The 57,671-nt window shown below is 39.8% G+C and carries 44 protein-coding genes (1 of these 44 only partly in view); 37 read left to right on the forward strand and 7 right to left on the reverse strand.

The window, feature by feature from the left end; genetic code table 11:
- Positions 1-138: 138 nt before the first annotated feature.
- Together BGM26_RS03575 and BGM26_RS03580 are read left to right on the forward strand one after the other, a co-directional pair.
- Positions 139-1,710 (forward strand): fatty acid--CoA ligase, encoded by a 1,572-nt coding sequence (locus BGM26_RS03575; RefSeq protein WP_217038369.1) that lies wholly within the window; start codon positions 139-141, stop codon positions 1,708-1,710.
- A gap of 15 nt (positions 1,711-1,725) precedes the next feature.
- Complete coding sequence (locus BGM26_RS03580) at positions 1,726-2,844, forward strand: CaiB/BaiF CoA transferase family protein (protein ID WP_217038370.1); 1,119 nt, start codon at positions 1,726-1,728, stop codon at positions 2,842-2,844.
- Between the two features lie 126 nt (positions 2,845-2,970).
- Here BGM26_RS03580 and BGM26_RS03585 read toward each other — a convergent pair whose 3' ends face one another.
- Genes BGM26_RS03585 through BGM26_RS03595 form a run of 3 tightly spaced genes read right to left on the reverse strand, consistent with a single transcriptional unit; the run spans position 2,971 to position 5,724 of the window.
- Positions 2,971-3,777 (reverse strand): ABC transporter ATP-binding protein, encoded by an 807-nt coding sequence (locus tag BGM26_RS03585; RefSeq protein WP_217040629.1) that lies wholly within the window; start codon positions 3,775-3,777, stop codon positions 2,971-2,973.
- A 13-nt stretch (positions 3,778-3,790) separates the two neighbouring features.
- The gene (locus BGM26_RS03590) at positions 3,791-4,816 is read right to left on the reverse strand and encodes a taurine ABC transporter substrate-binding protein (RefSeq protein ID WP_217038371.1); all 1,026 of its coding nucleotides are present in this window, start codon (positions 4,814-4,816) and stop codon (positions 3,791-3,793) included.
- Between the two features lie 17 nt (positions 4,817-4,833).
- Positions 4,834-5,724 carry an ABC transporter permease gene (locus BGM26_RS03595; RefSeq protein WP_254118964.1) on the reverse strand — a complete coding sequence of 297 codons (891 nt, stop codon included), beginning with the start codon at positions 5,722-5,724 and terminating at the stop codon, positions 4,834-4,836.
- A 670-nt stretch (positions 5,725-6,394) separates the two neighbouring features.
- Between BGM26_RS03595 and pssA the strand changes: the two genes are divergently transcribed.
- Positions 6,395-7,078 carry a CDP-diacylglycerol--serine O-phosphatidyltransferase gene (gene pssA / locus BGM26_RS03600; RefSeq protein WP_217038372.1) on the forward strand — a complete coding sequence of 228 codons (684 nt, stop codon included), beginning with the start codon at positions 6,395-6,397 and terminating at the stop codon, positions 7,076-7,078.
- Between the two features lie 100 nt (positions 7,079-7,178).
- On the opposite strand, the gene BGM26_RS03605 is transcribed toward pssA, so the two are convergent.
- On the reverse strand, positions 7,179-7,553 hold the full coding sequence (locus BGM26_RS03605; protein WP_217038373.1) for a nucleotide excision repair endonuclease: 375 nt from the start codon (positions 7,551-7,553) through the stop codon (positions 7,179-7,181).
- 289 nt (positions 7,554-7,842) lie between these two features.
- Here BGM26_RS03605 and BGM26_RS03610 point away from each other — a divergent pair, with 289 nt between their 5' ends.
- The 7 genes from BGM26_RS03610 (at position 7,843) to BGM26_RS03640 (ending at position 16,106) form a co-directional block, all read left to right on the forward strand.
- Positions 7,843-8,616 (forward strand): ABC transporter ATP-binding protein, encoded by a 774-nt coding sequence (locus tag BGM26_RS03610; RefSeq protein WP_254118966.1) that lies wholly within the window; start codon positions 7,843-7,845, stop codon positions 8,614-8,616.
- Between the two features lie 20 nt (positions 8,617-8,636).
- A complete protein-coding gene (locus BGM26_RS03615; protein ID WP_217038375.1) occupies positions 8,637-10,553 on the forward strand; it encodes an AMP-binding protein in 1,917 nt (638 codons plus the stop codon).
- Complete coding sequence (locus BGM26_RS03620) at positions 10,553-11,437, forward strand: branched-chain amino acid ABC transporter permease (RefSeq protein ID WP_217038376.1); 885 nt, start codon at positions 10,553-10,555, stop codon at positions 11,435-11,437. Before BGM26_RS03615 ends, BGM26_RS03620 begins: the two co-directional genes overlap by 1 nt.
- Positions 11,438-11,441: 4 nt before the next feature.
- Positions 11,442-12,503, forward strand: coding sequence for a branched-chain amino acid ABC transporter permease (locus tag BGM26_RS03625; protein ID WP_217038377.1), 1,062 nt, complete (start codon positions 11,442-11,444; stop codon positions 12,501-12,503).
- Positions 12,504-12,792: 289 nt separating this feature from the next.
- Entirely contained in the window at positions 12,793-14,025 is a 1,233-nt protein-coding gene (locus tag BGM26_RS03630; protein ID WP_217038378.1) for an ABC transporter substrate-binding protein, read from the forward strand.
- A 120-nt stretch (positions 14,026-14,145) separates the two neighbouring features.
- Entirely contained in the window at positions 14,146-14,934 is a 789-nt protein-coding gene (locus tag BGM26_RS03635; protein WP_217038379.1) for an ABC transporter ATP-binding protein, read from the forward strand.
- Positions 14,934-16,106, forward strand: a complete 1,173-nt coding sequence (locus tag BGM26_RS03640) for a phenylacetate--CoA ligase family protein (RefSeq protein WP_217038380.1) — start codon at positions 14,934-14,936, stop codon at positions 16,104-16,106. Before BGM26_RS03635 ends, BGM26_RS03640 begins: the two co-directional genes overlap by 1 nt.
- Positions 16,107-16,185: 79 nt before the next feature.
- Here BGM26_RS03640 and BGM26_RS03645 read toward each other — a convergent pair whose 3' ends face one another.
- Positions 16,186-16,977 (reverse strand): DUF169 domain-containing protein, encoded by a 792-nt coding sequence (locus BGM26_RS03645; RefSeq protein WP_217038381.1) that lies wholly within the window; start codon positions 16,975-16,977, stop codon positions 16,186-16,188.
- A gap of 404 nt (positions 16,978-17,381) precedes the next feature.
- On the opposite strand from BGM26_RS03645, the gene BGM26_RS03650 reads away from it, so the two are divergent.
- The 3 genes from BGM26_RS03650 to BGM26_RS03660 are packed head-to-tail and all read left to right on the forward strand — an operon-like array spanning position 17,382 to position 20,043.
- Positions 17,382-19,601, forward strand: coding sequence for a sensor domain-containing protein (locus BGM26_RS03650; RefSeq protein WP_217038382.1), 2,220 nt, complete (start codon positions 17,382-17,384; stop codon positions 19,599-19,601).
- Between the two features lie 15 nt (positions 19,602-19,616).
- Positions 19,617-19,847 carry a hypothetical protein gene (locus tag BGM26_RS03655; RefSeq protein WP_217038383.1) on the forward strand — a complete coding sequence of 77 codons (231 nt, stop codon included), beginning with the start codon at positions 19,617-19,619 and terminating at the stop codon, positions 19,845-19,847.
- A 25-nt stretch (positions 19,848-19,872) separates the two neighbouring features.
- The gene (locus BGM26_RS03660; protein WP_217038384.1) at positions 19,873-20,043 is read left to right on the forward strand and encodes a hypothetical protein; all 171 of its coding nucleotides are present in this window, start codon (positions 19,873-19,875) and stop codon (positions 20,041-20,043) included.
- Between the two features lie 163 nt (positions 20,044-20,206).
- Here the strand turns inward: BGM26_RS03660 and BGM26_RS03665 are convergent, their stop codons facing one another.
- On the reverse strand, positions 20,207-22,249 hold the full coding sequence (locus BGM26_RS03665) for a molybdopterin oxidoreductase family protein (RefSeq protein ID WP_217038385.1): 2,043 nt from the start codon (positions 22,247-22,249) through the stop codon (positions 20,207-20,209).
- A 283-nt stretch (positions 22,250-22,532) separates the two neighbouring features.
- Between BGM26_RS03665 and BGM26_RS03670 the strand changes: the two genes are divergently transcribed.
- From BGM26_RS03670 to BGM26_RS21790, 9 genes are all read left to right on the forward strand, one after another.
- Positions 22,533-23,897: an MATE family efflux transporter gene (locus tag BGM26_RS03670; RefSeq protein WP_217038386.1), complete on the forward strand. Its 1,365-nt coding sequence runs from the start codon at positions 22,533-22,535 to the stop codon at positions 23,895-23,897.
- Between the two features lie 73 nt (positions 23,898-23,970).
- The gene (locus BGM26_RS03675) at positions 23,971-24,984 is read left to right on the forward strand and encodes an HD-GYP domain-containing protein (RefSeq protein WP_217038387.1); all 1,014 of its coding nucleotides are present in this window, start codon (positions 23,971-23,973) and stop codon (positions 24,982-24,984) included.
- A 577-nt stretch (positions 24,985-25,561) separates the two neighbouring features.
- Positions 25,562-27,238 carry a dihydroxy-acid dehydratase gene (ilvD, locus tag BGM26_RS03680; protein WP_217038388.1) on the forward strand — a complete coding sequence of 559 codons (1,677 nt, stop codon included), beginning with the start codon at positions 25,562-25,564 and terminating at the stop codon, positions 27,236-27,238.
- 196 nt (positions 27,239-27,434) lie between these two features.
- Positions 27,435-27,902 (forward strand): cupin domain-containing protein, encoded by a 468-nt coding sequence (locus tag BGM26_RS03685; protein WP_217038389.1) that lies wholly within the window; start codon positions 27,435-27,437, stop codon positions 27,900-27,902.
- 188 nt (positions 27,903-28,090) lie between these two features.
- Entirely contained in the window at positions 28,091-28,285 is a 195-nt protein-coding gene (locus tag BGM26_RS03690) for an IDEAL domain-containing protein (protein WP_217038390.1), read from the forward strand.
- A 1,097-nt stretch (positions 28,286-29,382) separates the two neighbouring features.
- Positions 29,383-30,771, forward strand: coding sequence for a DJ-1/PfpI family protein (locus BGM26_RS03695; RefSeq protein ID WP_217038391.1), 1,389 nt, complete (start codon positions 29,383-29,385; stop codon positions 30,769-30,771).
- A gap of 466 nt (positions 30,772-31,237) precedes the next feature.
- Positions 31,238-31,915: a response regulator transcription factor gene (locus tag BGM26_RS03700; RefSeq protein WP_217038392.1), complete on the forward strand. Its 678-nt coding sequence runs from the start codon at positions 31,238-31,240 to the stop codon at positions 31,913-31,915.
- Positions 31,916-31,970: 55 nt separating this feature from the next.
- Positions 31,971-33,278, forward strand: coding sequence for a HAMP domain-containing sensor histidine kinase (locus BGM26_RS03705; protein WP_254118968.1), 1,308 nt, complete (start codon positions 31,971-31,973; stop codon positions 33,276-33,278).
- Positions 33,279-33,309: 31 nt separating this feature from the next.
- Positions 33,310-33,459: a polysaccharide deacetylase family protein gene (locus BGM26_RS21790; protein ID WP_367949318.1), complete on the forward strand. Its 150-nt coding sequence runs from the start codon at positions 33,310-33,312 to the stop codon at positions 33,457-33,459.
- Between the two features lie 192 nt (positions 33,460-33,651).
- Here the strand turns inward: BGM26_RS21790 and BGM26_RS03715 are convergent, their stop codons facing one another.
- The gene (locus BGM26_RS03715; RefSeq protein ID WP_217038393.1) at positions 33,652-35,172 is read right to left on the reverse strand and encodes a DHA2 family efflux MFS transporter permease subunit; all 1,521 of its coding nucleotides are present in this window, start codon (positions 35,170-35,172) and stop codon (positions 33,652-33,654) included.
- A gap of 192 nt (positions 35,173-35,364) precedes the next feature.
- On the opposite strand from BGM26_RS03715, the gene BGM26_RS03720 reads away from it, so the two are divergent.
- From BGM26_RS03720 to BGM26_RS03790, 15 genes are all read left to right on the forward strand, one after another.
- Positions 35,365-36,264 (forward strand): TetR/AcrR family transcriptional regulator, encoded by a 900-nt coding sequence (locus BGM26_RS03720; protein ID WP_217038394.1) that lies wholly within the window; start codon positions 35,365-35,367, stop codon positions 36,262-36,264.
- A 126-nt stretch (positions 36,265-36,390) separates the two neighbouring features.
- Positions 36,391-38,139 (forward strand): sigma-54-dependent Fis family transcriptional regulator, encoded by a 1,749-nt coding sequence (locus BGM26_RS03725; RefSeq protein WP_254119376.1) that lies wholly within the window; start codon positions 36,391-36,393, stop codon positions 38,137-38,139.
- A gap of 434 nt (positions 38,140-38,573) precedes the next feature.
- The gene (locus BGM26_RS03730; protein WP_217038396.1) at positions 38,574-39,824 is read left to right on the forward strand and encodes a Zn-dependent hydrolase; all 1,251 of its coding nucleotides are present in this window, start codon (positions 38,574-38,576) and stop codon (positions 39,822-39,824) included.
- A gap of 171 nt (positions 39,825-39,995) precedes the next feature.
- Complete coding sequence (gene dpaL / locus BGM26_RS03735; protein ID WP_217038397.1) at positions 39,996-41,222, forward strand: diaminopropionate ammonia-lyase; 1,227 nt, start codon at positions 39,996-39,998, stop codon at positions 41,220-41,222.
- 36 nt (positions 41,223-41,258) lie between these two features.
- Positions 41,259-42,422: a M20 family metallopeptidase gene (locus BGM26_RS03740; protein WP_217038398.1), complete on the forward strand. Its 1,164-nt coding sequence runs from the start codon at positions 41,259-41,261 to the stop codon at positions 42,420-42,422.
- Positions 42,423-42,886: 464 nt separating this feature from the next.
- Positions 42,887-43,861 (forward strand): nuclease-related domain-containing protein, encoded by a 975-nt coding sequence (locus BGM26_RS03745; protein WP_217038399.1) that lies wholly within the window; start codon positions 42,887-42,889, stop codon positions 43,859-43,861.
- Between the two features lie 381 nt (positions 43,862-44,242).
- A complete protein-coding gene (locus BGM26_RS03750; protein WP_217038400.1) occupies positions 44,243-45,307 on the forward strand; it encodes a M14 family zinc carboxypeptidase in 1,065 nt (354 codons plus the stop codon).
- Between the two features lie 609 nt (positions 45,308-45,916).
- Positions 45,917-46,207, forward strand: coding sequence for a heterocycloanthracin/sonorensin family bacteriocin (locus BGM26_RS03755; protein WP_217038401.1), 291 nt, complete (start codon positions 45,917-45,919; stop codon positions 46,205-46,207).
- Between the two features lie 180 nt (positions 46,208-46,387).
- A complete protein-coding gene (locus BGM26_RS03760; RefSeq protein WP_217038402.1) occupies positions 46,388-48,352 on the forward strand; it encodes a putative thiazole-containing bacteriocin maturation protein in 1,965 nt (654 codons plus the stop codon).
- The gene (locus BGM26_RS03765) at positions 48,349-50,292 is read left to right on the forward strand and encodes a TOMM precursor leader peptide-binding protein (RefSeq protein ID WP_217038403.1); all 1,944 of its coding nucleotides are present in this window, start codon (positions 48,349-48,351) and stop codon (positions 50,290-50,292) included. Before BGM26_RS03760 ends, BGM26_RS03765 begins: the two co-directional genes overlap by 4 nt.
- A gap of 21 nt (positions 50,293-50,313) precedes the next feature.
- The gene (locus BGM26_RS03770) at positions 50,314-51,891 is read left to right on the forward strand and encodes a SagB family peptide dehydrogenase (protein ID WP_217038404.1); all 1,578 of its coding nucleotides are present in this window, start codon (positions 50,314-50,316) and stop codon (positions 51,889-51,891) included.
- Positions 51,892-53,060: 1,169 nt separating this feature from the next.
- Complete coding sequence (locus BGM26_RS03775; protein WP_217038405.1) at positions 53,061-54,026, forward strand: quinone oxidoreductase family protein; 966 nt, start codon at positions 53,061-53,063, stop codon at positions 54,024-54,026.
- Between the two features lie 469 nt (positions 54,027-54,495).
- Positions 54,496-55,419: a selenium metabolism-associated LysR family transcriptional regulator gene (locus BGM26_RS03780; RefSeq protein ID WP_217038406.1), complete on the forward strand. Its 924-nt coding sequence runs from the start codon at positions 54,496-54,498 to the stop codon at positions 55,417-55,419.
- A 265-nt stretch (positions 55,420-55,684) separates the two neighbouring features.
- Positions 55,685-57,124 (forward strand): acylating sulfoacetaldehyde dehydrogenase, encoded by a 1,440-nt coding sequence (sauS, locus tag BGM26_RS03785; RefSeq protein ID WP_217038407.1) that lies wholly within the window; start codon positions 55,685-55,687, stop codon positions 57,122-57,124.
- 18 nt (positions 57,125-57,142) lie between these two features.
- Positions 57,143-57,671: the beginning of a succinate--CoA ligase subunit beta gene (locus BGM26_RS03790; protein ID WP_217038408.1), read on the forward strand. 596 nt of this gene lie beyond the right edge of the window; the window shows 529 of its 1,125 coding nt (coding positions 1-529); it begins with the start codon at positions 57,143-57,145; the stop codon falls past the right edge of the window.

The following is a 57,671-nucleotide window of genomic DNA, read 5'->3' on the forward strand; positions in this document are numbered from 1 at the left end:
GAGAAGCGTGTCAGGGGAGACCCCGCAGGAGCGTTAGCGACGAGGAGGCTCCCCGACCGCCCACGGAAAGCGAGTGCCTGTAGCGAAAATCAACAGCTACATTTAAAACAGCCTATTTTTAAAGGAGGAAAATGAAAGATGACAATTACAATTGGGAAATTATTCGACTTAACTGTTAGCAAGTATCCGAACAAGGAAGCATTATATGATGTAAGCAAGAATCTTCGGCTCACATATAAGGAATGGAGTCTTGAAATCAATAAGCTCGCGAATGCTCTTTTACAGGAAGGAGTAAGAAAAGGGGATATCGTATCAACTTATTTATTTAATACGGAAGAACTGGCAACTGCTGTTTTTGCCTGTGCGAAAATAGGTGCCATTTTTAACCCGATTAATTTTCGCCTTATGTCCGAGGAAGTCGCTTATATATTAAATGATGCGAAACCTAAAGTCGTGTTATTCGAGAAAATGCTCGAATCCGGCATCAAACCAATTGCCAATCGTTTTCCGCAAACTGCCTTTTGGCAAATTGATGATGAAGCACCATCATACGCAGCAAGCTACAATGATAAGGTAACGAATGCCTCGCATTTGGATATAGATACAAATATTCATGAAAGCGATATCTATGCCATCATGTACACAAGCGGCACGACTGGCAGGCCAAAGGGAGTCATCCACCGCCATAGGGAAATTGTTGAGCAGAGTCTGATCGTTATTAGTGCAACCAAGCTGGACAGTAATGATCATGGCCTTGTCACTGCACCGATGTTTCACTGCGCTGAATTACATTGTGCATTTATTCCTCGTGTTCATATCGGTGCGAAAAATACGATTCTTCATCATTTTGATCCAAAGCAAGTTCTTCAGTTAATAAATGATGAAAAAATTTCGAAGTTTTTTGCCGCACCAACCATGTGGAATATGATCCTGCAAGAAAATCTTGAGGCCTATCAGCTTCAAAGTTTGAAAATAGGTCTCTATGGTGCAGCACCGATGGCTCCGGCCTTAGTTTATGCATGTAAAAGCAAATTAGGCATCTCACTCATACAGGCGTATGGAATGACAGAAATGGGTCCGGCAATCACATTTTTATCTGAAGAAGACCAAATTAGGAAAGCAGGTTCTGCTGGTCAAGCCTGCCTAAATCATGAAATCAGAATTGTAAGGCCGAAGGAGGATGGCCCTTCAGAGCCAGATGATACCGTTCTAGCAGGTGAAACAGGAGAAATTATTGTGAAAGGTCCTTGTATGATGAGCGGCTATTATAATAATGAAGAAGCATCAGAAAAATCAATGTATAAAGGCTGGTACCATTCGGGCGATATTGGCTATCTCGATGAAGAAGGCTATCTTTGGGTAAAGGATCGGGTCGATGACATGATCATTAGCGGTGGTGAAAATATATATCCTCGGGAGGTAGAGGATATATTGCACTCCTATAGTGGTGTCTTAGATGTAGCTGTAATTGGGCAGCCGGATGATCGCTGGGGAGAGACGGTAACAGCTTTTGTCGTAAAAAAGGATCCAGCCCTAACGGAAGCTGAGCTTGATGAATACTGTAAAAACAGCGAGGAGTTGGCTAATTACAAACGCCCGCGTAAATATGTGTTTTGTGATGTGCTTCCAAGGAATGCAAGCGGCAAGATTCAAAAATTCATCCTTCGCAAACAGCTTGAAGGGCTATTTACGAACAATGAATCAAAATAAAGAAGGGGGCATTCCGTGCTAAAAGGAATTAGAATCATCGATTTCTCAAACTATTTGCCAGGTCCTTATGCGACACTGAGACTTGCTGAACTAGGTGCTGAAGTGATTAAAGTAGAGCCTCCCAATGGAGATCCAGCTAGACATCTAGGGGTTAAAAAAGAGGGAACAGGCATCATATACCTTGCAAATAACCGTCAGAAAAAAAGCATAACACTTAACCTGAAGGAAGAAGCTGGCAGAGATATAGCATTACAATTAATTCAAGCAGCAGATGTCGTACTAGAAAGCTTCCGGCCAGGTGTGATGAAAAAGCTTAGTCTCGACTATGAGTCTGTGATCAAACATAAAGAAGACATCGTCTATTGCTCGCTAACAGGCTATGGCGACAATGGGCATTTCAGCAAGCTTGGAAGCCATGACTTAAACTATATGGGGGTGAGCGGTGTCCTAGCGCAGTTAAAGGATGGAAGTGGAAAGCCTATTCATCCAAGCATTCAAATAGCTGACTATATGGGCGGATTTGCGGTTACGGAAAGAATTCTTGCAGGTTTAGTGTCAAAATCCTTAACAGGGAAAGGAAGTTATCACTGCATTTCCATTGCAGAGGTGCTGACATCCATCATGGGTAACCATCTATTAATCGAAAAAGAAACAGGTGATCTAACGGGTATATCTCTTTTAAATGGAAAGATCATATCCTACGCTATCTATGAAACAAAGGATAGTCGCTATGTCACTCTTGCTGCAGGTGAACTAAAATTTTGGAAAAACTTCTGTCAAGCTGTTGGCAAAGATGAATGGATAGCAGCTCATTTCTCAACAGCCGAAGAGAATAATCCTGTCTATGAACAAATGAAAAAATTGTTTAAAAGCCGAAATTTAGTAGAATGGATTGAATTTGGACAAAATGTGGACTGCTGTTTAACTCCGATTTTGGAAGCAAATGAGCTGCTAGAGTTTTCCTTATTTAAAGAAAAGAGCACGGTGTATACAAGTAATCAAGGGCTGCTGCAGGTGAAAATGCATGGGGATATACAAGTTAAACAGGCAACGCCACCACCGGTGAGTGATGAGCATAAAGAAGTGGTCCTAAAGGGGTTGTTGGGAGCAGGGGAAGAACAAATAGGGATATAAGGGATACAAAAAAATCCGCTTGGATATTCAGGATCCAAGCGGGTTTTTACAATAAATAATTATTTTGTCCGTAATGTGTGTACAAAAATGAGGAAACTGTCTTTTTGTGGTGCCTGACACCGTAGTTTATGAAGAAATAAGACTGATAATCTCTTCGCGTTTTTTTACAAAGTCTGGTTCTGCCCGGTACATTCGGCTTTTTCCCTCTTCAATTTTATACGGCAAATCGCTGTAAATTTCTTTAATGATGCGGCCCGGCCGTGAAGATAAGACGATTATATGTGTACCTAACAACAAGGCCTCTTCGACATCATGTGTAATAAAGAAGATCGTTTTATGCGTCTCTCTCCATATGTTCCGGATATTATCTTGCATTTGTTCTTTTGTCATCGCATCTAAAGCTCCGAATGGTTCGTCCATTAACACAATCCGTGGATCATTTGCTAATACGCGGGCGATTGAAGCCCTTTGCTTCATGCCGCCGGATAGCTCATATGAAGCTGATTTTTTGAACTGAGAAAGACCGACCATTTTTAAATAGTGATCGACAATTTCACGTCTTTCTTTCGTTGGGATTTTCCTCATCTTTAACCCGAATTCCACATTTTCTTCAATATTTAACCATGGATACAGCATTTGTTGCTGGAAAACAACACCCCTATGCCGATCAGGTTTAGGTGAGATAGGCTTGTTGTCAAGCAGAACCTCACCGGATGTCGCTTGATGAAAGCCTGCTAAAATACGTAATAATGTTGTTTTTCCACATCCGGAGGGGCCTAATACACAGACGAAACTTCCTTCTTTAATGTCTAAATTTATATTTTGTAATGCAGTAACAATTTGCTTATCTGTTTGATACGTTAATTCGACATTTTTTATTTGGATAACTGTAGACTTGGCTATCTTTTCTACAAGAGCGTGACTTTGATTAATGGGGGCTCACCTCCTAATCTATTTGAAGAAATTGTGGTTCAATAGCATCTTCATACGCTTTAAGGTCAGGTACTGACTCAATGGCCTTCTGGGTTTTTAAGAAGTCTGCAGTATCTTTTAACGCCTTTGCAAATGCGCCTTTTTTATCAACTGTTCCTAAAAACTCGTCTGAAGCTTGTTCATTCGCATCTAACCAAATTAATTGATCCATGAAAAATTCCGCGTCTTCTTTTGATGCATTCAACTCATTCTTTATCGCTTCAGAAGCTTGGTCTTTCGATGAACGATAAAGTTGAACGGACTCATTTAATATTTTAATATATTGTTTCAATACATTTGGATGATTCTTAATAAAGTCCTTTGTTGCGATTCCCACGTCTGCAGTGAGAATTCCATCTTGTGCGAGGTCACGACTCGTTAAAATAATGTTGCCGTCAGCAAGCATTTCTCCTAATGTTGGATACCAGACATATCCACCATCAATTTGTCCTTGTTTCCAGGCTGCTAACATGTCAGCCGGTTTCATGTCTAAAATAGTTACTTTATTTTCGTCAATTCCTTTTAATTTAAGAGCTGATAGCAAACTATAATGTGTTGTTGAGCCGAAGGAAACAGCGATTTTTTTGCCAACAACATCTTCAAGTGATTGAATCCCGCTATCCTTCTTTGCAACTAGCGCCTCATTATCGCCAATTACATCGTGAAGCCAAATGACTTGGTATGGTAATTTTTGTGCTACTCCTGAAGCAACAGAACTTGAACCAATTAGGCCAGCATCAATTTCTCCGGCAGCCATGGCAGTATTCACATCAACTGCTGCTTCGAACGGAAGCAGCTTTACTTTAACACCATCGAACTTCTCCTCGAACATTTTGGTCGCTTTTGCAAGCAACTCTGCATTTGGGATTACTTGATAACCAATGCGAAACTCTACTGTCCCATCAAAAGGTTTCGATGCTGTTTTCCCACAGGCACTAATCATTACTAGTGCCAAAACAAGCATCATACTCAGGAACAATCTACTAAAGCTTTTCTTCATCTCTTTCCCCCCATTTTCTAATCTTTCCCCTTCCATGGAATCGCTTTCACTTCAATCTTACGAAGGATCCGGTCAAGTAAAATCCCTGTAACACCCATCAAAATAATGCCAACATACATGATGTCACTTCGTAAGTATTTACTTGCATCAAGCACTAACCACCCGATACCGGAAACAGCGGCAACCATTTCTGAGGCGACTAAAGTTGTATATGCAAAACCAATCGCTGTTCTCATTCCAGTGAAAATTTCCGGTAAACAGGACGGGAAAATAACAAAGCGGAACGTTTGCCACCTATTTGCACCTAATGAAGATGCGGAATGGATGCGGTCTTCCAATACGCCTTTTACACCGGACACGGATGCAATATACATTGGAGCAAAGGCGGCTAGATATAATAAAGCCACTTTTGAGAGATCTCCTATTCCAAACCATAAAATTAATAGTGTGTAGTATGACAGCGGAGGCAGGGGACGATAAAATTCTAAGACTGGGTCTAATGCGGCTCTAACTTTTGATGAATAACCACTGATTAATCCTAAAGGAACGGCTGTAATTAATGCGAAGAAAAATGCTGTAGATAATCGATATAGACTATCTAGTAGATGATATATTAAACTATTTCCTTTATAACCATTAACAAGTAAATCAATAAAGGCAGCCCAAGTTTTCGCGGGCGAGGGGATAAAGACTTCAGAGAAGATATTTAGTTTAGTAGCTGTATACCATAATAAAAATATGATACCAACCGAACTCCACATGATGGCTGTTTCCTGTGAGGCTCTCCACTTGCTCTTTTTTTGTCTGACGGTCGGTATTGCACTTTTCATATTGCTATCAAGTGGTGTAAGGCTGTCATAAAGTTGAAAACTATCTTGTTCAACTTTATTATTCATGTTTCCGTTCATAAAGTTACTTCACTCCCTTTACATTAAGCTAAAATGGTTTTGTATATCGGACATTCTAATTCATACATTTAACCCTTCCTTCCTAAATCAAATTGCCTTGGCGAATTTGCGCCCAGATTTTTATCTTAGCTTGCTGATAAATTTCTTGAAAAATCTGAGGCATCCGTCGGAGGCTTAACTTTATTCAGCCGGGGTTTGAACACTCACTGAATTGGATTCCTATTTGCATTCATCTCGCCACTAATAGAAGTGGAAGACTTCTGCTGAATAAAGTTTAACTGCATTCGTGGATCGTAAGGATAAGTATTTGATGTAAATCGTATTATATGGGATAGAAAATAGGTTATCAATAATTTCTGAAAGTTATGTCTATTCAAAATACAAATAAGAATTATGAGTAAATTTCATAAGATATATTTGGAGAGAAGAATAAATTCGTAGAATGGGGCATCTTTTTGTAGTAAATAAGGAGTCGAGAATGGCAATTGGATTTGACGGATACTAGATAAAGTCTGAAAAGGAGGTTAACAAGAATGAATTAATGAATTATTACTTGGAAATTTTTTTCGCAGCATATATAGAGGAACGATATTCTTATGTTAAAATGAAAGAAATTCATTTTAACATAAGAATGGTCTTAAATTTAAAATTGTAGGAGTGATGAGAACTAGTGCGATTTGCGAAAATGATTCCAAACATGCTAACACTAGGTAATTTATATTGTGGATTTTTGTCAATTGGATTTGCTGCGAATGGGCAATTTAAAAACGCAGCTATCTTGATATTAATTGGTATGATGCTGGACAGCATGGACGGCAGGGCTGCGAGAATGTTAAACGTTGATGGGGAATTAGGAAAACAGCTTGATTCACTCGCCGATATTGTCACATTTGGGGTTGCGCCCTCATTTTTAGTTTATTATACATATTTTTTCCAATTCGGCGTATTAGGATTTGTAGTAGCAGGATTATTTCCTTTGTTCGGTGCTTTTCGATTAGCCAGATTTAATATAAGCTCGAATAAATCGTCTTTGAATTATTTTGTTGGCGTTCCGATTACCGCAGCTGGGGGAATATTGGCAATCCTCACTTTATTCGGGGATAAGATTCCTCATATCATTACAACGGTTGTTTTTACAGGCATGTGTTTTTTAATGGTAAGCAAAATTAGAATCCCAAGCTTAAAAGAAATACCGCTCCCGAAGTATGGGACGATTGTTACAATCTTTATTGGAAGCCTTTTATACTTGATTTATAAAGGTAAGTTTGGCCAATTTCCATACTTGATTTACATTGCTACACCGCTTTATGTTGCCTACTTAGCCTATCGTTTTGTTAAGTGGAAAAATAAATAAAGGAAATTTTGCGGGGGAATTTTATACGTGGTGTTTAATGCATTGTAAATGCTGTTATGATTAATTGTTTCGATAATTAAAGGAGAGAAATCCCCTTTAATTATCGAAAGAACACTTTGTCAATATTGTATTTAGCCTGAAGTTTATTAATAATATACGTTTCATAGATTTCTCTTTCCATTGGATCCTCTACAAAACAAACCGCGATTTTATATACTTCGTCCCGATACATTTTAATGGGGGATACCGTATCTTCGAAATGCTTTCTTACTCTCTGTCTTAATTTTCTAGCTTTCCCGACGAATAAAAGATCATCATTTTTGTTGAAAAACATGATTAGACCACCTTTATCTCTTGGAATTCGATGGTAGTCTGTAAAGCCGTACATATTGCTTAATTCCGGTTCACTTGCCTCTCCTAATTGTTTCCGTTTTGTTATGACAATATCTGGAGATGGTATTTCGATTTTTATCATTATTTATCACATCCTAGTCTTTGTAGATCGTACCACACGATAACAGTAGAAATCCAGTATATGTTTGGGGATCTAATGAATAATATGCTGAAATAATAGCCCCTTTAGCCAACACCTTCTAATTGAATGGAATAATCAGTCAATCCTTCCGCAAAACGCGCATGTCACCATTTTGCCTCATTTAGAAAAATATTTAGTTTTAGAGAAGGATTAATTAAAGCAAAAGAGAATACATTTAATATTCGAAATTTTTGGAATTATAGGTTTTCTTGTTTGGAAAAGGGGGATTATGGTGGGAATTCTAGAAATTAAAGATGTGACTTTAAGATTTGGGGGAGTTGTTGCTCTGGACCATGTTGCGTATGAGGTAAAGGAGGGTGAAATTTTTTCCTTAATCGGTCCAAATGGGGCTGGAAAGACGAGTATGTTGAATTGTATAAGTGGTTTGTACCGGCCAACGGAAGGATCGATTTTGTTCAAAGGCGAAGAGATAACTCATTTTAAGCCTCATAAACGGGCGGATCTCGGGATCGCGAGAGCATTTCAAAATATTGAATTGTTTTCACATTTATCTGTTTTGGACAATCTTATGCTAGGCCGGCATGTACGAATGAAAACCGGTGTCCTAGCTGGCGGGTTATATTGGGGAAAGGCGCAAAAGGAGGAAGTGGAGCATCGAGAGAAAGTGGAAGGTGTCATCGATTTTTTAGAAATTGAAGATATTCGAAACACACCTGTCGGAACATTATCTTATGGACTTCAAAAACGAGTGGAGGTCGGTAGAGCACTTGCGTTGGAACCTGAAATCCTCTTACTGGACGAACCGATGGCAGGAATGAATAGCGAGGAGAAAGAAGATATGGCCCGCTACATTATCGACATCCATGAAGAAATGAATACGACGATTATTTTAATTGAGCATGATATGGGTGTTGTTATGGATCTGTCGGATCATATTGCAGTTCTTGACTTTGGGAAGTTGATTGGTTATGGAACACCATTGGAAATCCAAAACAATCCAAAGGTCATCGAGGCTTATTTAGGGGAAGAAAACGTAGGATAAATAAAGGGGGGAGTGATTTCATGTCCAGTTCGAATAAGACATTTCCTCAATTATTATTAGAGAGGGCGAATACAGCTGGGGCACATGTGGCTTTAAGGGAAAAAGATTATGGCATTTGGAATGAGATAACGTATGAAGAGTATTTACGGCAAGTGAAGCTATTAAGTCTAGGGTTGGCGAAACTAGGGCTCCAAAGAGGAGATAAGGTAGCAATCATTGGTGATAATCGGCCGGAGTGGGTAATCAGCGAATTAGCAACCCAAAGCTTAGGCGGGATATCGGTTGGCATTTACCAAGAATCTCTTCCAAATGAAATAAGCTATATTTTGGACCATTGCGATGCAACAGTTGTTGTTGTTGAAGATCAAGAGCAAGTTGATAAAATATTTGAAATCAGGGAAGAGATTCCGAAGGTCGAAACGATTATTTATTATGATCCACGTGGGATGAGAAACTATCACGATGATTTTTTACTCAGCTTTAAGGACGTACAAAAACTTGGCAATGCGTTTGATATAGAAGCTCCTGATTTTTTTCAAATGGAAGTGAAGAAAGGAAAGAATGATGATGTAGCTATTTTTTCGTATACATCTGGTACAACAGGAAATCCGAAAGGAACAATGCTTACATATAAGAATTTGCTTGACATGGCTAAAAATCTTTCAACGATTGACCCACTTTCAGATAAAGACGAATATGTTTCCTTTCTCCCTCTCGCCTGGATTGGTGAGCAAATGATGACAATGGCTATGGGCTTATATAACGGGATGACTGTTAACTTCCCGGAAGAACCTTCCACCGTTTTAGAAGATCTGCGCGAAATTGGACCACAAGTTATGTTTTCACCTCCTAGAATCTACGAAGATATGCTTTCAAAATTTCAAGTGAAAATACAGGATGCCGGTTGGTTAAAGAAAAAAATCTATCAATGGTGCAAGCCAATTGGGGAAAAAGTCGCAAAAGCACATTTTGAAAATACTCCGATTTCTTTCGGTACAAAATTAGGTTATAAAATTGCGGATTATTTCATGTTTAGTTCAATTAGAGACCATTTGGGCTTATTGGGTATGAAGCGGGCCTATACGGGTGGTGCGCCTCTAGGACCAGATGTATTTGAGTTTTTTCATAGTATTGGTGTGAATGTGAAGAGTATTTATGGGCAAACGGAAGTGTCCGGAATCTCCATCGTTCATCGGGACGGAGATATTAAATTTGATAGTGTTGGCATTCCGATTCCTGGTACAGAGGTAAAGATATCCGATGAAGGTGAAATTCTCATAAAAAGCTCAAGTATTTGTAAGGGCTACTACAAAAATGAAAAATCGACGAAAGAAACGATTCAATCCGGATGGCTGCATACGGGCGATGCAGGCAGATTAGATGAAGCGGGGCATTTATATGTCATCGACCGGATTAAAGACGTTATTCGCCTCCATTCAGGGGAAATGTTTTCCCCGCAATTTATTGAAAATAAACTGAAATTTAGTTCATACATTCAAGAGGCGGTAGCCATTGGAAAAGACCGACCATATGTCGTAGCGATGATTAATATCGATATGGAAAACGTCGGAAGATGGGCGGAGAAACATCAGATTAGCTATACAACATATACAGATTTATCTTCGAAATCAGAGGTTTTAGAACTCATTCAAAAACAAGTCAACGAGATGAATCGAACATTACCTAAAAAAGCTCGTGTGAAGAAATTTGTTCTTCTTTATAAGGAACTGGATGCGGATGATGAAGAACTAACTCGGACAAAGAAAGTACGCCGGCAGTTTGTGGCCAAAAAATATGAAGCCCTCATTGATGGAATGTATTCCACAGAAGAGCAGATCCATGTCGAGGGGACGATCAAATATCGGGATGGAAACGAAAAGCTTATTCAAACAACACTTCGAGTAATCTTTATGGATGTGGAAGAGGGGGCTGCTTAATGGTCTTTTTTTTACAAATGTTAGCTACAGGGATCGTCATTGGAAGTGTTTATGCATTAGTAGCATTAGGATTTGTATTAATCTATAAATCTAGTGATGCAATCAACTTTGCACAAGGAGAATTCCTACTAATCGGGACATATGTTTGCCTTACATTAATAACGGCTTACAATATCCCGTTTATTGCAGCATTATTTATTGCCCTTCTATTCAGTGCAGTGCTCGGCTTTGCGATTGAGCGAATTGTTTTGAGACCGTTTATCGGGGAGCCTGTCATATCAATGATTATGGCGACCATTGGCTTATCGAGCGTCTTGGCTGGGATCGTCCATATTATTTGGGGCCATGAAACACGAGTATTTCCGCAAATTTTTTCGGATCAGCCTGTTCGGCTTGGGGAAATTGTCATTGCGCCCGTTTATTTATGGTCACTGCTCATCGTCGTTATTATGCTGCTCATTTTTACTCTCTTTTTCAAATATTCGAAGCTTGGGATTGCCATGAGGGCTACAGCGGATGATCAGCAGGCTGCTATGTCTATGGGTATAAGTGTGAAAACTATTTTTGCTGTTGCATGGGCGATCGCGGCAATTGTTTCGGCAGTTGGCGGTATTTTGCTTGGGAATATTAACGGTGTGAATGCTTCCCTATCAGCAATTGGACTGAAAGTATTGCCTGTTGCCATTCTCGGAGGACTGGACAGCATTCCCGGAGCGATTATTGGCGGGCTAATTATCGGTGTGATCGAAAGTATGACAGGCGGTTACTTAGATCCGCTCGTTGGCGGAGGTCTAAAAGAGGTTATGCCGTTTGTCATCTTAGTGTTTATCCTTATGTTCAAGCCTTATGGGCTATTCGGGAAAAAAGAAATCGAGAGGGTGTAAGCGGATGAAAAATCCTTTTGTGATGGGCTGTGGCGAGTTCCATGTGAACTATAAACAAGACATGGCCATTTGGAAAATCTCCCGGGTCAGAATGCGCGTTTTCATCATACTTGCGTTATTCGCCATCTTTCCGTTACTTGCCTCCGAGTATGTCGTCGGTCTAGCCACTTTATGTGGAATCGCAGCCATCGGTGCCATTGGGTTAAATATATTAACCGGTTTTACTGGGCAAATTTCGATTGGGGTAGGGGCTTTTTTAGGTGTGGGCGGTTATACTTCTGCGGTTTTGACAGCTAAGCTTGGCTTAAGCTTTTGGATTGCCATGCCAACCGCCGGAATTATTACAGCAATTGTAGGCGGTCTTTTTGGGTTACCATCTCTCAGGCTGAAAGGGCTCTATTTAGCCATTGCAACACTAGCTGCGCAAGTAATTATCCTCTTTGTCATTTCCAGATGGGATTCAGTGACAGGTGGTACAGCGGGAATGGTACTTTCAAGGCCGGAAATCGGTGGCTTTGTTTTTTACAGTGAAACAAGCTATTACTATTTGATGTTTGCGATATTGATCATCACGACTATGTTTACATTGAATCTTTTTCGATCGCGAGTCGGACGAGCATTTATTGCCGTAAGGGATCGTGATATTGCGGCAGAAGTTATGGGTATCGATTTGTTTAAGTATAAAGTTCTGGCGTTCATCGTAAGCTCCTTCTTCGTAGGAGTAGCGGGTGCGTTACTTGGCCATTACACAATGGTCGTAAGCCCGGAACTGTATAGCATTACTGTTTCGATAGAGTATTTAGCAATCATTCTCGTTGGCGGATTAGGGAGTGTGTTTGGCTCGATTTATGGAGCAGTCTTTATCACATTATTACCTGTTTTCCTGCGTTCGGGTGTTGATTTATTAAGCGGAATTTTCCCGGATCTTTCAGGTGTACTCGCAGGTATGAAAGAAGTGGTTTTTGGGCTAGTTATTATTTTATTCCTTATTTATGAACCACAAGGGTTGGCGAAAATATGGAAGAACATTAAAGACTATTTTAAGCTATGGCCATTCTCGTATTAGCAACTAGGCCAATAAAGCGCTGGAATTTTTGAAAGTGATTTAACTTTATTCAGCAGAATTCTCGCTTCTATAAGTGGCGGGATGAATGCAAACAGGTATCCAATTTAGTGGGGGTTCAAACCCTGGCTGAATAAAGTTAAGCCTTCGGCAGATGTCTCAGATTTTTAAAGGAATTTATCGTGCAAGCTAAGGTAAAAATCTGGGCGCAAATACGCCAAGTCGAATTTGATAATAGGGGGTTACTTTCAATTTTTAATAATTCATTATCAAGATGACAAGGGGGAGGAAAATGAAAAAAGTATGGGCTGTATTGTTTGGTGTCATGTTAGTCTTGGGAATGCTTGCAGGATGTTCAGGCGGAGAGAAGAGCTCAGGAGGGGAAACAAGTTCAGGGGGAGAAGTAAATTCGGGAGGAGAGAAAAGTTCAAATGAATCAAAAGGAACAATCAAGATTGGCGGGCTTTTTGACATTACAGGTGGAACTGGAGATGTTGGAACGCCGTATGCAGAAGGAGAAAAGGCATTTTTCGAGTATCTTGCTACACAGGGGGATATTAATGGCTATAAAATCGAATTAGTTGGCGATGATTACGCCTATAAAATTCCGGAAGCCCAAAAGCTTTATCAAAAATATAAATCAAAAGATAAGGTAGCAGCTATTTTGGGTTGGGGAACAGGTGATACAGAAGCACTTCGTCAACAAGTAGCAGCTGATAAACTTCCATTTTTCTCGGCTTCTTATTCGGAAACTCTCAAAAACTTGGAAGAAAGTCCATATAACTTTTTGACAGCTGCGTCTTATTCAGACCAAGCAAGATCCGTCCTAAAGTGGATTAAAGATAATCATAGCGGTGGTACGCCAACAGTTGCTTTGATTTACAACGATACAGCTTTCGGAAAATCCCCGATTGAAGATGCAAAAAACTTTGCCAAAGAAATTGGCGTGGACATTGTTGATGAACAGATTGTTGATTTAAAGGCACTTGATGCGACGTCCCAGTTATTAAATATGGAAAAGAAAAACCCTGATTATGCGATTATCCAACAAACTTGGGGTGCGACAGCAACGATTTTAAAAGATGCTAAAAAGCTTGGGATCGATACACAATTTGTTGGACTGAATTGGGCAACTGGAGAAGGATTGCTTCCGATTACAGGAGATGCCGCTGAGGGATTCATTGGTGTTGTGACACATGCATTCCCTTATGAGGATTTACCTGGAATGGCAGAAATTAAAGGGTTTTTAGAAAGTAAAGGAGAGAAATTAGAGGATAAGAACCAAAAATTTGTTCAAGGATGGGTAGCAGCCAAAATTATGATAGAGGGAATTAAATTAGCGGATGACCCGACAACAGGCGAAGGAATTCGTGCCGGGATTGAAAAACTGACAAATCTTGATTTAGGCGGACTTGCTGCTCCAGTTTCGTTCGCTCCCGATAATCATGCGGGTACACATCAAGTTCGTCTTGCAGAAGTGAAGAACGGGAAATTTGAAGTCTTTACTGATTATATTGGGTATTAAGGAGTATAGGGGCGGTTGTTCATACGCCCCTTTTTAAATAAACCGGCTGTTAAATTGCAAAAAAAAGAAGTACTGAAATTTATTCAATTTACCAATTCCACTTTTTATAGGAGGAAGGATATGCTGACGATTAATAACGTTGAGGTCATGTACGATCGTGTCATCCTTGTATTAAAAGGAATGTCCATGGTTGTACCAAAAGGAAAGATTGTTGCCCTTTTAGGAAGTAATGGAGCAGGAAAAACAACGACATTGAAAGCAATTTCAGGGCTATTAAAAAGTGAGAATGGGGAAGTAACAGGCGGGTACATAGAACTGTATGGGGAACGGATTGATGTAAGTGATGCCGAGGCAATTGTCAAAAAAGGGATCTTTCAATGCATGGAAGGCCGACGTGTGTTTGAACAATTATCTGTTGAAGAAAATTTAATCGCAGGTGCCCATACCCGTAAGGACAGAAAAAATATTAAGAATGACATTCAGAAGGTATATAACTATTTTCCGAAGCTTGATATGCTGAAAAATCGGCAAGCAGGTTATTTGTCCGGAGGTGAGCAGCAAATGCTTGCAATTGGGAGAGGTATCATGGCTAAACCGAAAGTATTGCTGTTAGATGAACCTTCCCTCGGGCTCGCTCCTCTCCTAGTAAAAGAGATTTTTACTATCATAAAAAAAATCAATGAAGAGGAAGGCACGACGATTTTAGTTGTTGAACAAAATGCGAATGTCGCCTTATCGATCGCTGACTATGGCTATATTATGGAGAATGGAAGAATCGTCATGGATGGTACGGTTGAAAGATTACTAGCTAATCAAGATGTCAGGGAATTTTATCTCGGGATGAGCGATAAAGGCAGGAAAAGCTATAAAGATATTAAATCGTATAAACGAAGAAAGAGGTGGCTATAATGAAGCAGCTACAGGCTGTCATTCAATCTGCATTTGAACATGCCGAAGGGTTCAAACAGCGCATGAAGAAAGCAGGACTTGCACCGGCGGATATCAATTCTGTTGAGGATTTGGCGAAAATTCCTATCTTAAAGAAGGATCTTCTACCTGAATTACAAAAGGAAAATCAACCGTTTGGCAATTTGGCGACGGTTGATTCAACGGGAATGGCAAGAATTTTCATGTCACCCGGACCAATTTATGACCCCCAAACGCATGATAAAGATTTTTGGCGATTTTCTGAGGCGCTTCAGACTGCAGGTTTTAATGAAAAAGACATTGTGCAAAACACATTTTCCTATCATCTATCACCTGCTGGGTTTATGTTTGATTCAGCATTAAGGGAAATAGGCTCTACCGTGATCCCGGCTGGCACAGGGAATAGAGAGCTGCAAATACAGGTAATGAAGGATTTAAAAGTCACTGGGTATGTGGGAACTCCGAGTTTCTTTGCAATCTTATTAGATGCGATTGAGGAAAAAAACTGGACGGTTGGAAAAGAAATTCATCTGAAGAAAGTGTTTTTTACTGCCGAAATGCTGACAAACGATCTCAGAGGAAGATGTGAGGACAAAGGCATTTCAGTATATGAAGGATACGGGACGGCTGATTGTGGTTGTTTAGCCTTTGAGGATAAGCAAGGATTAGGCTTAAAACTGACAAGCTCAGCCATTGTGCAAATTTGTGATCCGCTGACCGGAATGGAAGTAACATCCGGTGAAGGTGAGATTGTTGTCACCCTATTTGACAAGAGCTATCCGCTCATTCGTTTTGGTACAGGTGATTTGTCACGCTGGGTGGAGGGATATGAAGGAAAACGGATTGCAGGTGTACTTGGAAGGGTAAGCGATGGAGTCAAAGTAAAAGGAATGTTTGTTAGAGAAAAACAGCTTGCGACTGTATTGGAGCAAGCCGGTTACAGTACTTTCCAAGGAATCATCACAAGCGAAAGGAATCAAGATCGATTCGAAATTTTGATTGAGTCGGAGGCAGAACTAGATGCCGACCTCATTGCCAAGATCCAGGACGTAATCCGGGTTACACCAATACTAACAAGAGTTGCTCCGGGTATAATTAATGGGGAAGAAAAGCGTTTGATTGATCAGCGTATGTTTGAATTGAAAAAGGTATAGAAAGAAAATGAGGGGCAGATTGCTCCTCATTTTCTTTCTATACCTTTTATTGCTGTATAAACTAAACAAACAAGTTTGATTAGTTATCAAACATATCATTCAATTTTTCATACGTTGCTGGATATTTTGCTTCATATTGGAGGTAATTTGGGACTGGGTAACGGACACCGCCTTTATGTGTTTGTTTCAATCCATCTATGAAATTTTGGGCGAGCGAGTAAGGGAGGGAAAAGGCCATTTCATGATCATGTGTCTGTGCAAATACTCGGTCCCCGTAGCAAGGCAATATAACTTGAGGTTTGTCTGATTTCATTGTTTTGATCACGATATCAGCACAATCTGCCCGAGCGGTAAAGGAAGATGTGATTTCCCCGCCTGAATGATATAGCGCACCAGCGACCATTCTCATCACTTGCGCCGAATTTCCGTAAGCAACAATCACCTCTGGTTCAAAATTAGCACGTGTTAATGGTGCGATTAAAACCGTACCCGCTTCATCCTTCGAAAACTTAGGAACAGCTGCCTCTGTTAGCACACCTAAATCACATGTTTTTGTGTACATTCCATCCGTTAAATTTCCTTCTTTATAATAGTCCAATTCATCTTCAAAACCGAACGCCACCTTAGCAATTGGGCAAGAAAGATCCTCACGGTCCATGGCTATCGCCCATCCATACCGTCTTGCCATCGTCACACCTTGGCAAATACTGAATGTTTTCCCGAAATCTTTATATGGACGTTTTACCCGGACCGGCAGTGCTTCCCCTTTTTTCATCACTCGAATGGCTAACGGAAATGTATCAGGCCTCACAAATGAAGAAATGGCAGCATCTAATTCACTCAACACTTTAAGATTTGTTGTTTCTTGCATCGTTTCATCTCCCTCCCTTTAATATTTTAAATATTCGGTAATAAAGAGGAAGATTCCTGCTGGAATATAGGTTTAGGATAAAGTTATCTAAAATGAGAGATGATTGAATAATTCTTTCCCATTTCCTTTTCAATTTCTGCCTTTAATAACATGCAGGCAGGGTAATACTGACAAGATATTGTAATCGCTAACAGGATATGATAAAAAAGAACTAACTTGTTTATTTGATCCATTATTTAGCATAAAAATACATCTTTATTCCGGTTACTTTAGCACTATTATAATGATAATAGATTAGGTAACTAGAAGTGTCCGATTTCTTCCTGGGTAATTGGATATATACGTTTAGTTTCATTCCCTTTATTTTTTTATCTAAGTCTTCACATTGAAAAAGGAGTGAGAAAATGGCTGAAATGTTTGATAAAAATCGCGTACAGCCATGGATTAATTCATTGCAGGAGCTAATTCGAAAGGGAAGTGCGAATGACAAGAATCTAATAGAGCTAGAAGATGGCATTCAACAAATTGGCAATCTTATAGAGGATTTCTCCAATTTGAAATACGCATTGGATGTTTCTGTTATTGTTGCCGCCACTGACACGGCTGGAAAAATTATTTATGCAAATGATAAATTTTGTGAATTATCTAAGTATAGCCGTGCTGAGCTAATCGGAAAAGACCACCGTATCTTAAACTCTGGTTTTCATGATAAATCATTTTTTCAAAATATGTGGGAATCTATTAAGAAAAGTAGAGTTTGGGAAGGAGAGGTTAAAAATAGGGCAAAGGATGGGACATTTTACTGGGTTAAAACGACAATTGTCCCGTTAAAGGATAAAACAGGTTTACCTTTCATGCATATTGCCATTAGGACAGATATATCAGAAGGGAAGTTAGCACAAGAAAAATTAGTAACGGCCCTACAAAATGATTTTCGACATGTTGTAAACTCCATGCACAATCTCATTTTTAAAATAGAGAGAAATTACAAAGGGTTATTTACTTATAAACTAGTTACTGGCAAATTAGCTGAAGAATTAGATTTAGCAAATGAAAAAATGAATAACAAAAGTCCTCATGACGTATTTCCAAATGACTTAGCTAATATGCTAGTATGTAAATATGAACAAGCCTTCTTAGGACAACCTATTTCTTACAACTATCCTTATCAGGAAAGACAACTGTTCACATATCTATCACCCATTTTTCGTGAAGACAAAGTGGTTGAGGTAATTGGTTGTATAAATGATATTTCTGAGCTGCACAAAGTTCAAGGTGAAGTAGAGTTTATGGCCTATCATGATTTACTGACAAGTTTACCAAATCGAAGGAAACTTTGTGGTGATTTAGATCACTTATTTGAAGATAGCCGTAAAACCAATCGGCAAATAGCGCTGTTTTTTCTTGATTTGGATCGTTTTAAACAAATAAATGATTCCTTAGGTCATACTGTTGGCGATCAACTTATTAAAGAAGTTTCCTATCTTTTAAGAAAAGCGGTTGGGGCAATAGGAACTATTTATCGATTGGCGGGAGATGAGTTTATTATCATCTTTCCAAACATTGATAAAAAAATGATTTCCACTTTTGCGAATCAGATTTTATCAATCTTTAAAAAAGCGATTATTTTGCCTCCTAATCTGGAAGTATATATAACTTGCAGTATCGGCATTAGTCTCTATCCGGATCATGGCGAAAACCAAGATTCTTTATTAAAAAATGCAGATGCCGCCATGTATGCTGCTAAAACGAATGGCCGAAATTCATTTGAAATTTATGAACCGGCAATGAATGAGTCAGAGAAGGAAGTTCTTTTGATTGAACATCATTTGAGAAAAGCCATCGATAATAATGAGCTAGACTTATATTTTCAACCGAAGGTGAACTTGTTTACAAGAGAAATAAATGGGATGGAGGCTTTATTACGATGGAATAGCCCTTTGCTTGGCAATGTGCCTCCAGATAAGTTTATCCCAATTGCTGAGGAGTGCGGCTTTATCATTGAGCTTGATAAATGGGTAATGGAAAGAGCTTGTCAGCAAAATAAAGAATGGAATCATAAGCATTTTTCCTCTCCAATCCGAGTGGCAGTTAACATTTCACCTCTTCATTTTCGCCTTCCTAATTTTCATCATGTCGTTCAGAAGGTGTTAGAAAAAACAGGCCTTGAACCCAATTTATTAGAAGTGGAAATTACGGAAAGCAGTTTTATTGATAATACAGAAGAATGTATTACTTGTTTAAATAAATTAAGGGAAATGGGCGTTACAGTGGCCATTGATGATTTTGGGAAAGGATATTCTTCCCTAAACTATTTAAGAAAGCTGCCAATTCATGCACTCAAAATTGATCGCAGTTTCATTCAAGAGGTTACAAAAAACAGGGATAACATCGCAATTGTGAGAGCGATTACATATATCGCCCATGAATTAAATTTAAAAGTGGTAGCAGAAGGCATTGAAACACAAGAAGTCATTGAAATCCTCGAAGAAATAGGATGTGATGAAATCCAGGGCTATTACGTGAGTGAGCCCCTCCCGAGTAAGGATTTCGAAACGACCTATCTCCGTCTAACAGGGGGGGAAGTTGCTTCTGATAAATTTCCCGCCCTATCCAAACGATAAAAGGAGAAGAGCGAAATGAGGAGTATTAAGTCAAAATTATTAGTTGTTATCGTGCCAATTATTTATATTTCTTTAGTTTTGGTTGCTTGGATGAATCATAATAAGGCAAAAGAATTTTTAGAGGCAAACTTTGAAGAATTATCTTTCATTCATTTAGAAAACACTCAGACGATGCTTGATGACGCTTTCAGGATACATATCGATAGATTGAAAGCGCTTTCTATTGGTACCGGATTAATCAGTTAAGATAAGGATTAGTATCACAGATGACATGGAAAGTATTTCGGCCGTAACGGAACAGTCTTCCGCTGGAGCTGAAGAGGTCAGCGCCTCCAGTGAACAACAGGCTGCAGGTGCGGTGCAAATCTCTCGAAATGCCATTGAACTATTAAATTTAAGTAATGATTTACAAGAAATGCTAAAGCAGTTTAAGATTAAATAAGATTAGAGCCCGATTCCCAGGTTACATAAATGCATCCGAGGAATCAGGCTCTTTTTGTACGTCAAGGTGGAAAAATTTCAACTATCTGAGATCAGAAGCCGGAAATCGGGTTTAAAAAGTTTAGTGATTTGTTCCAGTACGTTTTTTCGGCAAAATGGATGTGTTACCGTATTTTCTCCACACCGACACGTCCCGAAAAGAATGTCGCTCCGCCTCCCATGTCGGCGATTCGATCAGGGGATAGGGAGTTGACTAGCTGTTTTGTTCCTTGTGTATCTGCCCAAAGCCCTTGCGAAACAACGACACCAGGAAGAACACTTTCCCCGACTGACACTTTTAGCTCACATTCTCCGCGATGATTCCACACTCGAACATGATCCCCATCCGCAATGCCTGCTGATGATGCATCCTCAAGATTCATGTGTAATCGAGGCTCCTTTTCGAGGGAGGTGTGTTTCTGATTGTTTGAAAAGGTTGAGTTTAAGAAATTATGATTAGGTGCCGGGATAAACAAAAATGGAAAATCTCCGTCATGCACTAATGGAATATAGGTTGGCAACGCTGGGTGCCCATCCTCTTTCATTTTTTCTGAATACAACTCAATTTTCCCGCTCGGTGTCGAAAGTTTTCCAGGAAACAATGGTTTTATGTTTGATTTTAAATATTGCTGATCAGCCAAATCCTCATAATTAAATCCAGCTAGATAAGGGTTTTTCGGATTATCGATTGCCGATGCGATCATTTCTTCATCCGTCTCGGCAAAAGCAGGTTCATCGTAGCCCATTGCCCTTGCCAGTAATCGGAAAACATCCGTATTTGATTTAGACTCTCCGAATCTTTCGATGACGGGCTGCTGAATTTGCATATAATGATGCCAGTATGAAGTGTAGAGATCAGTATTTTCATAGGATGATGTGGCTGGCAAGATTATATCTGCGTATTTTGCCGTTTCTGTTAAAAATAAATCATGCACGACAATAAATAAATCTTCCCGCTCTAAACCTTTTCGGACTTTATTGCCTTCTGGGACAACAACCGCAGGGTTACTGCTATACACATACAATGATTTTACGGGTGGATCTAATTCAAGTAATGCATTGCCGAGTAAATTCATGTTAATGACGCGCGTTTGTTTATTTTGCAGTAAATCTGGACGCTGTAAATTTGCTGTATTAATAGCTAAATAGCCCGAATTTCCCTTGATTGCACCGCCGCCTTTGACTAGCCATTGACCAGTTAAGGCAGGAAGACATGAAATGGTACGAATGCACATGCCGCCGTTATCGTGATGCTGGGGTCCGTTCCCGATCCGAATATAGGAAGGGGGCGTTTGTCCATACATCCGTGCCAACTTATAAATATCTTCCACAGGCACACCGGTAATGCCAGAAACAGTGACAGGGTCGTACTGTATGACATGCTCACGAAGTTCTTCGCGGCCGACCGTATATTGTTCTAAAAAAGCTGAATCCACCATGTTCTCTGCAAATAAAATATGCATCATCCCAAGTGCGAGAGCCGTATCGGTGCCTGGCAAAATCGGAATAAACCAATCGGCTAGTCTTCCCGTTTGGTTTTTGTGGACATCGATGACGACGATCTTCGCTCCATTTTTCCGTGCTTTTTGGGCAAGTGCTACTTGATGCATATTTGTGCTGACGGCATTAACTCCCCAAAAAATGATCAATTTTGAATGAATAGTATCTTCTGGGTCAATACCGAGACTTCCGCCCATCGTATAGTTGTAGCCGACGGTTCCGGCTGATTGGCAGATGGTCCGGTCTAGTTGTGAAGCGCCAAGTCGATGGAAAAAACGCCGATCCATTCCTTCTGCACTCAGTCTCCCCATGTTTCCATAAAAACTATATGGGAGAATACTTTCTGGTCCATCTGTTTGGATTAGCTCTTTCCAACGAGTAGTAATTGTTTCGATGGCTTCCTTCCAGCTAATTCGCTCAAACTTTCCTTCTCCTTTGGCCCCAATACGTTTCATTGGAAATTGCAAACGCTTTTCATCATAAATACGTGCCGTCATATTCCGAACTTTGTTGCAAATATTTCCTTTTGTCACGGGGTGATTCGGATCCCCATCTATTTTTACAATTTTTCCGTCTTCCTTATGCAGGAGTAAACCGCATTGATCAGGACAATCAAGAGAGCAAACAGATGGAAAAACACCGTTACGTTCATTTACAAAAGTGGTCATATGTGGTCTCCTTATTGATTAAATCGTATTTTACTAATGTAAGAGAATTGGTTTTTTAATATTGTTACTATCATAAGGCAGTTTGAAAAGTCTAGCAAATAATTTTTTCCGCGGGTAACCGTAAAGTACCCTTAATCCGTATCTCGCATTGTTTAAAACGATAAAGGAAAATCGATTTTTGTTTGTTATGAGTCTGTGAATGTGTATGATTAGGAGAGGGTCTTAAACTTAATCTATATGATGTTAACTTTGCTCTCATTACCAAATCAAGGAGTAACTATTAATGAACCAAACATATTCTTTAAATGAAAAAATCAAGCAAGTTTTCATCTTATTAATTCCGATATTAATCACACAGCTTGGGATGTTTTCAATGGTGTTTTTCAATACGATCATGTCAGGGAAATACAATCCGTCCGACCTCGCAGGTGTGGCAATCGGCTCATCGATTTGGAATCCGATCTTTACCGGATTAAGTGCCATTCTCCTTGCTGTATCTCCGATTGCAGCCCAGTGTTTTGGAGAAAAGAAGGGGCGGGAAGTTACTTCTATTGTAAAAAGCGGAATTTATTTAGCTTTCTTGATTGCGATATTGGTGATCATTCTAGGATTCTTCTTTTTAAACCCATTGTTAAATCAAATGAACTTGCCATCAAGTGTTCACGGTACGGCATTTGATTATTTGGCAGGCCTGAGCTTTGGAATTATTCCACTCTTTATTTTTAACGTATTAAGATCGTTTATATATGCACTTGGAAAAACACGTGTAGTCATGGTCATCTTACTTATTTCATTGCCATTCAATTTCTTTTTAAACTATGTGCTGATATTTGGGCATTTTGGATTCCCTGAGCTCGGTGGGGCAGGAGCAGGGTATGCGACCTCAATTACTTATTGGCTAATAGCGGGAATGACAGCGTTTATTATTAAAAAACATGAACCATTTTCATCATTTAAGGTGTTTTCCAATTTGCAAGAGTTTTCGTTCGCCAGATGTAAGGAAATTTTAAAAATTGGCGTCCCAATGGGGCTTTCGACCTTTTTTGAAACGAGTATGTTTGCCGTCGTAACGATCCTTTTAAGTAAGTTTAATATCGCCACGATTGCTGCCTATCAATCAGCATTAAATATCGTATCCTTCCTATATATGATCCCTATCAGTATTTCCATGGCTCAGACTGTTCTCGTTGGGTTTGAGGTTGGAGCAGGGCGATATAAGGATGCAAAAACATACAGTTGGCTGGGGATTTATCTTTCGATCGTCATCGCTCTCGTTACCGGACTGCTCGTTGTTCTTTTTCGCTATGAAGTGGCCGGTTTTTATTCAAACGAGGCGTCCGTTATTACATTAACTGCGCATTTCCTTATCTACGCACTGTTTTTCCAGATCTCTGATGCCATTCAAGCAACAGCACAAGCAGCGTTAAGAGGGTATAAAGATGTCAATATTTCGTTCATTGTCACCCTTATCGCCTATTGGCTCATTTGTTTGCCACTTGGATATATTTTAGCCAATCAAACAAATATAGGCGCTTCAGGCTATTGGATCGGGTTAACGGTTGGCCTGTTAGCGGCTGGGATTTTTTTAAGCATAAGGCTGTTTTATATTCAGAGGCGGAAATTTGTTCACTCGGAGCTTGGGGAATAGCTGTTTTTTTGATGCATGACAGCCCCTAAATGTAATTGTATACTAAAGAAAATACTGCAAAGAGGAGAAACACATGAGACTGATAACTATAGACGAATATCATCCGAAACTTATGCAGTTAGCCAGGCCTGTTTTAGATAGGCAACGGCGGGTATTGCTTGCTGCTGGAAGAACCATTCATCCAACATACTTAAAAAGACTTGAGGCAGTCGGGGTTCGTTATCTATTCGTAGAGGATGCCATTTCAAAGGGGATTTCTATGGATGAAATTGTGGATGCATCTTCTTGGATAGAGGCGATTGAAACCGTTCAAGAGGCTTTTCAAGATGCTGCCCAAAATGGAAACATACCAGTTATTACACTCGAAAGACTTGTTGCCAATCTAGTGAACGAAGTAACAAAAAGGAAGGCAATTATACTCTTTCCTACAACATCCCTTCATGAAGAATTGCAAGGTTATGCTCATGCGGTGAATGTAGCCTTATTATCCTTGCAACTGGCCAAAAAGAAGTTCATTCCGCCCAGTCAGTTAAAAGAGGTCGCTATGGGGGCATTGCTTCATGATATTGGCAAGGTGATTAAAGGTGCAGAAGATCATCCTGTATCAGGGTTTGAGTTTCTGCGGAAAATCAGGGAAATCAGCTTAATATCTGCACATATAGCTTATCAGCATCATGAAAAGACAGATGGAACCGGGTTTCCGCGAGGGATGTCAGCAGACCAAATACATGAGTTTGCCCAAATCTGCTCCATTGCGAACATGTATGATAATCTATTATCGCATGACGCCATGCCTCCGCATATAGCGATGGAATACATTATGACACAAGCTGGCACGAGTTTCAGTAATGAACTTGTTCAACTATTTGTTCAAGAAGTGCCTTCTTATATTCCCGGTACTCGGGTGCTATTAAACAATGGGAGAGAAGCAATCGTGACGAAAATATTGGGCAGTATGCAAAGGCCCTATATCCGTTATCTCGAATCTGGGGAAGAATTGTCCCTGGCAAACAACCATACGTTATTAATAACTGAAGTGCTGTATAAAGATAGGGACAAAATGCCTGCTGAGGGCGATGGGGAATAATTGAAAAAATTGAGTCGGCATAGCCACCACGATTAAATGCTTAATCCGACCTCATAAAGCCTCTTATTACAGATTTAAATCCTAGTTCATAACACCATTGGAGGGTTATTTCATTTAGGCTGTTTTCCGTAACCTTTGATGTTTTATTCGAATGATTTTTTTATAAAAATCTGAGTTGATTGGAGCGGAGGGCACTTGACTCCTCGAAAATGCTATCGCTTTTCCTTCGTGCGTGGGCAGATTCAAGGATGTAAATTCAGTATCCAGCGGGAGATAGAGGGAACGGGAGACCCCACAGGCGGTAACGCCGAGGAGGCTCCCGTCCCTCCCCGCGGAAAGCAAGTGCCCGTAGCGGAAATCAACGGGCAAACTTTATACGCAAACAATATATGCGAAAACAGCCTTTTGTTATTTTTAAATAATTTTTATCTTTGTTTTTTCCACTAGCAATAGGTAGTGAAGCGTTTACAATGTTTGGACAGTTCATGGAAAAAATATTTTATTTATCCATTTTCGATAAAAAAATGATAGAATAAGAAAATAGAATATTTTAAAAACTATTTGTGGAGGTTTCATAATGGCTGAATTACGCAGTAATATGATTAAAAAGGGATTTGATCGTGCGCCGCATCGTAGTCTTTTACGAGCTGCAGGAGTGAAAGAGGAAGATTTCGACAAGCCGTTTATCGCGGTTTGTAATTCATATATTGATATTGTTCCAGGTCATGTCCACTTGCAAGAATTCGGAAAATTGGTAAAAGAGGCAATTCGTGAAGCAGGTGGAGTTCCATTCGAATTTAACACGATTGGTGTGGACGACGGGATTGCGATGGGACATATCGGGATGCGCTACTCATTACCAAGCCGTGAGATCATTGCAGATTCAGTAGAAACAGTCGTAGCTGCCCACTGGTTCGATGGTATGGTTTGTATTCCGAATTGTGACAAAATTACACCGGGAATGATGATGGCTGCAATGCGTTTAAACATTCCAACCGTTTTTGTCAGCGGTGGTCCGATGGAAGCAGGACGCACGAGTGATGGCAAAAAGATCTCATTATCTTCCGTATTTGAAGGGGTAGGTGCATACCAAGCAGGTAAAATTGATGGAGATCAGTTACAAGAACTAGAACAGTTCGGTTGCCCTACATGTGGGTCATGTTCAGGCATGTTCACAGCTAATTCAATGAACTGTTTAGCGGAAGCTTTAGGACTTGCCCTGCCTGGGAATGGGACAATTCTGGCAACGGCGCCAGAGCGTAAAGATTTTGTAAAAGAAAGTGCGAAACAGCTTATGGAGTTAATTAAGCTAGATATCAAACCGCTTGACATCGTAACGGAAAAAGCGATTGATAACGCATTTGCTCTTGATATGGCACTTGGAGGTTCTACAAATACAGTTCTTCACACATTGGCACTTGCAAACGAAGCCGGTATTACATACCCGCTTGAGCGAATCAATGAGGTCGCATCTCGCGTACCACAATTAGCTAAGCTTGCGCCGGCTTCTGATTGGCATATTGAAGACTTGCACATGGCAGGCGGGGTTTCTGCTGTTTTAAATGAATTAGCCAAAAAACCAGGCGCTCTGCATCTTGATGTCATGACGGTAACTGCGAAAACATTGGGTGAAAATGTGGCTGGAAGAGAAATTGAAGACCACAACGTCATCTATCCAATTGATAAACCGCATACGCATACAGGTGGCTTAGCTGTTCTATTCGGCAACTTAGCTCCGGATGGCGCCATCATTAAAACGGGTGGTGTGCAAGATGGCATTACACGCCATGAAGGTCCAGCGATCGTTTTTGACTCACAGGAAGAGGCACTAAACGGGATTATTAACAAAAAAGTAGAAGCAGGACATGTTGTGATCATCCGCTACGAAGGACCAAAAGGTGGACCAGGCATGCCAGAAATGCTTGCACCAACATCACAAATCGTAGGGATGGGATTAGGTCCAAAAGTAGCACTCGTTACGGACGGCCGTTTCTCCGGCGCTTCCCGCGGCTTGTCTATCGGTCATGCTTCACCGGAGGCAGCTGAGGGCGGACCACTCGCATTTGTTCAGAATGGAGACCATATTATCATCGATATTGAGGCACGTACGATGGATGTTCAAGTATCTGAAGAAGAATGGGAAAATCGGAAAGCCAATTGGAAAGGGTTCGAACCAAAAGTAAAAACTGGTTATTTAGCACGCTATTCTAAACTTGTAACGTCCGCAAGTACCGGGGGAATTATGAAAATCTAGTTTAAGTAGTGTTCATATTTCCTAAGAAACTTTAGGGGTGAACTGACAATTATTTTCTGTCATTAAATAACGATTGATAGTTTTATACTATCAATCGTTATTTTTTTTTATAAATAGAATAATTGGCTGGTAATCTTATACGTGACAAGGAATATATTTAATTAGGGAAGAAAAAAATGATGGAATGGGGAGAAACATGATAACTGTTAATTTAACTCAACTTCGAATGTTAGAGGGGTGGCTCGAAAAAGAGCCGCTTAGTCATCGAAAAGTTGCTTTTCCATTTTATAATGCAACGGGTACTGAAAATTCATCGGTTGTTTATTTTGAACTTGAGCCAGGGCATTCACTTGGAACTCATACCGATAGTGCCGAAGAGATCATTCTTATTCTTCAAGGAAATGCCGAATTATCTCTAGGAGAAGAAGTTGGCCAGTTAATAAAAAATGAAATGGCAATAATTCCAATTATGATCCCGCATAATGTACGCAATATCGGGATAGGAACGCTAAAAGTAATCGGCTTTTTCTCAAGTTCAAACGTAGAAAGTACCTTTTTGGAACCAGTTATGCCCCTTAACCAGAAGATCGCTGGCGCTCCACCTATACCGACGGATCACCCACTAACATGGAATGAAATTGCAAATAAAATCATTCCATCATAATCCCCATCCTTATGATTTCATAACTCTTTCGAGGACCTAAAACAATAAATAAATGTAGTGCATTTCGGTTGGTGAAATCGCACTACTTTTTTCTTTCTTTTATACCTGTTGTTTTTTATATAAAATAATGATTGAATTATCAGAAAACAGCTGTTATAATAGAAAAAAGGTCAAGGAGTTGATTTTTAGTGAAAAAATATTTGCTTAACTCACCCCATCAACCTGAAGAAAATTTGGATTCCCAAATTGCGGAAAAAATTTTAAACAACGCCTTGCAAGCATACCGGAGAGAGAAACTTAAAATGGAAATTGACCAGACATTAAGTGACAGAAACAAGGAAGAGTTCCTGCGCTTAACTGAGGAATTAAAAAGTATTTCATAACATTGAAAAATCGGTTGCATCGATCTCGAATAAATGAAAATATCTTAAAATATTTGGAGTAACTAAAATCAGGCAGCCAGATCCTTAAAGGGTCCATGCTGCCTGATTTTTTAGCAGTATAGGGGCTAGCGAAGCTTGATCATGAATTTATTTAGAAGGGCAAGCTACGATTTGGCACGTAAAGCCCAGATTCGTTCCCGTGAAATGACTTTTTGAACAGTATCGGGCACGAATAGCTTTTTTCCGGTCCAGTCCCGTGCTTTCAGAATTTTCGGTATTCGACTTTGAACGGGATTAGCCAATAAAAACAACAAAGTCTGTGAACACAGTCTTAATAAATAAGGTTATACTTTATTTTAAATCGGACCAATCAGAATAGTTCCCACTTCCATTGCAGCCAGGACAATCAAAATGATTTGTATGAAAAGAATATTCATTCGAGGGATAGTTTAAAAATCCTCTACCGTAACATTCAGGGCATTTATTTGCTTCTTTCATTTGAGAAACATGGTTTTCATATCTTGTAGCCCTCCATTCATTAAAAGCGTTCAATAATCCCATACCTAACACCTCAACCGTTTTTTCTTATTTTTTGTCATAAAGTAAATTTATATACGTGGCTGGATAGCGATGATTAGTCTGGTGCTATAAAGTTGGAGTTTTATTAAAAGACTGTGGTTTATAAATAGGTTTTGTAAGTTGAATGGAGAGGAAGGTGCGAGACTCCTCGAAAATGCTATCGCATTTCCTTCGTGCATGGGCTAACCACAGATTGATCAAGTTCCTTTTAAGAAACGAAATCCATCCCAAAAAAGGCACCAATAAGAACTGCTTCTCGGAAGGTATATTGAACCGGCGTGTCAATCAATAATATTGTTTTAACAAAGCCTTAACTGAAAGAAAAGCATATCAGAAACCGTATGATGGAAAGCTTCACTTAAGCTTAAAGACAAAGGAACTGATTCTAAAGAGATAGCCAATGGTTACCTCTTTGAAATCAGTTTTTTTATTTTTCATCCATTCATATTGAGTTCACAAAACTGCTTTATTGTATTTCTTAAGAAAGCTAATCTGAATTTTTCTAGGAGGAAAGAAGTATGAAGAGATTATTATTACGCTTAGTAGTTTATTTATGTACTTTTGTACTGATTGTCGGTGTAGTCGGATGGGTTGGGTATTCCCGTTCCTACAATGATTTTTATGGTTCTGTTTATGATGAGCCGTATCCATCTTATCAAAAAGTTGAAATTCCTGAACATAATCCGAAGAAACCTACAGTGGCAGTCATGTTGGGGGATGCATCAACTACGACTGAAGTATTTGATTTTCTGATTCCGTACGAATTATTTGCGATGACTGCCGAATATAATGTATACGCTGTTGCCCCTGATAATGATTTGAAGTCATTATCGGGCGGACTGGAAGTGATCCCGCATTACACTTTTAATGAATTGGATCAATTATTAGGGAAAAGTCCCGATATTATCGTAATCCCTTATATTCCTTTTGTCGATGAAAAGAAATATCAACCGGTACGTGAATGGTTACAACAACATTCTGCAACTACTTTAGTAAGCATATGTGGCGGAGCATGGAATCTTGCTGATGCGGGTTTGTTAAAAGGGAAGACAGCTACGACACACTGGCAAGCGATTGATGGAATGAAAAAACTGTATCCCGACACTAGTTGGAAAGGAAATCAACGGTATGTTGATGAAGGAAACATCGTTACCTCTGGTGGTCAAACGGGAGGATTCGATGCTGTTCTCTATGTCATCAAACAAAAACTAGGAGATTCAATGGCCGAAAAAGTGGCGAAAGAAGTAAAATATCCAACTTACCACTTTGTGCAAAATCCAACCGTAGATCCATATTCAATTGATTTGCGCTTTGCAACATATGTTCTAAATTATGCCTTTCAGTGGAATAAGACAAAAACAGGCGTGCTGCTGTACAACGGTATGGAGGAAATGGCTTTGTCATCGATTTTTGATACGTATGCAGACACTGGTACGACCAAAGTCTTAACAGTTTCCAATACGGAACAGCCGATTATAACAAAACATCATCTTAATCTGCTTGCAAGATATCAAACATCGAATGTCCCTGAATTAGATCGTATGATCATCACAGGAACTGAGGCGAAATCTCTGGCTAAGGAGGAAGTGAAACGCTTGAAAGAAAACGGCCATGCGAGTGAGCTTCTATACATGCACAGTGATTCCCCGGATAGATTTGTTTTCTCGGCGCCGCTAGAAGATTTAGCCAAGCAAGAGGACCTTATGACTGCTAATCATGCTGTGAAACGATTCGAATACCGTGCAGACGATTTAATCCTTGAAGGGAGTGCATTTCCTCTTGAAACATACAGTAATATGCTCTTAGTTTTATTCTTTTCTGTACTATTAGCTTTATTTATTGACAAAAAATTCATCGAAGACAAAAGATTCAACAAATCGAAAGAAACAACTTCGAAAACAATTTAAACTTAGTCATACCAGCATAGCCCCTTTTGTTACTCAAGTACGATGAGAACAAAAGGGGCTAGAAATTAAGAATCGGGCTGTAATGCGGAAGAGGACGAATAAATCTCAAGTGATCTTAAGTATGGAAAGTATTTTTGCAAATCTTACCAAAAAATATATTATAATGTAGGAAATAATACATCATGCTTTTTGTCTTAATTCCAAAATTTATAGAGTGGATTATAGTTGAAATTTGAAATTAGATTTGTTTTATTCAGGGGATTCTTATTTAAACAAAAATAGCCACAATTCATCACTTAGAATGGGGAGATGAGCGAATGAAAAAGAAAAAAACAAAAAATAAATCTGTCGGGGCTCTATATTTAATTATCGCTCTATTTTCCGTATGAAGAAATACTAGCAGGAATGAACGTGAGCAGGTGAAATGAATCTGCAGTTGAATCGATCATAAAGGAGAGATTAAAATTTGCCCAAAATATTAGTGGTGGATGATGAAGCCCATATCCGCGAGCTGGTAGGCTTATATCTTAAAAATGAAGGGTTTGAAATTATCGAAAAATCGAACGGCAAGGAAGCCTTGGAGTACGCTGAGAACCATATAGCCAGTCTTGATCTAGTGATTTTGGACATTATGATGCCTAAAATGGATGGATGGGTTTTGTGTGAGCAGCTTCGTGAACTAGGGGATATCCCTATTTTGATGATGACAGCGAAGGGCGAGGCATCGAATAGAATTAAAGGATTTAAACTTGGAACAGATGATTATTTAGTTAAACCATTTGATCCCGTAGAGCTGGTTTTGAGGGTGAAGGCTTTGCTAAAGCGGTATCGTATTTCTACTTCAAATGTGATTAAACTTGGAGAAATAACATTAGATCGAAAGAATTATCAAGTAATCTACCAAAATGGGGAAACGGTAACACTTCCAATGAAAGAATTCGAATTGCTGTACAAAATGGGCAGCTATACAGGACAGTTATTTACACGAAATCATTTAATTGAAACGATATGGGGCATGGATTATGAAGGTGACGAGCGGACGGTGGATGTGCACATAAAGCGTATTAGAGAACGTTTTGCTGAATTTGATTCTGATTTCCGTATTGTGACAATCCGCGGACTTGGTTATCGGTTGGAGGTGTAACGGGATTAAGTCACTGTATACTCGCGTTGTAGTCATCTTCGTAGGAATCGTTATATTGAGCTTGTTTATCGCCTATTTTAGCACTACATTACTCTATCAAAAGCGCATTCATAGTTCGATAGAAGAAACTTTGATCAAGAACGGTCAAAAAATGATCCAAATTTATCAGTCGACAGCAACTTCTGCTGATGATTTGCCCGAATTCATGCAAAATTTCTCGGGGTTTGTTCCTACTAATATCCAGCTTTATAATAAGGAAGGCAAGCCATTGCTTGTCATGAATAAGACGCCAATACATGTTGAAGACAGAAATATTGAACAGGTCATTGCTGGTGGCATTGCCCGCAATATAGTTACAGGAGAGTATCACCTTCCTATTATTGGCCTTCCTTTTCAGGTAGATGAGGAGCCATACGCATTATTTATAACTGTTGAGAAAAATAGTGTCGACGATGAAATTATGAATTCTATTCACCTTATGTATGTCATCATTTTACTTTTAGGTAGTTTGCTCATTCTAATTGCTGCGCGATATCTTGTCAATCCAATTCTTCAGTTAACGAAAGCAACTAAGAGGATGGCAAAAGGAAAATTTGATTTTGAGATTCAGACAAAGCGCAAGGATGAAATAGGCGTGTTAAGCACAAGTTTTAAAGAGATGGCTAATGAGATTTCTAAGTTAGATCGAATGCGGCAAGCATTCGTTACCAACGTCTCACATGAGATTCAATCACCCTTAACATCCATTTCAGGATTTTCCAAGGCACTTAAACAGATGAAAATGAGCGAGGAAAGCAAAAACCGCTATTTGACAATTATCGAAGAGGAGAGTGAGAGGTTATCCCGGTTAAGTCAAAATTTGCTTAAGCTTTCTTATTTACAACAGGAGCAGCACCCATTGAGTGTAAGTACTTTTCGATTGGATGAACAGCTCCGCACGGTTGTTATCAATTTGGAGCCGCAATGGAAAGCGAAGGAAATTTTTATAGACGTACAGCTTCAAAATATTACCATTCAAGCGGATGAAGACCAACTCAAACAAGTGTGGACCAATTTAATGAGTAATGCCATAAAATTCACCCCGATTCACGGTAAGATTAGCATTGAAGCTATAATCAAAGGTGATTATAGCATTGTCTCTATTACAGATAATGGGATTGGAATACCGTTAGAAGAGCATGCCGATATTTTTAAACCATTCCATAAGGTCGATAAAGCTCGTGATCCTTCGGTAAAAGGAAATGGACTCGGGTTATCGATTGTAAAACAAATTGTCGATATTCATAATGGGAAGATTCAAGTATCTGGGGATCTAGGCGAAGGTTCAACATTTAAAGTTACCCTTCCGCGGTCATTTATGTGATTGTTCATTAGACAGTATAAAGCCCGCTTCCATTAATATTAATGATGGTCGGCATCCGCAATATACACCTGAAGTATTGGATTTATTAGCGAAATATGATGCTAAAGCTAATTTTTTTGTTGGTTCCCGTGTCAAGGAATATCCGCAAATTTTCTCAAGGCTTGTAAAAGAAGGGCATTAAATAAATGGGCTTATCTCGCTTCTGAAAATGCTCAGTTTTTAGAAAAAAGAAAAGCGACACCGTTCAAATAAATTGAACGGTGTCGTTGTTTTACATTTTTACGATTAAAATAAGCTATGGATAACTAGAGCCCTTGCTTTTTGGAAACAAATTATCTTAGCGTTAGGAACATTGTTAGTAATCAACTAAAGTTTAATTCTCTGCTAATTTAGTTGCAACTTTTTTCCCGGATGATATCGTATCTTCCGCTTGTTTTGCTCGTTTGATAAAGAAGGCGAGAATGAGAGCAAGACCGGCAATAAAAACAGTCACTAAGAAAGCATCATTAATTCCTTCTAGCATTGCTTTCATCGCAATCTGTTGTTTCATTTCCGCAAGTGCTGCTGCAGTTGGCTGCTCTGTTGCATGTTTCATTGCAGCTGCAGCAAGTTCTTCTGCATGCGTTTCAGTACGTGTAGACATAACTGTTACTAACAAGGCCGTTCCAATTGCGCCGGATACTTGCTGCAATGTATTATTCATAGCAGTTCCATGCGGATAATAGCGAGCGGGCAACTGGTTTAAGCCATTTGTTGACACAGGCATCATGACCATGGACATGCCAAACATCCGGGCTGAGTAAAGAATCATTAAGTTAGTATATGAAGTGTCTAGTGTTAATTTACTGAAATAATAACTCGTGATTACAGTTATTGCTAAACCGATGATGGCTAATATACGTCCGCCAAACTTGTCGAATAATTTACCATTAATCGGTGACATGACTGCCATTAAGATCGCTCCTGGCATCAACAATAATCCTGCATCAAGCGGAGATATCCCCCGAAGAGTTTGGACATAAATAGGCAGTAGAAGCATAGCGGAAAACATCGCCATAGTAACTACCATAGAAATAGCCGATGATAAAGCAAACATTGGATATTTAAAGATCCTAAATTCTAGCATTGGCCGATCTAACTTTAATTGCCGGATAATAAATGAAACCAATGAAATGAACCCTACAATTAAAGTCCCATATACTAGTGGACTATCCCAGCCTTTCGTAGCGGCAGAACTAAAGCCATAAAGCAACCCGCCAAAGCCCAAACTTGATAAAAGAATTGAAAGCATATCAAGCTGAATATTGACTTTATCTTTTTTATCTTTAAGCAAGAAAAAAGCAAACAATAAAATGACAACTGCAATTGGCGTGACAAAATGGAAAAGCATTCTCCAATCATAATGTTCAATTAACCAGCCTGATAATGTCGGCCCAATCGCTGGAGCACCCATTAAAACTAAACCAAAAACGCCCATCGCGGCTCCTCTTTTTTCAACAGGAAAGCTTGTTAACATGACATTCATTAACAAAGGCATCATAATCGCGGATCCAGAGGCTTGAACCATACGACCGATTAATAAAAGGGGAAATGCATGCGCAAAACCAGCGAGAATGGTCCCAAGCGTAAATAAGCACATCGCAGTTAGGAATAACCGGCGAACAGTATATTTTTGAATTAAAAATGCCGTTGCTGGAATCAAAATTCCATTTACTAACATATAGCCCGTAGTTAGCCATTGCACGGTCGATGCTTCGACATCTAAGTCCTTCATAATCGATGGCAGTGCAATATTTAATAACGTATTGTTTAAAAAAGCAATAAAAGCTCCGATCATCAGTACAGCAAGAATCCCATATGGTGGGCGATCAGTCTTTTTTATAGAATGGTCCATTGTTGTTCCTCCCTGTTAGACTCTTAGTCCATTATTTTATACCATCGTTTATCGCAAGGAACTATCATATACCAACAGTTCAAAAATTGCAATGGGAAAATATCCATTTTATTTAATGGGTTTGTTTAAACCGTAAAAATGAAGTAATATGGCTTTTATACAGGTAGTCTAAATAAGATGTAAGGTGATAATATGAACGACAGGAAACAGCATGTGATAAAAATGGCCCACCATTTATTTATTGAGAAAGGCTTTCAAGCCACGTCCATTCAAGATATATTGGATTATAGTGGAATTTCGAAAGGAACATTTTATAATTATTTTTCATCTAAAAATGAATTATTAATCGCCCTTTTTAAAATGATTTATAGCAAACTGGAAAAAGATCGCAATGAATTACTAATCGGCCGAGATCCCTCTAATATTGAAATCTTCATTAAGCAAATTGAACTGCAAATGGAGATGAATAAAACAAATAAGTTATATCCCCTTTTTGAGGAAGTAAACTTTTCGAATGATGCGGATCTTAAACAAATTATAAAAAAAGGGCAATTGAGGATGCTTCGCTGGTTACACGGGCGGTTCATTGATCTTTTCGATGACAGTAAGGAACCCTATTTATTGGATTGTGCCATTATGTTTACAGGGATTTTGCAACATAATCTTAAATATCATGCAATCGCATATGAATCGAATGCTCGCATCCATCAAGTAGTCCGATATAGTGTAGAGCGTATCGTCAAGATCGTTAACGAAGTTGCAGAAGCACGTGATCAGTTAATTAACCCAGAGCTTATAGAGAGCTGGTTACCCGACTGTAAGAAGTCTGACCTGAATTTTCAGCAGAAGCTTTATCGTACTGTTTTAGAATTGAAAAAGGCGCTCACCAATAACGAGAACCAGTCGAAATACAACGAGCTGTTAGACTTTGTTCAAGATGAACTCCTACATTTAAAGAATCCGCGCAAATTTCTACTAGAAAGCGCCCTGGAATCTTTGAAAGCAGGTCAATCCCTTTTTGGGACAAAAGAACTCCAAAAGCTTGATCAACTAGTTGACGATTATTTTACTCAAATAGAAGAGCAAGACTAAAAGTACACCCCTATTCATTGAAAGAGTAGGGGGGTTTTTGATTCCATTAAATTGCAGGAGGTTTACGAGACTTGTCGAATTAATGAATGATATCGTTTTAAAATAGAGGGTGAAAATGTGGACTTAATGGATATTCAGCCTGTCGTTCAACGGATTGCCGATGCGATTGCAGCTGTTTTGAAAATAGAAGTTGAGATTGCCAACCATCATTTTATAAGGGTAGCAGGTACAGGGGAACAAATAGAAAGTGTTCTTCATAAAATGGAAGGCGATTTAGTCTATCAATCTGCTATTCGGACAGGCCGACCGGTAATCATTGAAAATCCAGGCAATGAACAGGTTTGTGAGAGATGCAGATTTTTTGGGAATTGTTCGGAGACAGGAGAGATATGTGCCCCGATTACCTTTAGAGATCAACCTATAGGTGTGATCGGTTTATTAGCATTTAATGAAGAGCAGCGTATACGACTGTTTGAAAATACAGAGGGAATCCTAACATTTTTAAGTAAGATGGCCGATCTATTAGCTAGTAAATTACATGAGCATGATATGATTCAACAGCTTACAAGAAATTCAGAGAAAATGCTTAAAGTGATGAATCTCGTTAATCAAGGAATTATTGTGTTAGATGAAAAAGGCACCATTGAAGAAATGAATTTAAAAGCGGAAATGTTATTAGGTATTGAAAATAAAAGCTTGCTCCCAGTTGAGGTGAAGAATTTTTTAATCGAAATGGTTCAAGAGATGGAAGAAGTGAGTCAAACGGTAAACATATCAATTAACAAAGAAGAAAGATCGTTTTATATGAATAAGCAAAAGTTATCTGCTGCTGGGCGTCATTCTGAGTATTTATTAATTCTTCAAGATGTAAATGAAATTCAGCATCTGGCAGAAAAAACAACAGAAGAGCAAAAGAAACCGTTCGATCAAATAATAGGGGTCAGCCCTCAAATAAGAGTGGTTAAAGATTTTGCCTATAAAGTTTCTCAATCTCACTCTACAATTTTAATTCAAGGTGAAAGCGGGACGGGGAAAGAAGAGTTTGCTAAAGCCATACATCATGCTAGTATGCGGAAAGAAAAACCCTTTATTACGGTCAATTGTGGTGCAATTCCAGAACATTTATTAGAAAGTGAATTGTTTGGGTATGAAAAAGGTGCATTCACTGGTGCTAATAGTAAAGGGAAACCTGGTAAGTTTGAATTGGCACATACAGGCACTATTTTTCTTGATGAAATAGGGGAAATGCCTCCATTACTGCAAGTTAAATTATTGCGTGTTCTGCAGGAAAGAGAGATTGAACATCTTGGCGGAACTGTTCCCATTCCGGTTGATGTACGTGTGATTGCGGCAACGAATAAAGATCTGCAGGAAATGGTGAGTAAAGGTACGTTCAGAGAAGATTTATATTTCAGGTTAAATGTGATACCGATTATGATTCCACCTCTAAGGAGCCGGAAAGAAGATATTCTTGCCCTAACCGAGCATTTTATTTCTATGTTCAATGATCTTTTTCAAGCAAATGTGTTGGGCTTTGGGAAAGAAGTCAAAGAAATGATGATAAATTATCCATGGAAAGGAAATGTTCGGGAATTAAAGAATTTTATAGAATATTTGTTTAATTTCATTAATAATGGTTGGGTCACAATGGAAGAAGCCGAAGAGTTAATTCATCACAAATTAGAAATAAATGAGGGAAATCCCACAATTAGCAGTCCTTCCTTTTCACTTCTCGAGATGGAAAAAGAAATGATCAAAAGAGCGCTAGATTATGTTCGCCATCATGAATTAAATATCGAGGACGCTAGTGAATTGCTTGGAATTGGAAGGGCAACTTTGTTTAGGAAAATAAATAAGTATCAAATCGATACTTAATCTCATTTTGATACTTTCGTTTTCATACGACTTTATTTCTAAATTTTACGATAAAACAGCACCTCTTTAGTATCATTTTGATACGGAAGTGGGTGCTATTTTTTTTTACATCCCTCTATTAAAAGGATTCATTGATTTGGCATGATTTTTGCAATGTTAATATTGTGAAACGACTAAAGGAGGAAGTACATATGATTCAGCAAATTCAAACAAGTAAAGGACCAGCAGCTGTAGGTCCCTATTCACAAGCTGTGACAGCGAACAGTTTTGCTTTTTAATCAGGGATGCTGCCATTGGATATTGATATTGGGAACATTGGCAAGAAGTTTTGTAGAAGTTTCAGCTATACCGAAAGGAGCGTTAGTTGAGATAGAAGTCATTGCAAAATTGAAATAGAGGGTTTTTTTTACAATACGAATAAGGAGAAATGTTAAATGCTATTTAAGAGTTTTAACCTATCAATCGACGCCGAACGATTGGTCAGCCGAATTAATAAACTAGGCCAAATTGGGCGTGACGGAGACAGTAAATTGACGAGGTTGGCGGCCTCTGAAACGGACAAAGCGGGGCGTGACGCGGTGGTGTCATGGATGAGGGACGCCGGCTTAGAGATCGCGATCGACCGCATCGGTAATATCTTCGGTATTTGGCGTGGTCCTGACTCTGGAAACCAAGCCCCAGTCCTAGTCGGTTCACACATCGACACAGTAATCAATGCTGGTATTTACGACGGCTGCTATGGCGTAATAGCTGGTATCGAGGTGATCAACACCTTGCGGGAGGCCGGGGTTGTCCCTTCTCGCCCGATAGCGGTTGCAGCGTTCACTAATGAGGAGGGTGTGCGCTATGCGCCCGACATGATGGGCTCCCTTGTGTATGCGGGTGGTCTCCCTATCGAGGAGGCGCTGGCAACGGTGGGTACGGACGGGACATTACTAGGTTCGGAGCTTGAACGTATTGGCTATGCGGGTACGAAAGATCCTGGCTTCTTGCAGCCACACACCTATGTCGAACTCCACATAGAGCAAGGACCGGTACTTGAGCGTGTGGGGATCCCGATTGGAGCTGTGGAAAACCTTCAGGGGATCTCATGGCAGCGCGTCACGATCGATGGTGTTGCAAATCACGCCGGTACGACACCAATGACAATGCGACGCGACGCAGGGCAAGCAGCCGCACGTGTGATGACATTCTTGCGTGATCGGATCGCCAGTTCGAACGCGCCCACCGTAGCTACAGTTGGTTGCATTAATTTCGAACCAAATGCTATCAACGTTATCCCTTCGCGTGCCACGTTCACTGTAGATTTGCGCAATCCTGATGAGCAGCGATTAAAGAACGAAGAAGCTGCACTCGCAAACTACCTCAAAGAACTTGCTGCTGTAGAGGAAGTTTCGATTTCTGTAGAGCGACTAGCGCGCTTTGAGCCGGTTATCTTCGACGCCGATATCGTTGAGCTGGTGGAGCATGCTGCCAATCATCGTGGCCTGCAGTCAAAGCGAATGACGTCCGGTGCTGGCCACGATGCTCAGATGATCTCCCGTATCTGTCCGACTGCCATGATCTTCATTCCGAGTGTCGGCGGGATCAGTCATAACCCACGCGAGTACACACGGGAACCGGATTTGGTTGCAGGAGCCAACGTATTGCTCGATGTAGTTGGCCATCTCGCAGGCGTTCAGTAAATTGGCGAGTGTACGTCGATGTAAATTTAGATTTTAAGCCTCAAAAGTAGTCTTACGACAATCGCAAATATGTATCAAGTTCCAACAATATGGTCCAAGGGTTTCAGCTATACCGTTAGGAGCATTAGTTGAAACAGAAGTAATTGTAAAATTAAAACAGGAGTGATTTTCATGCAGAAAACAATTCAAACCGATATAAAATTTGCCGAAAATAATTTTTATTCATCAGAATATAACAATGAGGAGTTATCAATTTTTGACGAAAGGGATATAAAAAGCGTACATGAATTTCAAAAAACACATAGCTCTTACACAGAAACACCTTTGCATCACTTGAAACACTTAGCTGAGCATTTAAATGTGGCAGATATCAGAGTAAAAGATGAGTCACATCGATTTGGCCTCAATGCTTTCAAAGTGATGGGGGGCATATATGCAGTTGCGAAGTACTTGGCTGATCGCCTCGGAGAGAAAATTGAAGATCTTTCTTTTCAAACATTACAATCTACAGAAATTAAAGAGAAGCTCGGTGAACTCACTTTTATTACAGCAACAGATGGTAATCACGGACGTGGAATAGCTTGGGCAGCGAGGGAGATCGGGCAAAAATCAGTGATCTATATGCCAAAAGGGTCATCATTACAGCGGTTGACAGCTATTCGCAATGAAGGGGCTAAGGCTGATATTACAGAAGTCAATTACGATGAGACTGTCAGAATGTGTGCAGACCTAGCTAATGAAAATGGGTGGATTATGGTTCAGGATACCGCGTGGGAAGGTTACGATGATATTCCTCTTTGGATTATGCAGGGATATGCCGCTATGGCAAAAGAAATCGTGGAACAAATTAATGAAGACGGTGCTGAGCAACCGACACATATATTTCTCCAGGCAGGAGTCGGATCATTCGCAGCGGCCATTGCAGGTTATATGATTAACCATTATCGAAACAATCCACCGATCATTGTTGTAGTTGAACCAGATCAAGCAGATTGTTTTTATCGTTCTTTTGTAAATAAAGAGGGTATTAGAGAAATTGTTACTGGAGAAATGAACACAATCATGGCAGGGTTAGCTTGTGGAGAACCGAACACAAGAGCTTTTCGGTTGCTTGGCCAATATGCTAAGGGAACATTCTCATGTAATGATAATATCGCTGCACTCGGAATGCGAGTGTATGGGAACCCGCTGAAAAATGACCCCCGTGTCATATCAGGAGAATCGGGTGCCGTTACACTAGGATTACTATACTACTTACGCAAACTAACGGACGACCCTCAAGCTTGTCGTGAGATTTTACTAGATTCGGATTCTCGGGTACTACTAATAAGTACGGAAGGGGATACAGATTTATCAAAATATCAAAAGGTCGTATGGGAAGGTCTTTGTCCGAATTGATGTAAAAGACATATAAATTAAATGGAGTGATAAATTTTGTTGATATTTCCGAAATCAAATGTTTTAGAACTGCTTCGTGAACTTATTAGAATTCCTTCCGTTAATCCTACCCTTGCACCTGAAGAGGGTCACAATGAAATGAAAATAGCAGAATTTGCTGTGGAATGGCTTAAAAAACATAATGTAGATGCACGTATAGAGCTTGTCGAACCTGGCCGACCAAATGTATTTGCAGAGGTTGGAGATGGAGACGGCCCAACTATATGTTTATGTGCACACTTGGATACTGTTGGTACTGCGGGGATGGAAATTGCCCCCTTCGAACCAAAAGTAGAGGGCGATCGTGTATATGGACGGGGAAGTTGTGATATGAAAGCAGGAATAGCCACTATAATGTCCACAGCAGCTACTTTAGCAGCAGCAGGTTCTATAAAGGGTAAACTTATTTTAGCACTTGTCTGTGATGAAGAATATGCTAGTATCGGTGCTGATCATTATGTGCTCCATCACAAAGCCGACGCTTGTATTCTAACAGAACCAAGTGACTTGAAAATGGTTATTGCTCATAGAGGATTTTTATGGGGAAAGGTGACAACTTCGGGTCGCAGCGCTCACGGCAGCAGATGGGATCTAGGCAATAGCGCGATCTCAAAAATGGGCAATGTAATCGTGGGGTTAGATCATTTAGATAAGAATGTTTTAAGAAATCGAAGGGAAGATCTTGTTGGCCCTGCCTCTATGCACGTAAGTCTTATTAATGGTGGTGTAGGAGTTTCCACTTATGCACCAGATTGTCAAATTCATATTGAAAGACGCACCCTGCCTTCAGAGAACGTAGACAGTATAAAATCAGAGATTGAAAGAGTGATACAGAATGCATCTGAAGGTTCCCTAATAGATTGGTACTTCCAAAGAGCTCCTTTTTCCTGTGATCCAAACGAATTAATTATTAAGCATGTAACTGAATCTTATAAATCCTTACTAAGCAGGGAGCCTGAACGTGTAGGCTGGGGTTTTTGGACAGATGCTGCAATTTTCCAGCAAGCAGGTATTCCCACTGTTAATATTGGTGCGTCCGGATTCGGACTCCATGAACCTGTAGAATGGGTTGATTTTGAGTCCGTCTTTCTGAATACGAATATTTTAATCAATACCGCTAAAACGTTTTTGAAAGGAAAAGAGGTTATAGCAGGGATTTAATGCAAATAGTGGAGACCTTCTTATGAAGGGTTTGAATTGAAATAATAGGTAATAATGCGGCCTATGAATTGGCTGAAATCATTCAACGCGTTGAAAAAACGAATGCTGACCTGATGAAAAAGGATGGTCTAAAGGGCACAATGGTATGGTCGAGGACTTCAAGTATCAGTGCATCTTTAATGCTGTAGATTTTATTCAGCTTTAATTCATAAAATTTAACTGAAAATCAGGCCTGTCCCCAGTTGGGATCAGGCACTTTTTTTTGTTATGGTGAGGTTATAATCGATTTGGCTGATAAACTATGAAATTTGGCTGACAAACGGTTGGAATTGGCTGACAATCTATCAAATTTGGCTGACAAATTACCGAAATTGGCTGATAAATGAAAGAAGCTTTAATAAAAAAGGATTTTTTGATAGCATATTGAATTAATATCTTGATAATAAATGCAGAGGAGTGACATTTTGATTAAGAAAGAGAGGAAAAAGCCGATAAAGCTTAGAAAATTGGAGGCTTTGGTGAGAAGATTGCCTACAACCCATCCTAAAAAACAATTTATTATGGATCATTTGGCTAAAAACGAAGCTGGCTTCCGTGGTGAACAGGCACTGGATTATCATTTAACATTTTTGCCAAGTGAGAATTTTTTTATTTTCCATAATCTTAGATTACAGGATAATAAAAAACGTTTTTTTCAAATTGATACACTGATTCTAACCCCAAAATTTCATCTTATCCTTGAGATAAAAAATATTTCGGGTAATTTGTTTTTTGATCAAGAATTCCATCAATTATTGCGTACCTACAAAAACGAAATCCAATCATTTTCTGATCCTCTATTACAAGTTAGAAGACAGAGATTTCAATTGCAATCATGGTTACATCATAATAAATTTCCACTTGTCCCAATTATCCCATTCATTATCATTAGTTCCCCGTCCTCAACGATTCAAACAAATCCAAGGTATTCACATTTGCTTCGAAATGTTATCCATTCAGACGCACTTCCCTTAAAAGTAGAAGAGCTAGAGAAAAATCATCAACAAGCGCTTATATCGAAAAAAGAATCAACCGCCATATCCCGGAAGTTAGTAAAAATGCACGTGCCTTATAATCCCGATATCTTGTCACTTTATCAAATTAGCAAAAAAGATATCATTCAAGGGGTTTATTGTGACAATTGTTTTTCGTTCTCGATGAAGAGAGTGTGGGGGGCTTGGCAATGTACACACTGCAATGACTTCTCTCCTCATGCTCATCTGCCAGCCATCGATGACTATTCACTATTATTCGGATCAAATATCACGAATCAAGAATTAAGAGCTTTTTTGGGAATACAATCGGAATCAGTCGCTAGAAAAATACTTACTTCAGTTTGCAGTGAATCCTATGGGCAAAAGAAAAATAGAGGCTATGAGCTTCCGATGTGGTTGGAATGAAGAGTTACTAATATAAAATGCATTCGGATCACATACCTTTGTAGGATATAATTTGCAAGTTTCACGCTTATTCGACAAAAAGGAAATGGTTATTACTGAATTTACCCTTCTTTTTGCTTAATTTTTAATAATAATGATTTTAAGAAAAAGGAATATAGTAAACTTTTACCACTCTTTAAAATATTAATAATAATCTGTAATAATAACCATTGCCTAATAACCACTTACTTACAAAATTTGTTCAAAAAGCACTCTTTTTTCACATGTTTCGTAAAGCGAAATTTGTCTGAATGATAGGTACGATATTCTATTAACACATTTTAATCGAAACAGTAGAATTGTAGATGGTTACACTAAACGATGAAAATGGGGGAATGAATGATGAGCTTAAAAAAGAAAGTTCTATCTGTTTCATTATCTAGTTTAATGGCATTAGGAGCTGTAACAGCTGTTTCGATTCCGGCAAGTGCTGTTGGAAACGGTCCAAGCGCTGGAAATGGGTCCATCCAAACATCCATCTTGCATACATATGATAGCATGGTAGACTATCTTAAAAAACAAGATGCGAAGCAAGCAGCAATGGAGCTTGAAGTCATTGGGCAAACTATAAAAGGCCGCGATATTTACATGGCTAAATACATATCTAACCCTAGCAATCCAACGATTCTATTTTTAACACAGCAACACGGAAATGAGCAGCTAACAACTGAAGGAGCACTAGAATTTATCAAACACTTAGGTACTGGCAAGACAAAAGGTGTATTGGATAATGTAAACGTATTGATCATTCCAATGTTAAATGCAGATGGCGCAATGGGCGATGTTAACTTCTCCCTTGATAACTACTTGGCTGATGGGGATCGACACCTAACTCGCTACAATGCGAATTATGTTGATTTAAATCGTGAACATGATAAAGCGACGAGCAAAATGGAAGCAGAAGCCAGGGCATTGCATGAAAACGTATTTGCTAAATACAAAATTGACTATATGATTGATTTACACCACCAAGGAACAAGAAGTGAAACGGATGGTGAACTAGTTTCCGGATCAATCCTATATCCAACAAACGCCCAAGTAAAACCAGAGGTACTAGAAAAATCGAAAAAACTTGGATCAGTTGTTTATAACGCTATTGAAACGCAGGGCTGGGGACATATTGGTAAATATAACGGAGACTCTGGCGCAAATATTGGCAGAAACGGCGCTGCGATTCGTTATGATATTTCAACTCTACTTTTTGAAATGCGCGGCATGTCAGATCACTATATTGAGTCATATGCGCTTGGTCAAAAAAGTAATGGCTATTTAATCAAGCAAACGATTACTACACTAGATGCAACGGTTAGAGCGATTGCAGATCGATCAATTGAAACAGCTGATACGAGCTTCTGGGACACACTGCCAACCCAAAAAAATAGACCTGGAGAAGAATCGGACGAATAAAGAAATAAAGCAGATTCCCCGTAATCTAAAAAAACAGGGTTGCTAAATGATTTATATTTTTCTCTTAATCTCATAGGTTTATATTAAATCGATTGTTACTTCATGAAATATAGTTGTTAAAAAAATTCCGGTCACCATGCCCTCATATGGAGACCGTTTTTCCATTTTTGTTGAGTATTAGGTCACTATGTCCCTTAAGATGTCCGTCCATTTTCTTCTTCCATGAGATGGTTTTCGTATCTCAAAGTCCGCTATTCAATAAAATTATGAAGTAATCCCACGTTATTCACCTTACCACTTTTCTATATTTATGAAATGGATTACTTCCCCCGGGTGTCACATCATTTTTCTTATTTTATTATTTGATTAATAATTCAAAATTGGAATAAAAGTGGGAAAACCCCAAAAGTTAATGAATTTCCCCCTGTTCGTTTTGAGCGGATTTACGAAGCCCCATAAAAATAGGCGTTTACTTCAGTAACAATACCTAATAATCGTTCATATTTTGTTGGGGAGACGTACCAGTGGATTCACTAATGAATGATTGTACTCTATCCCCCTTTATTGTTGCTGGAACATCCTTAAAAAAAATTTATGGAGGCTATGCCAATGTATGATTTTCAAAGAGATCTCCAAATGTTGAATGTTGGTGATTTCCACGCAAACGATGCAATTCCTTGGGATCCAAGCTCTATGGATCGACAATTTGGTCTTTTCGGTTTTGGTTCTTGTTTTGGCTTGGGGTTTGGTTCTTGTTTTGGCTTGGGGTTTGGTTCTTGTTTCGGCTTCGGCTGTTTTGGTTTTGGTGGTTTCCGTTGTGGTGGTTGTGGTGGCTTCGGTTTCCGTTGTGGCGGTTTCCGTTGCGGTGGTTGCGGTCGCTGCGGACGCTGCTTCCGTTAATCGTTTTTCGTTTTCTATCGAAAAAGATGGTTTCCAAAGGAGAAGATTTTGCCCCTGCATATGTTTTTGCCGGGGCTTTTTTCTAAAAAATTAGACATATGGGACATATTTCGGTACATAGGGTAATAGTGAAAATGATGATGGTGATTTAAGAATAGCACACGGGTAAGGAGGAGCGAAATGACGAATGTAACCCCGTCTATGCGCTTGAAATTGAAAAGGGACACGTTTTTTCTCCCTGAACCAAATAGTGGTGTATATTTTCGGAACAACTTATGTTCGTTTCGAATGGAAGGCAGTACGATCGATCAGTGGGTTGAAAAGCTTGTACCAATGTTCAACGGGGAGTACGCGTTGGCGGATTTGACGAAAGGATTGCCGGGCCCGTATCGGGATCGGGTCTATGAAATTGCGGATGTGCTTTATCGAAATGGGTTTGTACGGGATGTGAGCCAAGATCGTCCACATCAACTGTCGGATCAGATTCTTAAAAAGTATGCTTCTCAAATTGAATTTTTGGACAGTTTTGGCGATTCGGGTGCGTACCGTTTTCAAACCTATCGCCAGGAAAAGGTGTTGGCAGTTGGCTCCGGTCCTTTTTTTGTTTCCTTGGTTTCTGCTTTGCTTGAATCTGGCTTGCCAAAGTTTCATGTCCTAATTACAGATTCGGTACAGACCAATAGACGGCGTTTAATAGAACTTGTGGCACATGCCCGTAAAACAGACCCCGAAGTAGCTGTAGAGGAGGTCATCCTACAGGGGAATGGGGTGAGTTCATGGCGGGAGACTGTGCAGGCGTATCAATCAATTTTGTATGTTTCGCAGAAAGGGGATATAGAGGAACTACGGGATCTCCATGGGATTTGTAGGGAAGAAAAGAAGGTGTTTATACCAGCTATTTGCCTGCAGCAGGTGGGGCTGGCAGGTCCTGTGGTGCATCCAGACTCTATGGCATGCTGGGAGTCTGCGTGGCGCCGTATACATCAATCTGTGCTTCCCGAAGATCAGCAGTTAACCGGCTTCTCATCCACAGCAGGGGCGATGTTGGCTAATGTAATCGTGTTTGAATTGTTCAAAGAGAGTACAAGAAAGACCGAATCGGAACAAAATAATCAAATCTTTCTACTTGATCTGAATACGTTGGAAGGAAATTGGCATTCCTTCATGCCACATCCGTTAGTGGATGGTCGTGTTTCTGCCAAATGGGTTCAAGATTTAGATTTGCGGCTTGAACAGAGCTTAAACAAAGTTGAGGAGAGTAAATTGCTTCTTTACTTCAGTCAATTTACATCAGCTGACTTAGGAATTTTCCATGTTTGGGAAGAAGGGGACTTGAACCAGCTGCCATTAGCTCAGTGTCGTGTTCAGGTAGTCGACTATTTGTCGGAGGGACCGACTGGGCTTTTACCAGAACTGATTGGTACCGGCTTGACGCATGAAGAGGCAAGAAAAGAAGCGGGACTGGCCGGGATTGAGGCGTATGTGTCACAAATAGCTGATCTGCTTGTTACGACTCTACCACCACATCATGAAGTAGATGATAGTATGGCGGATCGAAAGGGTTTAGTCGGTATCGGAACGGGAGAAACGTTTGCGGAAGCTGTTGGCCGCGGATTGAAAATGTGTTTGGAAAAGGAATTAAACAAGCAATTGGCTGATCAGACGAATTTCGTCTCACGGGTTCACTTGAGTGAGATAGAAGATGAGCGATGCCGTTTTTATTTGCAAGCACTGACTACGATGCAGGGTGCACCAATCATAGGCTTAGGAAAGGAAGTGTCAGGTTTCCCTGTCGTATGGATTGGTACGAATGGAAGTTGGTACGGCAGTGTAGGTTTGAATACCACAGAGGCGTTACGGAATGCGCTACAACAGGTGCTCAAGAAGGTACAAAACCGAGCGATTTGTCAAACGACACAGGCGTTGGAGGTTTCGTCTGTACTTCTGGAAGAAAAGGAGCTTCAAAGCCTAGTCATTCATCCGTGTGAAGTTTCCACAAAACCTGATGTATTGTATTCCGCAATTAAGACCTTGGAAAGAAACGGCAAGCAGCTTCTCGTCTTTGAACTTGAATTGGAACCATTTTTGAAAGAGGGACTTGAAGGGGTGTATGGAGTTATGTTACGAGAGGAGGAAGCCAAGTGAGTGCTGTCGTATTAGTGGTCGGAGAAGGATTGTTGGCTGATCGCGTCTGTACAGAACTGTCTGCACAATACGAGGTCGTTCGTCAAGCTGATTTCGAGACAGAAATACCAGAAGCGGCTAATTTGGTTCTTGTATTGGACGATACTTGGCATCCCTCTGTTCATCAAAAAGCGGAAGAGGTGTTGCGAATAGCCGGCATCCCTTGGCTGCGAGGATTCGTTTCATTTGGTGAAGGTGTGATCGGGCCATTGGTTTATCCAGGTAAACTGGGTTGCTCCCAATGTGCAAATTTAAGACTTCTAATGGCCGGACGAGACCGTAAAGAGATGTGGGAGATAGAGCAAAGACTGACGGAGGTCGGTGAAGTGTCGCGCGATCCATGGGTATCGCGATCGGGCGTTTTACAGATGGCCCATCTGATTGAGGCAGAGGTGCAGAGCTTATTACAGGGTGATAAGGTTCGCTCGGAAGAACGGATATTATTAATCAATCTAAAAACGCTGAAGAGTTCATCCCATTTCTTTCTGCCTGACCCGTTGTGTCCATTTTGTGGTCAATTACCTGACGATTCAGCGACTGAGGCCCGAATATCGCTGCAACCTAGTCCAAAGATTAGTTCCGATAGTTACCGCTGCCGCTCGATGGATGATCTGAATAAAGTTTTAGTTAAAGACTATATGGACAATCGGACCGGCTTATTAAATGGAAAAATGTATGACATCGTGACGCCATTTGCCGATGTCGGAGCCAATTTGCCGTTGTTCTCAGGGGACGAGGGAGTGGCAGGTAGGACACATTCATATGCGGTAAGTGAGCAGACCGCTATTTTAGAGGGGTTGGAGCGGTACTGCGGTTTGTCTCCCCACGGCAAACGAACAGTGGTCCATGATAGTTTCCGCAATCTGAAACATGAAGCACTCAATCCGTTCAAGGTAGGGGTGCACGCGAAGGAACAATATATGAAGCCTGATTTTCCGTTCGAACCGTTTCATCCTGATCGCTCAATGAATTGGGTATGGGGCTATTCGTTTACGCAAGAGCGTCCGATTCTTGTTCCAGAGTTGCTTGCTTATTATAGTTTGGGCTGCGGTGACGGATTTGTGTATGAAACTTCCAACGGATGCGCATTAGGCGGAAGTTTGGAGGAGGCCATTTTCTATGGAGTGATGGAAGTAGTGGAGCGTGATTCGTTCTTGATGACTTGGTACGCGCAACTAACACTCCCGCGTCTTGATCCTTATTCAGCAAACGACCAAGAATTACAGTTGATGATTGAGCGTGCACGAGCGGTTGCGGGATACGATCTATACTTCTATAACTCGACAATGGAGAACGGTATTCCAAGCGTGTTGGCGTTGGCGAAAAACAGAAAGGAAAAGGGGATGAATATCATCTGTGCCGCCGGTTCGCATTTGGACCCAGTGCGAGCGGCGAAAAGCGCGGTTTACGAGTTGGCAGGTATGATGCTGACGCTTGACGGGGAATTTGAAGCGAAAAAGGAGAAGTATGCACGAATGTTGCAAGATTCTTCACTAGTACGGAAGATGGAAGACCATGGAATGCTGTATGGTTTACCGGAAGCGGAAGAGCGCCTGAGGTTTTTATTGGACGAAACCCGTCCGATGCGAACGTTTGATGAGGAATTCAAATGGAAGGCAAAGCATACAGATCTGACTGATGATTTGCAGGATATACTTCAAGTGTTTTGCCGATTAAATCTAGATGTAATTGTAGTGGATCAAACGACACCGGTAACGAAACGAAACGGACTGAATTGTGTGAAAGTGCTGATTCCCGGCATGTTGCCGATGACATTCGGGCACCATCTTACTCGCGTAACAGGGCTGGATAGGGTGTTAACAGTGCCAATGGACCTCGGATACTCGAAACAACCGCTGACACATGAACAGCTCAATCCATTTCCACATCCGTTTCCATAGTGGTGTTTAGGAGGTAGGAGGATGGTTCTAGAGGCATTTCTGCACAATCTTCATTTTGACAATGAAAAAATCACTCCGCCGGACTGGGAAGTGGACTGGGATGATGCACCGCTAGCCTATAAGCTCTATCGCGGCTTGCCGGTTGTTCCTTTATCTCTAGAAGTACCGCTGACGCTAGACGGAAGGGGAATACCTGCAAAGCCTGACCTTCGTACAATCGGTCATTTTCTATGGTACACGTTTGGCCTTACTCAGGTTTCCCAGTTAGTCCCTCCTTTAGATTCCACGGAAAATACGGTTGACTTCGTGCAGTCGTATAGGCGATTTGTTCCTTCCGGTGGGGCGTTGTATCCAAACGAATTATACGTGTATTTGAAGCTGGAGGATCTGCCTGCTGGGGTGTACCATTATGATGTAGCACATCACAGCTTAGTGTTATTGCGAGAAGGAAATTTCGATTCATATATAGCCCGCGCTCTGGGTCATCGCTATGACGAGGACACTTGTTTTGGGACTGTTTTTGTATCGACCATGTTTTGGAAAAATTTTTATAAATACAATAATTTTGCCTATCGTCTGCAAGGGCTGGATGCTGGGGTGGTAATTGGACAGTTATTGGAAGTAGCAAAAAGTTTTGGCTTTGCATCAGGTGTTTTCTTTCAATTTCTTGATCGGGCCATCAACCATCTTCTTGGGCTTTCCGAACAGGAGGAGAGTGTGTATGCGGTTATTCCTCTATCTGTGGAACCTACAAACTGGTCAAATAACCGGAGTGACGTAGCCGGGATTGTCTCTGCAGACGAATTGTGCCGAGAATTGACATCCCTTCCTTATAATCACTATCAACGGTCGCAGAAGGTCGCAGAGTGCCCGTTTTTGACTATGATGAATGAAGCATCTATGCTGGAATCAACGCAGTCGTTTCGAAAAATCGAGGTGAAGAAGAATCTAAATTGTGACGGTCAAGCACAAGTTCTTCCTCGCATGAAGAGGATGTCGTATGATCTTGCAGCGGTCTGCAGAGAGCGATATTCTCCGGAGATGGATTTCGTTTTGGGAAAGGTAAGTCAGTCTCAACTGGCCAATCTTTTGCAGGAGACAATTGCTTCCTTTTCATATCGCAATGATTTGGATGTAGCACATTCGAAGCAAGAGTCTCGTGTCTCGCTGTATGTCTGTTTGTATAATGTTGAGGGCATTCAAGATGGTGCTTATTATTATGATAGTGCTGCTCATGTTTTACGGCAGGTAGATCTTGGAGATCATCGACTCGAGTTACAAAAAGGATTGGTTGGATTTAATGTGAATTTACACCAAGTACCACTTTGCCTTAATGTGGCAGGGGATAGCGATCACTTAATACCAGCACTCGGTTACAGAGGATATCGTATCCAACAAATGGAAGCGGGTATGCTGACACAGCGATTATTGTTATCTGCGACAGCCATTGGGATGGGGGGACACCCACTCCTCGGGTTTAATGCGAAAATGAGTGATGAAATTTTCAAGATAGATACACATGGAAAAACCAGCCTAATCCAAATCCCGATTGGTCCATATCGACAACGTCCATGGATGAAAGGCAGTTTGCATAGTTAATTGAGCCTAGTAAGGAAAGGGTTGTGAAAAACCTGTTTTTATGAAGCGCCTTGGATAAGGGAAAAAGTGTGAACATGGTTTTGGTAGTATTATCTCTCTTATATTTGTGGAAATTGAGCGTGCGAATTCAATGATCGTATAACTGGAAAACGAGGCCTGTTCCCCAATGTATTTACGAATTCACGCATTGGGGATCAGGCACTTATTTTTGATTATGGTCAAGTTATAACTGATTTGGCTGATAAACTATTAAATTTGGCTGATAAATTACCGAAATTGGCTGACAAACTACTGAAACTGGCTGATAAAAGAATATATCCGAAAAAAAAAGAACGCACTGTCGGTTAGGATAGTAACTAACGTTGGATTCACGGAACTGTTTGAAGGGTTTCTTCTGTTTTTTCGCCTGATTTATCTGGTCAAGTTGTTTTTATCCTCATACAAGAGCTTCTGGCTACTATTTCAGATATTGAAAGTAATAAACTTGTTATGAACAAATTCGTAAAGCTCCGAATGAAAAATGTCCACATTAAGGCAAATAGGGGCTATGTGTAAATTTCCCCCTGAAAGCGCTCTTTTGTCATTAAAAACGGGACAAGCATTTGCGAGTGATTTAGAACTCCAAAAACTCCACCAGCTAATAGTTGATTATTTTACTCAAATAAAGGAAAAAGATGAATATCCCCCCTTATCTTTGTTTGAAAATTAGGGGGTTATTTAATGTAATTAAATCATATGTGGATTTAGATTAGTTGTGCAGTTGTAATATCATTCTTAATCACAAATCTTCTTCAATTGCTGGATAGTAGAAGGGCATTTTGGAAGACTTATTAGTGATATAGAAACAAATTGAAGCAGAGAATAACTGTTTATTCATTCCATGAAAGATAGTAGTTAAATTGTGGGGAATAATAGTGCATAATTTAATCTTAGCGACACCAGAATCAATGCCAAAATGGTCAAACGGCTCAAGTTATTGTAGAATTTAGTTTTGTACTTAATCCATTGGGCAATAATAAATACATTTCCAGAAGATGATAACATTTACTAAATTAGTTTCTCTAAGCATTTTGTTATGGAATCAATTCCGGCAGGTTTTAGATGTTTCACTAGCTAAATTGCTTAACACAAATTCCGTAATGTTATGTAGTAATTTAGGAGGTAGAAAAATGAAAGCATTAATTATTGAATCGTTCGGTGGACCTGAAGTGTTGCAGTATAAGGAAATTGCTGATCCTATTATAAATGAAAATGAAATCTTGGTAAAAATGCAGGCGATTGGCTTAAATTTTGCTGATATTTATAGAAGGAAAGGCCATTACCATTTAGCAGGAAAACCACCTTACATATTGGGTTATGAAGGTGCAGGAATTGTAGAACAGGTTGGTTCAGTTGTTACTAAGTTCAAAGTTGGAGATCGTATTGCATTTGCAGATGTCCCATTTGCAAATGCAGAGCTAGTAGCCGTTCCTATTGAGAAGGTTATTCCTATACCGGATGAGATCTCTTTTGAAACAGCTTCTTCCGTTTTACTGCAAGGCCTAACCGCTCATTATCTAACAAATGACAGTTATCAAGTTAAGTCAGGGGATACTGTTCTTGTTCACGCTGCAGCGGGAGGGGTAGGTCAGCTGCTTATTCAGATTGCAAAAATTTTAGGTGCTCAAGTAATAGGTCTTACATCATCCGAAGCAAAATCTTCAGCTGCTTATGCGGCTGGTGCTGACAGTGTATTCTTATATAGTGATAAATGGACTGAAAAAATAAAGGAAAAAACCAATGGTCACGGAGTAGATGTTGCTTACGATTCTGTGGGATCTACATTAGAAGATAGCTTTAACGTTACAAGAATCGGAGGCACGGTAGTATTTTATGGGATGGCAGGAGGGGACCCTACGCCAGTGGATCCGCGAATGCTAATGGATACTTCAAAAACATTAACTGGTGGAGACCTTTGGAATGTTCTAACATCCTTTGAAGAAAGAAAAAAACGTTCGGGTCAGCTGTTTAATTGGATCAGTAATGCTCAAATAAAAATTACAGAACCTACTATTTTTTCATTAGAAGATGGTTGTAAAGCACATGAATTACTTGAAAGTCGAAAAAGTACAGGGAAGATTTTATTGCTTCCATAAAAAACAGGAAACACAATTCAGAAATATATCTTCTTATATAAATAAATGCAGCCTACATACGGCTGCATTTTTGTTATAATCGCGGTAAAAACACGCAGACTGGAGTTTTTATTGTTACTTTATCCTCATCATTTTTATGTATCAAAAAGTAAATGAATAGCAAAAGGCTGTTTTTTTACCTAAATAATTGAATTTTCTAAAAATTTCAGGTATAATAGAAAAGGTCAAGTAGTTAATCTAGTTGATTAAATAAAAATCAGACATTCCTTTCCATTTTGGAAGGGGATGTCTGATTTTTTAAGGGCTCTCCCCTCAATACGATATGGATTGAACAGGTAGAGGGTCATACAAATTTATTTTGAGAGAGAAAAAGAGCAGTTCGGTAAATAGATTCACAATCAGTAGGTTCTATCAGTGTAATTGATTTCTTCATGTGATTTAAATAGATTTGCTAGGGAGGATGCATAACTTGAATTTTGAACATCTTAAAGTATTTCACATGGCAGCAAAGAAAAGGAATTTTTCTGAAACAGCCAAATTACTACATATGTCACAACCGAGTATCAGTTTGCAAATTCGGCAGCTTGAGGAATCATTAAACATCAAACTGTTTAAACGGACGACGAGAAAAGTCGATTTGACCCCAGCTGGTGAGATCCTTTTTAACTCCTCCGAGAAAATCTTGAATTTAATTCATCAGACAGAACAGGAGATTGCCCTTCTATCGGATTCGAATTATGGTGTTTTGAACATTGGCGCCAGCATGACAATAGGAGAGCATATCCTCCCATACGCTTTAGGGAAATATAAAAAGGAATATCCAAACGTAAATATTATCCTTGAAATCTACAATACAGATCAAATCATCGAGAAACTAGTCAATGAGGAAATCCATCTCGCATTTGTTCAATCGATGATTTCTTACCCGAAATATCGTCAGCTCCCCTTTTTTGAAGATAAGTTAATCCTAATTGCATCCAATAATTACACTCATCCGCTTTTGGATCACCAGCAACGAAGCATTAGCTTGAATGATATGTTTTCACTCCCCTTAATTTTAAGGGAAGCAGGCTCAGGAACAAGACAAGTCATAGAGGAACAGCTGCGTCGTAACAAACTAAATCCTGAAAAGCTTCAGATCATTCTTGAACTTGAAAACACCCAGTCTATAAAATCAGCAGTTGAATCAGGTATGGGATTATCGATTATTTCCCAAGCATCCGTTCAACACGAGCTCCGCTTAAAAACACTTCGTCAATTTTCTATCGAGGGAATGAACTTAAAACGAAATTTTTATTCTGTTTACGATGAGAAAAGGCTAACATCTGCAAGCGAATCCTTTCTTTTATTTCTTCATAATTACTACAGCATGAAAAGTAAGACATCAGTGTAGATATGGACCCTAACTGACATCCAGGTGTCAGTTTTTTAAATTTCTAATAATCGAAAAAGCCAATAGATCAAGCCAGAATGGAAATTCATAATAATTCTTTATATATGTAATAAATTATCCAAATATATCAAATATTTAAAATATATTGATAATTTAAAGGTGATTGAATTACCATAAGGAGGCAGGCTTCCAAAATTTCTAAATCTGATGACCACATCATGAAATTGGTAATGAAAGAAAAATTGGATAGGATGGAGGAGCAAGTATGACAAAGAACGTAAAAGATCATGTGAAAAGCGCAGGTGTGATCGATGTGAAGGATGTTATTTCAACCATGATGGAAAAAGCTAGGTCTGCGATGAAAACTTTTAATGGATATTGCCAGGAACAAGTGGATGAAGTGGTTCAAGCAGTTGCCTGGGCAATCTACAAACCGGGTCATGCAGAGGCATTAGCAGAACTTGCATTAATGGAAACAGGTTTAGGCTGTTATGACGACAAAGTCACAAAAAAGCGGCGTAAAACGCTTGGAACGCTTCGTGATCTAAAAGGGGCCAAATCAGTTGGCGTAATAAACGTTGACGTAGCTAAAGGAATCACCGAAATAGCAAAGCCGGTAGGTGTTGTCGCTGCCGTCGTTCCTTCCACAAATCCTGGTGCTACACCAGCTAATATCGCTATGATGGCCTTAAAAGGACGGAATGCGATTATCATTGCCCCATCACCAAAAGGATTAACTACAAGCCAATTGCTTCTTCAATATATTCATAAGGAATTTGAAAAAATCGGTGCACCTCTTGACCTTGTTCAAGTTTTGCCGCCGCCAGTCAACAAAGCCATTACAAAAGAACTAATGAACCAGGCTGACTTCGTTACAGTAACAGGATCTGCTAATAATGTGTACAACGGTCAAACATCCGGAAAGCCAAATGCTTGTGTTGGAGCTGGGAACGTTGTATCCATTGTAGACGCAACTGCCAATATCGAAGAAGCCGCCCGTAAAATTTATTTGAGTAAAACCTTTGATAACGCTACAAGCTGTTCCAATGATAACTCTGTGGTAATTGAAGCCGCTGTCTATGACGAAATGATTGCTGCATTGCAAAAAGAAGGAGGTTATCTTTGTAACCAAAAGGAAAAAGAGCTGCTGCAGCATGCCATGTGGATAGATGGAAAACGAAATAGCAGAACAGTTGCGAAAGATCCTTATGTTTTGGCAAAAGAGGCTGGCCTGGAATGTGCAAAAGCGAAAAATGCAAAGTTTTTTATGGTCAAAGAAACAGGTGTCGGGAAAGAATACCCTTTTTCTGGAGAGAAACTAGCCGTCGTATTAACGGTTTATAAGGCCGCTGATTTTAATGAAGCAATAGAGCTGACAAAAGAGATTCTTCAATACCAAGGCCGCGGCCACTCTTGCGGGCTGCATACGACTGATGAATCACATATAGAGCAAATCGGGATGGAGATCGATGTGTGCCGTCTGTTAATCAATCAAGTTCAGGTATATGGGAACGGGGGAAGCTTCAATAACGGCCTTAATTTTACACTTTCAATGGGCGGTGGTTCATGGGCAGGTAATAATATCGGAGAAAACTTATCATATAAACATTTCTTGAACATCACAAGGGTTTCGCGTGTTATTCCAGAAGTGGTACCTACTGATGAAGAACTTTGGAGTACGTATTGGAACAAATATGGCCGCTAAAGAGGAGGGATATTGATTATGAAATTATTTGAATACCAGGCCAAAGACATATTTGAAGAAAGTTCAATTCCTGTCCCAAACAGGATATTAATTAAAAATAATGATGAAGCCGAAAATGCGGTGAATGAAGTGGGTATCCCTTGTGTACTAAAAGCACAGGTCCTTCACGGAGGAAGAGGAAAAGCCGGACTTATTAAGCTTGTATCAGAATTGGATGCAGTACAGGAAAATGCAGACGGAATATTCTCACGGGCGAAAAATATGCCGTACTTATTAATTGAAGAGGCCATCAACATTGAGAAGGAACTGTATGTTTCTATTAGCGCAGATCCCATGACAGGATATGGGATGATAATGGCTTGTGCAGAAGGCGGAATTGATATAGAAGAAATTGCAAGGACGATGCCGGAACAAATCAAAAAGTTGCTTGTGGATCCGTCTGTTGGTCTATTGCCATATCAAGCTAGAAGTCTCCTATATGAGCTAGGCATTCAACAGGAAATGATCGGACAGGGGACGAAAATTCTATTAAACTTATACGATATTT

The organism is Bacillus sp. FJAT-29790 (assembly GCF_019039215.1).
Lineage (GTDB): Bacteria > Bacillota > Bacilli > Bacillales > Cytobacillaceae > Cytobacillus.

Excerpts from the sequence above, each read along its gene's own strand:
- BGM26_RS03635 (WP_217038379.1), top strand. The coding sequence starts at position 14,146 with ATGCTGACGATTAATAACGTTGAGGTCATGTACGATCGTGTCATCCTT.
- BGM26_RS03685 (WP_217038389.1), top strand. The coding sequence starts at position 27,435 with ATGATAACTGTTAATTTAACTCAACTTCGAATGTTAGAGGGGTGGCTC.
- BGM26_RS03610 (WP_254118966.1), top strand. The coding sequence starts at position 7,843 with ATGGTGGGAATTCTAGAAATTAAAGATGTGACTTTAAGATTTGGGGGA.
- BGM26_RS03640 (WP_217038380.1), top strand. The coding sequence starts at position 14,934 with ATGAAGCAGCTACAGGCTGTCATTCAATCTGCATTTGAACATGCCGAA.
- BGM26_RS03725 (WP_254119376.1), top strand. The coding sequence starts at position 36,391 with ATGGATATTCAGCCTGTCGTTCAACGGATTGCCGATGCGATTGCAGCT.
- BGM26_RS03625 (WP_217038377.1), top strand. The coding sequence starts at position 11,442 with ATGAAAAATCCTTTTGTGATGGGCTGTGGCGAGTTCCATGTGAACTAT.
- BGM26_RS03750 (WP_217038400.1), top strand. The coding sequence starts at position 44,243 with ATGAGCTTAAAAAAGAAAGTTCTATCTGTTTCATTATCTAGTTTAATG.
- BGM26_RS03715 (WP_217038393.1), bottom strand. The coding sequence starts at position 35,172 with ATGGACCATTCTATAAAAAAGACTGATCGCCCACCATATGGGATTCTT.
- BGM26_RS03590 (WP_217038371.1), bottom strand. The coding sequence starts at position 4,816 with ATGAAGAAAAGCTTTAGTAGATTGTTCCTGAGTATGATGCTTGTTTTG.
- BGM26_RS03650 (WP_217038382.1), top strand. The coding sequence starts at position 17,382 with ATGGCTGAAATGTTTGATAAAAATCGCGTACAGCCATGGATTAATTCA.
- BGM26_RS03775 (WP_217038405.1), top strand. The coding sequence starts at position 53,061 with ATGAAAGCATTAATTATTGAATCGTTCGGTGGACCTGAAGTGTTGCAG.
- dpaL (WP_217038397.1), top strand. The coding sequence starts at position 39,996 with ATGCAGAAAACAATTCAAACCGATATAAAATTTGCCGAAAATAATTTT.
- BGM26_RS03620 (WP_217038376.1), top strand. The coding sequence starts at position 10,553 with ATGGTCTTTTTTTTACAAATGTTAGCTACAGGGATCGTCATTGGAAGT.
- BGM26_RS03605 (WP_217038373.1), bottom strand. The coding sequence starts at position 7,553 with ATGATAAAAATCGAAATACCATCTCCAGATATTGTCATAACAAAACGG.
- BGM26_RS03675 (WP_217038387.1), top strand. The coding sequence starts at position 23,971 with ATGAGACTGATAACTATAGACGAATATCATCCGAAACTTATGCAGTTA.
- BGM26_RS03655 (WP_217038383.1), top strand. The coding sequence starts at position 19,617 with ATGAGGAGTATTAAGTCAAAATTATTAGTTGTTATCGTGCCAATTATT.
- BGM26_RS03755 (WP_217038401.1), top strand. The coding sequence starts at position 45,917 with ATGTATGATTTTCAAAGAGATCTCCAAATGTTGAATGTTGGTGATTTC.
- BGM26_RS03660 (WP_217038384.1), top strand. The coding sequence starts at position 19,873 with ATGGAAAGTATTTCGGCCGTAACGGAACAGTCTTCCGCTGGAGCTGAA.
- sauS (WP_217038407.1), top strand. The coding sequence starts at position 55,685 with ATGACAAAGAACGTAAAAGATCATGTGAAAAGCGCAGGTGTGATCGAT.
- BGM26_RS03615 (WP_217038375.1), top strand. The coding sequence starts at position 8,637 with ATGTCCAGTTCGAATAAGACATTTCCTCAATTATTATTAGAGAGGGCG.
- BGM26_RS03670 (WP_217038386.1), top strand. The coding sequence starts at position 22,533 with ATGAACCAAACATATTCTTTAAATGAAAAAATCAAGCAAGTTTTCATC.
- BGM26_RS03595 (WP_254118964.1), bottom strand. The coding sequence starts at position 5,724 with ATGAACGGAAACATGAATAATAAAGTTGAACAAGATAGTTTTCAACTT.
- BGM26_RS03695 (WP_217038391.1), top strand. The coding sequence starts at position 29,383 with ATGAAGAGATTATTATTACGCTTAGTAGTTTATTTATGTACTTTTGTA.
- BGM26_RS03730 (WP_217038396.1), top strand. The coding sequence starts at position 38,574 with ATGCTATTTAAGAGTTTTAACCTATCAATCGACGCCGAACGATTGGTC.
- BGM26_RS03575 (WP_217038369.1), top strand. The coding sequence starts at position 139 with ATGACAATTACAATTGGGAAATTATTCGACTTAACTGTTAGCAAGTAT.
- BGM26_RS03720 (WP_217038394.1), top strand. The coding sequence starts at position 35,365 with ATGAACGACAGGAAACAGCATGTGATAAAAATGGCCCACCATTTATTT.
- BGM26_RS03645 (WP_217038381.1), bottom strand. The coding sequence starts at position 16,977 with ATGCAAGAAACAACAAATCTTAAAGTGTTGAGTGAATTAGATGCTGCC.
- BGM26_RS03630 (WP_217038378.1), top strand. The coding sequence starts at position 12,793 with ATGAAAAAAGTATGGGCTGTATTGTTTGGTGTCATGTTAGTCTTGGGA.
- BGM26_RS03760 (WP_217038402.1), top strand. The coding sequence starts at position 46,388 with ATGACGAATGTAACCCCGTCTATGCGCTTGAAATTGAAAAGGGACACG.
- ilvD (WP_217038388.1), top strand. The coding sequence starts at position 25,562 with ATGGCTGAATTACGCAGTAATATGATTAAAAAGGGATTTGATCGTGCG.
- BGM26_RS03665 (WP_217038385.1), bottom strand. The coding sequence starts at position 22,249 with ATGACCACTTTTGTAAATGAACGTAACGGTGTTTTTCCATCTGTTTGC.
- BGM26_RS03770 (WP_217038404.1), top strand. The coding sequence starts at position 50,314 with ATGGTTCTAGAGGCATTTCTGCACAATCTTCATTTTGACAATGAAAAA.